Annotated in this window: 49 protein-coding genes, 3 tRNA genes and 2 pseudogenes (1 of these 54 running past the window's edge); 25 read left to right on the top strand and 29 right to left on the bottom strand. The window is 71.6% G+C overall.

From position 1 onward, the window contains the following. The 3 genes from ACFULQ_RS16500 to ACFULQ_RS16490 form a co-directional block, all read right to left on the bottom strand. Positions 1-329, bottom strand: the 5' portion of a protein-coding gene (locus ACFULQ_RS16500) for a hypothetical protein (RefSeq protein ID WP_383543935.1). Its footprint begins 529 nt before the window's first position; the window shows 329 of its 858 coding nt (coding positions 1-329); its start codon is at positions 327-329; its stop codon lies beyond the left edge, outside the window. After that, the gene (locus ACFULQ_RS16495) at positions 326-733 is read right to left on the bottom strand and encodes a hypothetical protein (RefSeq protein WP_383543932.1); all 408 of its coding nucleotides are present in this window, start codon (positions 731-733) and stop codon (positions 326-328) included. The genes ACFULQ_RS16500 and ACFULQ_RS16495 overlap by 4 nt, the downstream gene beginning before the upstream one ends. Before the next feature lie 174 nt (positions 734-907). Then, the gene (locus tag ACFULQ_RS16490; protein WP_383543930.1) at positions 908-2,020 is read right to left on the bottom strand and encodes a peptidoglycan recognition family protein; all 1,113 of its coding nucleotides are present in this window, start codon (positions 2,018-2,020) and stop codon (positions 908-910) included. Between the two features lie 430 nt (positions 2,021-2,450). Between ACFULQ_RS16490 and ACFULQ_RS16485 the strand changes: the two genes are divergently transcribed. Further along, positions 2,451-3,134: an MOSC domain-containing protein gene (locus tag ACFULQ_RS16485; RefSeq protein WP_383543927.1), complete on the top strand. Its 684-nt coding sequence runs from the start codon at positions 2,451-2,453 to the stop codon at positions 3,132-3,134. Next, positions 3,109-4,071: pseudogene (locus tag ACFULQ_RS16480) on the top strand (BREX system ATP-binding domain-containing protein). The gene ACFULQ_RS16485 and the pseudogene ACFULQ_RS16480 overlap by 26 nt, the downstream one beginning before the upstream one ends. On the opposite strand, the gene ACFULQ_RS16475 reads toward ACFULQ_RS16480, so the two are convergent. From ACFULQ_RS16475 to ACFULQ_RS16440, 8 genes are all read right to left on the bottom strand, one after another. Continuing rightward, complete coding sequence (locus tag ACFULQ_RS16475; protein WP_383543924.1) at positions 4,037-4,444, bottom strand: PIN domain nuclease; 408 nt, start codon at positions 4,442-4,444, stop codon at positions 4,037-4,039. The pseudogene ACFULQ_RS16480 and the gene ACFULQ_RS16475 sit on opposite strands and share 35 nt — an antisense overlap. Beyond that, on the bottom strand, positions 4,441-4,674 hold the full coding sequence (locus tag ACFULQ_RS16470) for a type II toxin-antitoxin system VapB family antitoxin (RefSeq protein WP_019067000.1): 234 nt from the start codon (positions 4,672-4,674) through the stop codon (positions 4,441-4,443). Before ACFULQ_RS16470 ends, ACFULQ_RS16475 begins: the two co-directional genes overlap by 4 nt. Before the next feature lie 263 nt (positions 4,675-4,937). Beyond that, entirely contained in the window at positions 4,938-5,357 is a 420-nt protein-coding gene (locus ACFULQ_RS16465; RefSeq protein ID WP_383543921.1) for a hypothetical protein, read from the bottom strand. After that, positions 5,348-5,869 carry an HdeD family acid-resistance protein gene (locus ACFULQ_RS16460; RefSeq protein WP_383543918.1) on the bottom strand — a complete coding sequence of 174 codons (522 nt, stop codon included), beginning with the start codon at positions 5,867-5,869 and terminating at the stop codon, positions 5,348-5,350. Before ACFULQ_RS16460 ends, ACFULQ_RS16465 begins: the two co-directional genes overlap by 10 nt. A 133-nt stretch (positions 5,870-6,002) precedes the next feature. Continuing rightward, the gene (locus tag ACFULQ_RS16455) at positions 6,003-7,334 is read right to left on the bottom strand and encodes a Dyp-type peroxidase (RefSeq protein WP_383543916.1); all 1,332 of its coding nucleotides are present in this window, start codon (positions 7,332-7,334) and stop codon (positions 6,003-6,005) included. Next, a complete protein-coding gene (locus ACFULQ_RS16450; RefSeq protein WP_383543913.1) occupies positions 7,321-7,839 on the bottom strand; it encodes a hypothetical protein in 519 nt (172 codons plus the stop codon). The genes ACFULQ_RS16455 and ACFULQ_RS16450 overlap by 14 nt, the downstream gene beginning before the upstream one ends. Before the next feature lie 73 nt (positions 7,840-7,912). Continuing rightward, positions 7,913-8,875 (bottom strand): catalase, encoded by a 963-nt coding sequence (locus ACFULQ_RS16445; protein ID WP_383543911.1) that lies wholly within the window; start codon positions 8,873-8,875, stop codon positions 7,913-7,915. A gap of 330 nt (positions 8,876-9,205) precedes the next feature. After that, a complete protein-coding gene (locus ACFULQ_RS16440) occupies positions 9,206-10,222 on the bottom strand; it encodes a helix-turn-helix domain-containing protein (protein WP_383543909.1) in 1,017 nt (338 codons plus the stop codon). Between the two features lie 196 nt (positions 10,223-10,418). On the opposite strand from ACFULQ_RS16440, the gene ACFULQ_RS16435 reads away from it, so the two are divergent. Both ACFULQ_RS16435 and ACFULQ_RS16430 read left to right on the top strand, forming a co-directional pair. After that, the gene (locus ACFULQ_RS16435; RefSeq protein ID WP_383543906.1) at positions 10,419-11,393 is read left to right on the top strand and encodes a helix-turn-helix domain-containing protein; all 975 of its coding nucleotides are present in this window, start codon (positions 10,419-10,421) and stop codon (positions 11,391-11,393) included. Positions 11,394-11,443: 50 nt separating this feature from the next. Beyond that, a complete protein-coding gene (locus tag ACFULQ_RS16430; protein ID WP_383543904.1) occupies positions 11,444-14,302 on the top strand; it encodes an AAA family ATPase in 2,859 nt (952 codons plus the stop codon). Between the two features lie 80 nt (positions 14,303-14,382). Here ACFULQ_RS16430 and ACFULQ_RS16425 read toward each other — a convergent pair whose 3' ends face one another. Both ACFULQ_RS16425 and ACFULQ_RS16420 read right to left on the bottom strand, forming a co-directional pair. Further along, complete coding sequence (locus ACFULQ_RS16425) at positions 14,383-14,562, bottom strand: hypothetical protein (protein WP_383543901.1); 180 nt, start codon at positions 14,560-14,562, stop codon at positions 14,383-14,385. After that, the gene (locus tag ACFULQ_RS16420) at positions 14,547-14,810 is read right to left on the bottom strand and encodes an ester cyclase (RefSeq protein ID WP_383543898.1); all 264 of its coding nucleotides are present in this window, start codon (positions 14,808-14,810) and stop codon (positions 14,547-14,549) included. Before ACFULQ_RS16420 ends, ACFULQ_RS16425 begins: the two co-directional genes overlap by 16 nt. Positions 14,811-14,968: 158 nt before the next feature. Between ACFULQ_RS16420 and ACFULQ_RS16415 the strand changes: the two genes are divergently transcribed. The 3 genes from ACFULQ_RS16415 to ACFULQ_RS16405 all read left to right on the top strand — a co-directional run bounded on the left by ACFULQ_RS16415 (position 14,969) and on the right by ACFULQ_RS16405 (position 19,932). Then, positions 14,969-17,869: an AAA family ATPase gene (locus ACFULQ_RS16415; protein ID WP_383543896.1), complete on the top strand. Its 2,901-nt coding sequence runs from the start codon at positions 14,969-14,971 to the stop codon at positions 17,867-17,869. 39 nt (positions 17,870-17,908) lie between these two features. Next, complete coding sequence (locus ACFULQ_RS16410) at positions 17,909-18,742, top strand: alpha/beta hydrolase (protein ID WP_383543893.1); 834 nt, start codon at positions 17,909-17,911, stop codon at positions 18,740-18,742. A gap of 92 nt (positions 18,743-18,834) precedes the next feature. Further along, positions 18,835-19,932, top strand: a complete 1,098-nt coding sequence (locus ACFULQ_RS16405; protein WP_383543890.1) for an AI-2E family transporter — start codon at positions 18,835-18,837, stop codon at positions 19,930-19,932. A 705-nt stretch (positions 19,933-20,637) separates the two neighbouring features. Here the strand turns inward: ACFULQ_RS16405 and ACFULQ_RS16400 are convergent. The 3 genes from ACFULQ_RS16400 to ACFULQ_RS16390 form a co-directional block, all read right to left on the bottom strand. Beyond that, positions 20,638-20,711, bottom strand: a tRNA-Ile gene (locus ACFULQ_RS16400). 169 nt (positions 20,712-20,880) lie between these two features. After that, positions 20,881-20,953 (bottom strand) — tRNA-Asn (locus ACFULQ_RS16395). 6 nt (positions 20,954-20,959) lie between these two features. Continuing rightward, a tRNA-Asn gene (locus tag ACFULQ_RS16390) sits at positions 20,960-21,032 on the bottom strand. A 157-nt stretch (positions 21,033-21,189) separates the two neighbouring features. Between ACFULQ_RS16390 and ACFULQ_RS16385 the strand changes: the two genes are divergently transcribed. From ACFULQ_RS16385 to ACFULQ_RS16370, 4 genes are all read left to right on the top strand, one after another. Beyond that, complete coding sequence (locus tag ACFULQ_RS16385; RefSeq protein WP_383543887.1) at positions 21,190-21,495, top strand: YtxH domain-containing protein; 306 nt, start codon at positions 21,190-21,192, stop codon at positions 21,493-21,495. Positions 21,496-21,612: 117 nt separating this feature from the next. Next, a complete protein-coding gene (locus ACFULQ_RS16380) occupies positions 21,613-23,049 on the top strand; it encodes an FGGY-family carbohydrate kinase (protein ID WP_383543884.1) in 1,437 nt (478 codons plus the stop codon). Between the two features lie 171 nt (positions 23,050-23,220). After that, positions 23,221-24,954, top strand: coding sequence for an ABC transporter ATP-binding protein (locus ACFULQ_RS16375; RefSeq protein WP_383543881.1), 1,734 nt, complete (start codon positions 23,221-23,223; stop codon positions 24,952-24,954). Beyond that, positions 24,954-26,882 carry an ABC transporter ATP-binding protein gene (locus ACFULQ_RS16370; RefSeq protein ID WP_383543878.1) on the top strand — a complete coding sequence of 643 codons (1,929 nt, stop codon included), beginning with the start codon at positions 24,954-24,956 and terminating at the stop codon, positions 26,880-26,882. Before ACFULQ_RS16375 ends, ACFULQ_RS16370 begins: the two co-directional genes overlap by 1 nt. 33 nt (positions 26,883-26,915) lie before the next feature. Here the strand turns inward: ACFULQ_RS16370 and ACFULQ_RS16365 are convergent, their stop codons facing one another. The 5 genes from ACFULQ_RS16365 to ACFULQ_RS16345 all read right to left on the bottom strand — a co-directional run bounded on the left by ACFULQ_RS16365 (position 26,916) and on the right by ACFULQ_RS16345 (position 33,782). Further along, entirely contained in the window at positions 26,916-28,208 is a 1,293-nt protein-coding gene (locus tag ACFULQ_RS16365; protein WP_383543875.1) for an RNA polymerase sigma factor, read from the bottom strand. 101 nt (positions 28,209-28,309) lie between these two features. Then, positions 28,310-30,217: a DNA primase gene (gene dnaG / locus ACFULQ_RS16360; protein ID WP_383543872.1), complete on the bottom strand. Its 1,908-nt coding sequence runs from the start codon at positions 30,215-30,217 to the stop codon at positions 28,310-28,312. Positions 30,218-30,246: 29 nt separating this feature from the next. Then, positions 30,247-31,512, bottom strand: coding sequence for an NAD(P)/FAD-dependent oxidoreductase (locus ACFULQ_RS16355; protein WP_383543869.1), 1,266 nt, complete (start codon positions 31,510-31,512; stop codon positions 30,247-30,249). A gap of 135 nt (positions 31,513-31,647) precedes the next feature. Continuing rightward, positions 31,648-32,889: a deoxyguanosinetriphosphate triphosphohydrolase gene (locus ACFULQ_RS16350; protein WP_383543866.1), complete on the bottom strand. Its 1,242-nt coding sequence runs from the start codon at positions 32,887-32,889 to the stop codon at positions 31,648-31,650. A 56-nt stretch (positions 32,890-32,945) separates the two neighbouring features. Then, on the bottom strand, positions 32,946-33,782 hold the full coding sequence (locus ACFULQ_RS16345; RefSeq protein ID WP_383543863.1) for a sirohydrochlorin chelatase: 837 nt from the start codon (positions 33,780-33,782) through the stop codon (positions 32,946-32,948). A 211-nt stretch (positions 33,783-33,993) separates the two neighbouring features. Here ACFULQ_RS16345 and ACFULQ_RS16340 point away from each other — a divergent pair, with 211 nt between their 5' ends. Both ACFULQ_RS16340 and ACFULQ_RS16335 read left to right on the top strand, forming a co-directional pair. Continuing rightward, positions 33,994-34,680 (top strand): vancomycin high temperature exclusion protein, encoded by a 687-nt coding sequence (locus tag ACFULQ_RS16340; protein WP_383543860.1) that lies wholly within the window; start codon positions 33,994-33,996, stop codon positions 34,678-34,680. A 125-nt stretch (positions 34,681-34,805) separates the two neighbouring features. Next, entirely contained in the window at positions 34,806-36,932 is a 2,127-nt protein-coding gene (locus ACFULQ_RS16335) for a molybdopterin oxidoreductase family protein (RefSeq protein ID WP_383543858.1), read from the top strand. Between the two features lies 1 nt (position 36,933). Here the strand turns inward: ACFULQ_RS16335 and ACFULQ_RS16330 are convergent, their stop codons facing one another. Then, positions 36,934-37,353 (bottom strand): gamma-glutamylcyclotransferase family protein, encoded by a 420-nt coding sequence (locus ACFULQ_RS16330; protein WP_383543856.1) that lies wholly within the window; start codon positions 37,351-37,353, stop codon positions 36,934-36,936. A gap of 131 nt (positions 37,354-37,484) precedes the next feature. On the opposite strand from ACFULQ_RS16330, the gene ACFULQ_RS16325 reads away from it, so the two are divergent. Continuing rightward, positions 37,485-39,140: a M4 family metallopeptidase gene (locus ACFULQ_RS16325; RefSeq protein ID WP_383543852.1), complete on the top strand. Its 1,656-nt coding sequence runs from the start codon at positions 37,485-37,487 to the stop codon at positions 39,138-39,140. 77 nt (positions 39,141-39,217) lie between these two features. Beyond that, the gene (locus tag ACFULQ_RS16320; RefSeq protein ID WP_383543850.1) at positions 39,218-39,562 is read left to right on the top strand and encodes a hypothetical protein; all 345 of its coding nucleotides are present in this window, start codon (positions 39,218-39,220) and stop codon (positions 39,560-39,562) included. Between the two features lie 11 nt (positions 39,563-39,573). Here ACFULQ_RS16320 and ACFULQ_RS16315 read toward each other — a convergent pair whose 3' ends face one another. Beyond that, on the bottom strand, positions 39,574-40,143 hold the full coding sequence (locus ACFULQ_RS16315; protein ID WP_383543847.1) for an NADPH-dependent FMN reductase: 570 nt from the start codon (positions 40,141-40,143) through the stop codon (positions 39,574-39,576). A 278-nt stretch (positions 40,144-40,421) separates the two neighbouring features. On the opposite strand from ACFULQ_RS16315, the gene ACFULQ_RS16310 reads away from it, so the two are divergent. Together ACFULQ_RS16310 and ACFULQ_RS16305 are read left to right on the top strand one after the other, a co-directional pair. Beyond that, positions 40,422-40,943, top strand: coding sequence for a hypothetical protein (locus ACFULQ_RS16310; RefSeq protein ID WP_383543844.1), 522 nt, complete (start codon positions 40,422-40,424; stop codon positions 40,941-40,943). A gap of 112 nt (positions 40,944-41,055) precedes the next feature. After that, on the top strand, positions 41,056-41,688 hold the full coding sequence (locus ACFULQ_RS16305; protein ID WP_383543842.1) for a class F sortase: 633 nt from the start codon (positions 41,056-41,058) through the stop codon (positions 41,686-41,688). A gap of 58 nt (positions 41,689-41,746) precedes the next feature. Here ACFULQ_RS16305 and cpt read toward each other — a convergent pair whose 3' ends face one another. Further along, complete coding sequence (cpt, locus tag ACFULQ_RS16300; protein WP_383543840.1) at positions 41,747-42,292, bottom strand: chloramphenicol phosphotransferase CPT; 546 nt, start codon at positions 42,290-42,292, stop codon at positions 41,747-41,749. 15 nt (positions 42,293-42,307) lie between these two features. Beyond that, the gene (locus ACFULQ_RS16295) at positions 42,308-43,090 is read right to left on the bottom strand and encodes a sulfite exporter TauE/SafE family protein (RefSeq protein ID WP_383543837.1); all 783 of its coding nucleotides are present in this window, start codon (positions 43,088-43,090) and stop codon (positions 42,308-42,310) included. Between the two features lie 338 nt (positions 43,091-43,428). On the opposite strand from ACFULQ_RS16295, the gene ACFULQ_RS16290 reads away from it, so the two are divergent. The 3 genes from ACFULQ_RS16290 to nirD are packed head-to-tail and all read left to right on the top strand — an operon-like array spanning position 43,429 to position 47,590. Next, a complete protein-coding gene (locus ACFULQ_RS16290) occupies positions 43,429-44,640 on the top strand; it encodes an NAD(P)/FAD-dependent oxidoreductase (protein WP_383543835.1) in 1,212 nt (403 codons plus the stop codon). Continuing rightward, a complete protein-coding gene (nirB, locus tag ACFULQ_RS16285; protein ID WP_383543832.1) occupies positions 44,640-47,243 on the top strand; it encodes a nitrite reductase large subunit NirB in 2,604 nt (867 codons plus the stop codon). The genes ACFULQ_RS16290 and nirB overlap by 1 nt, the downstream gene beginning before the upstream one ends. After that, positions 47,240-47,590 (top strand): nitrite reductase small subunit NirD, encoded by a 351-nt coding sequence (gene nirD, locus ACFULQ_RS16280; protein WP_383543830.1) that lies wholly within the window; start codon positions 47,240-47,242, stop codon positions 47,588-47,590. Before nirB ends, nirD begins: the two co-directional genes overlap by 4 nt. Positions 47,591-47,643: 53 nt before the next feature. Here nirD and ACFULQ_RS16275 read toward each other — a convergent pair whose 3' ends face one another. The 3 genes and pseudogenes from ACFULQ_RS16275 to ACFULQ_RS16265 all read right to left on the bottom strand — a co-directional run bounded on the left by ACFULQ_RS16275 (position 47,644) and on the right by ACFULQ_RS16265 (position 51,483). After that, a complete protein-coding gene (locus ACFULQ_RS16275) occupies positions 47,644-48,570 on the bottom strand; it encodes an oxidoreductase (protein ID WP_383543827.1) in 927 nt (308 codons plus the stop codon). 696 nt (positions 48,571-49,266) lie between these two features. Continuing rightward, positions 49,267-50,890: pseudogene (locus tag ACFULQ_RS16270) on the bottom strand (SulP family inorganic anion transporter); the annotation flags it as partial. After that, complete coding sequence (locus ACFULQ_RS16265) at positions 50,887-51,483, bottom strand: carbonic anhydrase (protein ID WP_383543825.1); 597 nt, start codon at positions 51,481-51,483, stop codon at positions 50,887-50,889. The pseudogene ACFULQ_RS16270 and the gene ACFULQ_RS16265, both read right to left, overlap by 4 nt. Before the next feature lie 193 nt (positions 51,484-51,676). Between ACFULQ_RS16265 and ACFULQ_RS16260 the strand changes: the two genes are divergently transcribed. From ACFULQ_RS16260 to ACFULQ_RS16240, 5 genes are all read left to right on the top strand, one after another. Beyond that, on the top strand, positions 51,677-52,456 hold the full coding sequence (locus tag ACFULQ_RS16260; protein WP_383543822.1) for a response regulator transcription factor: 780 nt from the start codon (positions 51,677-51,679) through the stop codon (positions 52,454-52,456). Further along, positions 52,453-53,916, top strand: a complete 1,464-nt coding sequence (locus tag ACFULQ_RS16255; protein ID WP_383543820.1) for a sensor histidine kinase — start codon at positions 52,453-52,455, stop codon at positions 53,914-53,916. The genes ACFULQ_RS16260 and ACFULQ_RS16255 overlap by 4 nt, the downstream gene beginning before the upstream one ends. Positions 53,917-54,056: 140 nt before the next feature. Further along, the gene (locus ACFULQ_RS16250) at positions 54,057-55,217 is read left to right on the top strand and encodes an alkaline phosphatase PhoX (RefSeq protein ID WP_383543817.1); all 1,161 of its coding nucleotides are present in this window, start codon (positions 54,057-54,059) and stop codon (positions 55,215-55,217) included. Between the two features lie 102 nt (positions 55,218-55,319). Then, positions 55,320-55,784, top strand: coding sequence for an excalibur calcium-binding domain-containing protein (locus tag ACFULQ_RS16245; protein WP_383543815.1), 465 nt, complete (start codon positions 55,320-55,322; stop codon positions 55,782-55,784). Between the two features lie 133 nt (positions 55,785-55,917). Then, entirely contained in the window at positions 55,918-56,310 is a 393-nt protein-coding gene (locus ACFULQ_RS16240; RefSeq protein ID WP_383543812.1) for an excalibur calcium-binding domain-containing protein, read from the top strand. Between the two features lie 27 nt (positions 56,311-56,337). Here ACFULQ_RS16240 and ACFULQ_RS16235 read toward each other — a convergent pair whose 3' ends face one another. Continuing rightward, complete coding sequence (locus ACFULQ_RS16235) at positions 56,338-56,736, bottom strand: DUF4440 domain-containing protein (RefSeq protein ID WP_383543811.1); 399 nt, start codon at positions 56,734-56,736, stop codon at positions 56,338-56,340. Positions 56,737-56,837 lie beyond the last annotated feature (101 nt).

Below are 56,837 nucleotides of genomic sequence, written 5' to 3'. Positions count from 1 at the left end.
ATCGGCCGGCAGAGCGGCCCGTTGTACCCCGGCAGGCTGACGATCGTCACGTCGTCGCCCTCGTAGCTCCCCTTGGGGATGTCGACGGCGAGCTGGACCCAGTCGGCGGAATCCTCGGTCGTCCACCCCCGGTTCTCATGGCACCCGGACGCCCCGGTCGGATACGGAGGAGTGACGGACGGGGTCGGCGAAGGGCTCGGCGACTCGGACACCTCCGTCGCGCTCTCGGACGGATCCCCGGAAAGGGCGGTGCCGTGGGCGCCGGAACACCCCCCGGTGAACAGGACGGCCACGGCGAAGGCAGCGACGGCGGGCGGGACGCGCCTCACTTGTCGAACCAGTTCCTGGCCTCTGCGGAGGCGGCGCCCCGCAGCACGAGGAAGGGAAGGAGGAGACCCGGGACGACGCCGGCACCGCCCCCCTTCAGCAGGCCCACCACGCTGCTCAGCAGGCTCAGCGACTCGATGACGATGATCGTGACGCGTATCCCGTTCGACCGCGTACGCGCGAAGACGCCGCACAGCAGCAGCACCCCCGCGACGAGCAGCGACACCACCGCCACGAACCGGAGCAGCCCGGCCCCCTCGTCCCGACCGTGGTCCACGGCGTCGTTGACCACGGCCAGCAACAGGAATCCCACCGCCAGATTCAGCACGGCCTGGATCCATACCCCCGCGAGCGCCAGCTTCACGTTCTTCGGCATCTGCGCTCTCACACCCGGTGTCGTTGTCATGAAGGCAACAAAACGGCACAAGTGTCAGGGGCACGTCGGTAGGAGTACGTATTCCATGTACGTATGTGCGAATCGCCGTCCGGCCGCCGCGCTCGCCGCCGCCATCGTCGGCCGACGCGCCCCTGGATGTGCCGGGCCCTCTCGCGTGCCGCGGCTGACCGTGCCGGCCCTGTGTCAGCTTCCGGAACGCGCTGCCGCGACGTCCACGCGCAGGGCGGGAAGGTCACCGTAGAACGTGGTGCCGGGGCACTCGGTGGCCAGCCAGTCGCGGTGGCCGCTGACCGTCTGGACGTTCCTCTTGACGCCGTTGACAGGGTTGACGAAGGTGACGGCGGCCTCGGGGTCCAGGGCGTGGTAGTCGGACAGCGCCGCGAGCAGCTTGGTCAGCGACGCGCGGGCTGCGGCGGTCGGGGCCTGGCTCTCGAAGGTGCCGAGTACGGCGATGCCGAGGTTGCCGGAGTTGAAGCCGGAGGTGTGGAAGGCGGTCACCATCTTCCCGTCGGCGTTGTGGGCCGGGATGCCGTCCGTGCCCGTGTAACGACCCTCGTACACGAGGCCGGCCTCGTCGATGAGGAAGTGGTAGCCGATGTCACCCCAGTCGTTGGTGATCGCGTGCAGGTAGTAGTACGCGCGAATGGTCGCCGCCGGGTCCAAGTCGCCGTTGGCACCCACTGTGTGATGCACCGTCAGCGTCTGGGCCGGGTAGTAGGTCTGCGGGGAGTTCTCGGTGCCGTCCGCCTTGAAGCGGAGGGATTCGTCGGCGCCCCAGCCGGCCCGGGTGATGAACTCGACGCCCCGGAACGACGCGGTCTCGGTGGCCACGGCGACCTTCATGGCCGGACCGTTGACGGTGTCGATGGCGGTGGAACGTACGCCGGTCGCACCGTCCGGCATCTTGAGCTCGTAGCCGGCGGCCCCGCCGGCCGGCACCAGCACGCTCACGTTCTTCGCGGGGTTCCCGGCTTCCCCGTCCGCCCCGGCGGCACAGACCGGCTTCAGTGTCTGCCACGCGCCCGCCCTGCCGTCCTGGTCGAGCAGCCTGATCGCGGCACCACGCCGGGCACCGGTCCAGGTGACCCCGACGTATTCGACGGGGAATCCCGGCTCCGCGGACCCGGCCGCCGCGCCCGAGAACGTCTTCGCCCGGGTACGGGGCACACGTTCCTGCCGCGTCGCGGCCTCGGTCGGGGCCGTGGCCGTGGTCGTGACGGCTGAGGCCACCACCGGTACTGCGACTGCCGCGCCGGCTGCGAGACCGGCCGCTCCGAGGACGGTGCGACGGGTCATGGCACGCTTCTGGTGACGCAAGGAGTGATCCCTTCGGGTCGTGCACGGCGTGGCGAACGATGCCCTGACGCCCCGTCACCTCGCATGCCTGCGGGACAGGAGGCAGGTGGCAGGAGGCAGGAGGCAGCAGCTGCCACTCCCTTCTCGTCCATAACATGCGTTTGGCGCCGGGCCGGTTGCTATGAGCCGCACCACACCCGCCATCGGATCGACCTCCAACTCCATTGCTTGACAGGCCATTTGGGGACGCCCGTCAGCGGTGAAACCTCGGCCGGTTCACGAGTACCACGGCGGCGTTCGGCAGCACGGACCCCTGTCGAACGTACGAAAGGACTGCTATCCACTCCTTGAACATGACGAAGTCCTCGGCTCCGGGGACCGCGTGTTCGGGCCCCGTCACGACGGGGCCGCCGGGTGAAGGGGGCGGGGGATGCGGGTCGACCAACTGTGGCGGTATCCGGTGAAGTCGGTGGGTGGTGAGCGGCTGACCGCCGCCACGGTCGGTGTGCTCGGAATCGAGGGCGACCGCGGCATCGCCATCCATGACGAGGGGGACGAGGTCACCTGGGCCGGTGCGGTTCCGGCACTGATGCGATTGCGTGCGGTCACCCTCGGACCGGGCGTGGCCGAGCTGGTCCTGCCGGACGGCCGGCGCTTCCGCTCCGACGCGCCCGACGCCGCGAGTCGGCTCAGTGCGGCGATACAGGCCAAGGTCACGTTGGCCGAGCACCAGCCCGACCAGCCCGACACCGCGCTCCACATACTGACTGCGACGACCCTGCACAGCCTCGCCTCGGCGCTGCCGGACAGCGCGGTGGACGTCAGCCGGTTCCGCCCCAACCTGGTGCTCGACAACGTGCCCGGCGACCACCCGACCGCACACCCCGAGCACGGTTGGATCGGCCGCCGGATGGTCATCGGCACGCTGCGGCTGCGGTTCACCAAGGGGTGCGACCGCTGCGTGGTGATCACCAAGGAGACTCCGACCGTCCCCCACGACCGCGCCGTGCTGCGCTGGGTCGCCCGCGAGCTCGGCAACACTCTCGGCGTGTACGCGGCGGTCGAGGAACCGGGCGAGGTCAGAATCGGTGACACGGCCCGCTGGCTCGACTGAACAAGGTCAAGGCCACGTAAAACCGTGTCCTGGAGGTGAGGAACGCCGGTCGGAGGCGGTTCTCCCGTCTCACACTCCCGGCCGCCGAACCGGCACCGGCGGCGCCGTCGGGGCCGGACCCGGCGGAGTGAGCGTTCGAACTGCCCGAGGAGAGCGCGTGAGCGCCCCGTCCGTCAGCGCGGCCCGCCGCCGCGAGGTCATCGACGCGCAGCGGCGCGGGACCGTGCCGCAGTCGGGACTCGATCTGTTCGCGGTAGGCCTGGAGCGCTTCGCGACCGCGGGACGAGCGGATCTCCACGATCGCAGCGGGCGGCGCGTCGTTCCACGCGATCCGCGGAGACTACGGATCCGGCAAGACCTTCTTCACACGCCGCCTCACCGAACGGGCCAAGCGGTCCGGGCCGGCCACCGCCGAGATCCAGATCTCCGAGACGGAGACCCCGCTGCACAAGCTCACCGAGCGGCTGACCACCGCGACCGAACCGGCCAGTGCGCTGCGCTCGGTGATCAACGGATGGTTCTACACCCTTGGGGAGGAGGTGGACGAGGCACATCCCGAACTCGCCGAGAATTACCAGGCGTTGGAGACGGCGGTCGAGAAACTGCTGGAGAACGCCTCCGCCCGGTCGCCCAGACCACACCTGCCTTCTCAGCGGCTTTGCGCGGTTACCGCCAGGCGACACTGGCCGGGGATGCGGCGACCGCAGAGGCCGTGATCGCCTGGCTCAGCGGTCAGAAGTCGGTGGCCGCCTCCGCACGCCGAACCGCAGAAGTACGCGGAGACCTGGACCACTTCGCGGCGCTCGGCTTCCTCCAGGGGCTGCTCACCATACTGCCCGCTCACCTGGCTGCAGGGATCCGGGAGCGGGCAGAGCTGACAGACGTGATCCTGCCTCAGGAGATCAGGCTCGTGCGTCTCGCTGCTGCACTTCCTTGAGGACTCCGGCCACCGTCACGAAGTCGTTGTCCACGTGGAGGACGGTGTGCCCATGGTGTACGGCTGTCGCACACACCAACAGATCGATCGCCCCAGCCGCCCGATGCCGGCCCTGCTGGGTCAGTTTGTACTGGGCGGTGTCGACCCAACGCCAGGCGTTCTTCGGTACGGCAGAGAGCAAGCAGAGCGCGTCCAGTTCCTCTGCGAGCTCATCCCGATGGGCAGGACTGGTTGCCGAGTAGAGAAATTCGGCACGTGTCGGCTCGCAGAGGTGGAACACCCCGGCGGCAATGTGTCCCTCCCAGGGCCGCAATGCGCCTGGGGTGCGGAACAGGTGCCACAGAGCCGAGGTGTCCACCAGATACGTGATCACTCGAAGGCCTCGCGTCGCGCACGCTTCTCCGCGTCATGCGCCGCCGCAGCCTGCTCGAACTCACCACGCGCACCCCGCGCGGCCAGCTTCTCCGCAGCCTCAAGCCGCTTGATCCGCGCCACGTAGTCCCGAAGGGCCGTGTTGACGGTCTCCTTCTTCGTCGTGACACCCATGAGCCGCATGGCCTCGGCCAGCGCCTCGTCGTCGAGATCAATCTGCGTGACGGACACCGGACACCTCCAACATCCACGATGTATGCAAACATCATACATCACCAACATCCGACGCAGCCATCGATCACGAACAGACCACTCCAGGGGCCGTTTCCTCTCAGGGCAGTTCCTTGACGCCTACCCGCCATTGCCAGACGCGCTCTTTACGAGACCACAGGCTCAGATGATCTCCACTTCGAACCCGGAGACCCGCGCAGACGGCTGGTCACAGGCCACCCTCTCCCAGACTCTTTCGCAATACCGGCGGCCTCAGGACGGCCTCAAACCATGGCGCCGTCGCAGCAAAGCCGACCATGACCGAGCTCGCCAGGGTGCGTTGGCGTGCAGCTATGCAGGTCAGGGCAGCAACAGCCGTCGGAGGCCACATCGGCTCGCGAAGTCGCGAGCAGCGAAGCCAGTCCGTTCAGGCTAAGTTGACGATCCGCCACCCAAAATAAGCGTTTCCGCAGTTCAAAAGCCTGTTGACGGCCGTTCTGCTCTTGTCCGGCATCGTCGCCGTCTCGGTCACCACCGACTCCGGTTCCTGCACCCAGCTTCGTCCGGTAGAGGGGAACCTCGACCTCGGCGCGTTCAAACGCGTTGCCCGTGAACGCCTCTCTCCAAGTACCGGCGCCCAATCCCCGCGGGGTGTAACCGCTGGCGCCGCCGGTCACGACGACGGTCCTTCCGTTCACGTCCACTGCGGGCTTCTTTCGTCCTGGTTCCGGTCGCGCTGTGTACGGGGTGCGGTGTGCGCGGCCGTCACCAGGGCGGAGACGCCGTAGACGATCGCGTAGAAGCCGAAGAGCGTGGCGAGAGTGAGAACGCCGACGTCAGGGCGGACCGCGAGGACGACACCGAAGGCCAGGGTGGCCAGGCCGCTCAGGATCCACATCGCACGGTTGCCCGCGGGCGCGCCGCGCCGGAAGCCGAGCCCGACCTCGAACAGACCGGCGACGACCGCCCAGATCGCGATCCACACGGCGAGCACCAGGGCGGTGATGCCGGGCCACGCGAGCGCGGTCACTCCGGCGGCGAGCGAGACGAATGCGAGCAGGAGGTGGCCGACGACGGGGCCGGCGCGGTCACCGCGGAACGCGACGGCGGCATCGTTCCCGGCGCTCATGAAGCAGTTCACGGCGAACAGGACCACCAGGGCGCCGACAGTGATGCCCGGCCAGACGACCGCGATCAGGCCGAGGACGACGGCCACGACGCCTCTCCAGGCATAGGGGGAGGACCACACGTTTCTTCTCCTCGTGCATTCATGAGTGGGGTCATGGGTGGGGTCATGGGTGGGGTCATGGGTGGATTCATGACCGGACTCGCGGATCGGTCGACGGATCTCACCAACGGCCGTCGGCCAGGTACTGCAGGCCGTTGACCCCGGGCAGGAAGACGTGTTCGCCGCCCTTGGTCACGACGAACGCGGGCAGGCCGCGCAGGCGGCGCCGCACCGGCTTCGCCGCGTAGCTGAAGTCGGCGTCGGTGACGTGGTTGCCCGCGAGGGGGTCCTGGTCGGCGCCGGCCGAGATGAAGTCGCCGTCGTTGACCCACTGGGACTGGACGAACTCGAACTGCCGGGCCGGGTCCGCGTTGGCGAAGGCCAGGACCACACCGCGGTCCACGCCGTCGTCCTCCAGGACGCCCTCGGGGAGCATCGGCCCGTAGGCGGCCCCCCGGCGCAGGAGCTGGTGGAGGCGGACGTCGACGATGGTGTCCTTGAGCGCGTCCCGCGGGTTGACCCGGCGGATGTGGGAGGCGATCGGGGTCCGCAGACCGCGCGGGTCGTCGTCGTAGTAGGCGAACTCGTTGAGCCGCTCGGGCTCCACGGTCACGTCCTTCTCCGGCGACAGAGCCAGGGGGCAGCCGCTGCGCCAGCGGCCGGCCATCTTGGCGGCGAGCAGTTCGGCGCCGTACTCGTCCTCGGACCGCGCCGTCAGGAAGCGGCGGAACTCCGCGACCTTCTGGTGGAGTTTGCGGATGGACAGATACGTGCCGTTGCGCCACAGCGCCTCGGGGCCCGGGCCGGTCGCGGTCCGGCCCAGTTCGTTGACGTAGCCGAGGACGAACTCCCCCGGTTTCGCGAGGCTCTGGCCGCGCCTCGGGGTGCCGCCCTGGCCCTCGATGTACGGGCGGCTGATGCCGTCGGCGTAACCGAAGTGCTCGCGCAGGTTGTCCGGGGTGCGGATGTCGAGACGGCTCACCCGGCGCACGGAGGGCAGGTCCTCCTGGGCGCCGTGGCCGATCGCCAGCTTTTCGGCGAACGCGGTCTCGTCCGGGGCCATCAGCAGTACCCCTATGTCGAAGGAGCCGTGCTCGGGCAGGTCCCAGTGCGCCGGGTCGCTCTCGCCGATGTCGCCCAGGAACTCCTTGCGGGTGCGCATCGGCTCGCGCAGCTCGCGGGGGAAGCCGTCGAGGATCTCGCGCGGCAGCCCGATGCGGGCCAGCCCCGGGTGGGTGAGGACGACGTTGAGCCAGGCGTCCCCGTCCGGGTGCTCCCAGCCGGCTGCTGTGGTCACGTGGGGCAGCAGCCGGTGCAGCATGGCTCGGCCCTCGGCGGCGTCGCCGACCTCGTACAGCAGGTAGGAGCCGAAGTAGGGCAGCGGCCGTTCGCGGAGGATGGTGCCCTGGATCCGGTCCAGATCCAGGGCAGTGACGGCGTCAGTTGGCCGCATCGAGAACCTCGGAGAGGGCGTCGTTGAGACGCTTCATGCGCTTCACGTCGTGGACGCTGCTGTCCGAGGTGGCGTGGAAGTACAGGTCCGCCGAGTAGGAGCGGGAGATCACCAGCTCCGGGGTGCCCGGGTCGTCGTAACCGTTGTAGCCCTCGACGATCTCGCCGAAGATCTCGTCCAGCCAGGGCTGGGCGCGACCGATGTCGGCGAGGTAGGGCTTGAAGTCGCCGTCGTAGACGAGCGTGATGAGCATCCGGGTGTCGTTGTCGAAGAGCAGGATGCGGAAGTTGTCGACCGTGCCGACCTTGGTCTCCCAGTAGCCGGCCTGGGCCTGGATGCTCGCCACCCGCTCGCGGAAGATCTTGCCACCGTTCGGGGTCAGCGGCGTGATGATGGTGAGCTCGCCCTTCTTTCCGATGCGGCGGCCCGGGCCGTCGGGCTGGTCGCTGATGGGCTGGGCGTGGGCGTAACGCTCGTCCGTGGTGGCGGTGGTGGTGTCGGTCATGGCGTGCTTCTCCTCCAAGGCTGTTCTCAGTCGTGACAGGTGGGTGGTCCGGGTCACTTTTTTCATGGGCGTGTCACTCGTAGTGCCTGGCGAACGGGCAGGCGCGCCAGCCGCCGGTCCGGTAGGCCGCGGAGACCTCGTAGACCCCGCGGCGGGCCTGGAGGATCGGGTCGTCGTTGAGCTCGATGCCGTCGGTGACCTTGGTCGGGTCGTGGTTCATCACGGGGTCGCCGAGCTCTTCGGGCGTCGTGGGTGCGCTGATCTGGAGGGTGCCGACGGTGACCCGCTCCCGGTCCTCGGGCCACAGGGCCGTCGGGTCGTCAAGAGGGTCGCCGTCCTGGCCGATCTCCAGGACCAGATCGAAGCCGACGGGGCCCCCGCGCAGCCGCTCGTCGAACTCGTCCAGGAGGACCTCGCGGGACATCGCCGCCAGCTCCTCGACGGGCCGGCCCTCCACCCCGGCCCGCGGGATCCAGTGGCAGCGGACGTTGGTGAGGACGTCGTCCTCGTCGAGGTAGCGGAAGACGTGCACGGCGTGGAACTCGCTGTGCGCGAAGCTGGTCGGGGCCAGCGAGGCGGCGCGCATCCGGAGGACATCCGCGACCTCGGGGTGCTGCGTCAGGAAGGGCAGCAGGGCCGCCTTGTCCAGCGGGCCGCCGGGCTCCGGGGGCGCGGCCAGCGCGATGGCTTCGAGGAGGTCTTCCGGGCGGCGGGCCGGGAAGAGGAGCTGGCTGAGCATCACCAGGTTGGTGGTGCGCCCGTTGGGCAGGTAGAAGCGGGTGGCCATACCGACGGTGGCGCCGAACGGCGCCTCCGGGCGGCCGCCACCCTTGGAGAAGCGCACCGAGGCGGGGATCAGGTCACCCTGGAGGTGGGCGGCGCGGGTGTACTTGCGGGCGGCCGGCAGGGCGCGGAAGGCGCCGCGGTAGATCCGGCCGTCGGCGTGCAGGGCACGGTATCCGGGATGGAAGCCGAAGACTTCGTGGGCTCCGTCGACCAGGGCTTCCGCGTGGTCGTACTGGCTGAGTTGCGCCATGGGCACCTTCCGATGTCGCTGGGAACGCCCTCATCGTGGGCCGCGACGACCGCCGCCCGGATGCGTCAAATGACGATGAGCTGCGACGCCTCCGCCGCGGCCCGGGCATCGTCGGATGACCGAGGCGGACGGGGTGCGGATCGCGGAGGATGGGGTGCGCCGGAGAGCGTCTCGCGCGACGGGCCGGGGCGGATACGCGTCAGGGCAGGTGCGGCCGGTCCGGCGCTCGCGCGGCGAGCGGTGGGACGGCAACGCGTCAGAGCACGTACCGCAAGTCCGGCACTCGCACAGCGAACGGAGGCCGACGCCCCTTCGGCCGGACGGCCCCCTTCACCCCGCGTGCGGCCGGTCCCGGTAATCGCGTGGGGTCATGCCGTACGCCTCCTTGAAGGACCGGCCGAACCGGGAGGCGTCGGTGAAGCCCCAGCGGTGGGCCACCGCGGCGATGGTGTCGCGACGGGCCCCGGGCGCGGCCAGCTCCCGGCGGGCCCCTTCGAGGCGCTGTCGGCGGATCCACTCGCCGGGGCTGACGCCCTCGCGGGCGAGTACGGCGTAGAGGTGGCGCAGGGAGATGTGGTGGGCCTTCGCCACCGCGCCCGGGGTGAGGTCACGCTCGGTCAGATGGCGGCGCAAGTACTCCAGGATGCGCGGGCCGAGGGTCTCCTCCCGGGCCGCGCGGGCCGCCACCTCCAGGTCACAGGCGTCGGCGATCACGGCCCGGACCATCTCCAGGGTGGTCGCGGCCAGGTGCTCCGCCGCCGGGCCGGTGTGCAGGTCGGGGACGGCCGCCAGCCGGGAGAGGTAGGAGGCGCCGAGTGCCGCGACCGAGTCGCCCTCGCCGAGCACGCGCGCGGTGACGTCGCCGAGCACGGCATCCGGCAGGCCCAGTTCGGCCACCGGTATCCGGAAGAAGTGCGTGTCCACCCCGCTGTCGAAGAGCAGGGTGTACGGGCGCCGGGTGTCGTAGAAGCCGAGGGTGCCGGGCCGGATGGTGGCAGCCCTGCCGTCCTGGACGACGTTGCTGGTGCCGACGTGCTGGAGGCTGAGAAAGAGGCAGGGTTCCCAGTCTGCCGCGGCCAGCCGCAGGGACCGTTCGACGGTCGCCGGACTGGCCCGGACGGTGCTGAGCTGGACGCGTCCGATGCCGGTGATCGACACCTCGCAGTGCACGTCCTCGGGCCGTTCGGGCAGCGCGATGTGCACCGGTACGACGCGGTCCCGGTGCACGTCCTCGGGCCGTTCGGGCAGCGCGATGTGCACCGGTACGACGCGGTCCCGGATCGTCTGCCGTATCGCCTCGGCCCGGTCGTCGACGGTGTACGTCGAGGTGCTCCACTGCGTCTTCATGCGTTCCGGGGAGCGTAACCGACCCAAATGGCGCGCAGGGAGGCCCGTGTCCGCACGCGGGGAGCCGGTGTGCACGGTACGCAGACGGCCGTGCACGCAGCGCCGGTTCCGCTGCCGTGCGGGGCGCCTATTCTCGGGACGGGCCGCGCCTGCCGTGGCCGGCGTCGACCGTTCGAGCAGCCCAGAGGAACCGATCATGACGGCCGTGACCTTCGACGTGGGGGACCTGGCCCCGGTGGACCGGGCCGAGGCGCTCCGCGCCGCCGTCGGCCCCTCGGTCCTGTGGGTGGAGGTCGACCACCACGCGGTCGGCGCCATCGCGGCGCGGGGTCTGATCCGCCAGGTCGGAGGGCTCACCCAGTTCTCCGCCCGGACCACTCCCCTGACCATCCGGCGCACCGCGCGGCAGACCCGGGACGGCTCCGAGACGCGGCTCATCCTGGCCGTGCAGCGGTCGGGCACCGCCACGGTCGTACAGAACGGCCGTGAGGCCGTCGTCGGCCCCGGCGACATGGTCCTGGTGGACAGCGCGCGGCCCTTCACCGCGGTCAACGCGAACGGTACCCACCACCACTACTACTGCCTGCCGCGTGCCCGTCTCGCCCTGCCCGAACGGCTGCTCGGGCGGATCACAGCGACCCGGCTCGGGCCGGCCAACCCCGTGGCCGGCCTGGCGGCGGCCCATCTCTCGCGGCTGGCCGACTCGCGCGCGGTGCCGGAAAGTCCCGCCGCACAGCAGCTGGACCGGTCGACCGTCGAGCTGGTCCGGGCGGTGATCGCCACCCAGCTGGGTGCGGCGGACCTGGCCCGGGCTCCGATGGAGGACACGCTGGCGCTGCGGATCATGGAGCATGTACGGCGCCGGATCGACGATCCCGCGCTGAGCGCGGCGCGGATCGCCGGGGAGTTCGGCATCTCCGTCCGGCGCCTGTACGCCGTCCTCGCCCGCTCGGACATCGAACTGGGCGCGTGGATCCGCGCCCGCCGGCTGGAGGCGTGCCGCGCCGACCTGGCCGACCCGCACAAGCTCCGGCAGACGGTCGCCTCCGTGGCCCGCGGTCACGGCTTCACCGACGCCAGTCACTTCGGGCGGCTGTTCAAGGAGACCTACGGCATCCCGCCGGGCGAATGGCGCGCGCGGAGCCGCCCGGCCGACGGCACCCGGGCCTGAACGGCCGGGCAGGCGGAAGGAGTCCCATGTCTGCCGACATGTTTCGCGACGTGCCTCACGAACGGAACCCGGCCGGCTCCCGCTTCCTCGGCCGTACCGCCGAACTGGCCGCTGTGCGGGAAGTCGTCGGGCGGGCGGACGGCGGCGAGGGCGGGGTGCTGGCGGTACGCGGTGAGCCCGGCGTCGGCAAGACGTCGCTCTTACGGACGGCGGTGGCCGGGGCCGCCTCCCCCCGGGTGAGCCACATCGCGGCGATCGAGTCCGAGTCGGACCTGCAGTACGCCGGACTGCACCTGCTGCTGTCGCCGTTCATGGCCGGTCTGCCCGCCCTGCCAGAGCCGCAGCGTCGGGCGATCAGCACCGCGTTCGGCCTGGAGTCCGGTCCCGCGCCGCAGCGTTTCCTGGTAGGCCTCGCCGCGCTGGGTCTGCTGACGGAGGCGGCGGCCGAGCAGACCGTCGTATGCGTCGTGGACGACGCCCAGTGGCTGGACCGGGAGTCCGTGGACGCCCTCGCCTTCGTCGCCCGCCGCGCCGGAGCCGGCCGTATCGCCCTGCTGTTCGGCATCCGCGACCCCGAGGGCGACGGCGCCCCGGTCTTCGCCGGGCTGCCCGAGCTCCGTCTGGAAGGGCTCCCGGCTGACATCGCCAGAGACCTGATCAGCGGTGCGCACATCGACGACCGGGTCGCCGAGCGGCTGGTCGCGGGCACCCGCGGCAATCCGCTGGCCCTGCTGGAACTGGCCCGGGAACTGTCGGCCGAGCAGTTGACGGGCGCGGCGGCGCTCCCGAACCCGCTGCCGGTGGGGCGCCGTCTCGAAGAGGTCTTCCGGCGCCGGGTGGCGGCGGTCCCGGCCGCCACCCGGACCCTGCTGCTGGTGGCCGCCGCCGAGACCTCCGACAACGCCCACCTGGTGTGGCGGGCGGCGGGCCGGCTGGGTGCCGGTCGGGCGGCGGCCGTGGTGGCCGAGGAGCGGGGGTTCCTGGTGCTCGGGCAGCGGGTCGGGTTCCGGCATCCGCTGCTGCGCTCGGCGGTGTACCACGGTGCGTCGGCCGAGGAGCGCCGGCTGGCTCACGCGGCGCTGGCCGCCGAGGAGGACGACCAGGACCGCCGGGTGTGGCACCGGGCGCTGGCCGCGGTTCACCCCGACGAGGACCTCGCCCATGACCTGGAACAGGCGGCGCGGCGGGCGGTGGACCGCGGTGGATACGCCGCCTCGGCGCGCCTGCTGGGCCGGGCCGTGGAGCTGACCACGAACGAGGCACGCCGGCCCGCCAGACTGCTGGCGGCGGCGCGGGCGACCCTGGAGACCGGCAACCCGGTCGCCGCCGAGGCCCTGCTCCGGCGGGTCTCTCCGCTGCCCGGGGCCCGGTCCGGACGGGCGGAACGGCTGCGGCTGCTGGCCGCGATCCGGTTCGCCCAGGGGCAGGTGCGGGAGACGGTCCCGCTGCTGCTGGAGGCGGCGGACCTGCTGCTCCCGGACGACGAACGGGCCGCCCGGGACACGCTGTTCCAGGCGCTGGAGGCGGCCACCTGGACCGGCAAGGCCGACATGACGGCGGTGGCGCGGGCCGTACGCGCCCTGACTCCCACCGCCCCGGACTCCGCCTCTCCGACCGACCTGATCAGCGCCGCGCTGACCACCCGGCTGCTCGACGGTCCCGAGGCCGCCTACCCCCTCTACCGGCGTTGCGTGCGGAGCCTGCTCGGCAGCGAGGATCTGCGCGGTTTCAACCTGGGCAGTGTGCTCGCCGGCGAGATGTGGGACCTGGAGGGCCTGCTGGCGCTCACCTCGCGCTGGGTCGAGCTGGCCCGGGCCCGGGGCGCGCACGGCGCCCTGTCGCTGGCGCTGCTGCTGCGGGCCGTACCCGAACTGTGGCGCGGCAACTTCACGGCGGCGGCGGAGTTCGGCCGGGCCGCGGCCGAACTGTCCGATCTGACGACACGGCAGCAGGGTCGCACGGGCGGCGGTGTCGAGTTGCTGTACTGCGTGACCGGCCCCGAGCAGGCCGCACGGGACGCGGCCGGGGCCCACATCCGGGAGGCGACGGCTGCGGGCCGGGAGCACTACGGCGCCCTCGTCCCGCACCTGGCCCTGTGCCAGTTGGAGGTGGCGCTGGGCGACTACCCGGCCGCGCTGACCCACGGCCGGCGGGTGTTCGCCGCCGACACCCCCGGGCCGACCAGTGCGAACGTCCTCCCGGAACTGGTCGAGGCGGCCCAGCGGTCCGGGGACCCGGAGACCGCGCGGGCCGCCCTGACCCGGCTGCACACCGCCGCGACCGCCAGCGGCACCCCCGTCGCCCTGGGCCTGCTGGCCCGCTCGCGGGCGTTGGTCGCGGACGACGACGAGGCCGAGAAGCTGTACCTGGAGGCGATCGAGCATCTGGAGGCGTCCGCGGCCCGGCCGCAGACGGCCCGCGCGCACCTCGTCTACGGCGAGTGGCTGCGCCGGCGGCGAAGGCGGCGGGAGGCGCGGGACAGTCTGCGGACCGCTCTCGCCCTGTTCGAGGCCATGGGCGCCGAGTTCTACATCCGGCGCGCCCGGACCGAACTGGCCGCCACGGGCGCGCGGTTGCGGCACCGCCCGGTGGAGTCCGCCGTCCATCTCACTCCGCAGGAGACGCGGATCGCCCGGCTGGCCGCGGCGGGCGTGCCGAACCGGGACATCGCGGCGCAGTTGTTCCTCAGCTCCAGCACCGTCGAGTACCACCTGCGCAAGACTTTCCGGAAGCTGGGCGTGACGGCCCGAGGGCAACTGCGGGACGCGCTGGCGGCGCTCGTGGATGGGGGTGACGGGGGCGACAGGGGTGATCCGGGCGACGCGGCCGGGTCGGGGGCCGGGGGACCGCAGGGCTGCCGGACTACGGTTCTCAAGGATTCGGCGGGCCCGGCCCGGGACCTACGGTGACGGCACATGCCGCTTCCGGCTTGCTCCGGCTTCACCGACGAAGGGATCGATCATCATGGGCGGTACGGGCGGCCCGCCGTTCACGACCCGATGCCCAGAGCCCGCCGCAGGGACTCCTGGTCGATGAACTCGTACTGCTCGACGATCGCCCCGGCCTGCCAGCGGCAGACCGTGGTGAACGCGACATCGAAGGTGCGGCCGGTCCCAGCCGCCTCGGTCCCGTCGGGAAGCCGTACCGGCCGCGTCACGCGTCCGCGCAACCGGGCGACGGTGCAGGTCTGGTCACCGTGCCCGAACGCGGCCACGTAGGGCTGGTGACCACGTGGTTCTCCGGGAAAAGGGTGCAGAACTCCCGTGCCCGGGCGACGTGTTCGTCCCGTCCGTGCGGGTCTTGGTCACCGGCCGCCCAGGCCGTCAGCTCCGGGGCGAGGAACGCCTCGTACGCAGTCCAGTCGCGTTCGTTCCACGCGTCGTCGATGGCCCGCATCCGGGTCAGGTTGGAGATCATCTCGGAGCCCTGCCGCCTTTCGTAGCCGCTCCGGTGTACCGGGACCGGCGCACCGGGAGCCATTCCAGGGCCCGGCGACCGCGTCGGGCCATACGTCACCTGACGGTCTGTCCGCCGTCGCCTTCCCTGGCGGCCACTGAGCATGGTGAGGAGTCCGTATGTCCATCGAGCAGTCGTCCGGGCCCGGGTCCGTCGGCAGGGATGCCGTCGGTCTCCTGGGGCGATCGGCGGACCTGGAGTTCTTCGCGGAACGGCGTCGGCGGCTGGCGGACGGGGGCGCGAGGACGGCCGTCCTGCTGGAGGGTCCGGCCGGTGTGGGGAAGACCGCGCTGCTGGAGGCCGCCGCGAGCGGCGCACGGGCCTCGGGGTGCCGGGTGCTGCGTTTCGCCGGCGTGGAGTCCGAGGTCACGCTGGCCTACTCCGGCCTGCACCAGCTGCTCTTCGGCATGCGTGACGGCTTCGACCGGCTGCCGCCGGGGCAGCGCGCGGTACTGGAGGGAGTCCTCGGCAGCTCGGTGGCCCAGGCGCCGCCGGAGCGTTTCGCGGCCTCCGTAGCCGTACTCGAAGCCCTGCGGCGCACGGCGGAGGACGGCCCGGTCCTCGTCGTGATCGACGACATCCAGTGGCTCGACAGGGCGAGCGGCGACGTCCTGGAGTTCGTGGCGCGCCGGCTGTCCGGGCTTCCGGTGGACCTGCTGGTCGCGGCCCGGGCGGGCCATGCGCACGCGCTCGATCGGCACGGGCTGCTGCGCCGGCGGGTCGAGACGCTGGACGAGCGGTCCGCCGCCGCCCTGCTGCGGGCTGCCCACCCCGGGCTGGCCCCGCCCGCTGCCGAACGGCTGCTCCAGGAGGCCGCGGGCAATCCCCTGGCACTGCTGGAGCTTCCCGCCCTGCTCACCCGGGAGCAGTTCATCGGTGCCGTCCCGGTGCCGCTGTCGCTGCCCGTGGACGACCGGCTGGAGGCGCTGTTCGCCCCCCGGCTCCGTGAACTGCCCACGGCCACCTTGGAGTTGCTGCTGGTCGCCGCGCTGGAGGGGACCGGCGGGCTCCGCACGATCTGGGCTGCGTATCCGGGCGGGATGGAAGCGGCCGACGCCGCGCTCCTGGCCGCCGAGGAGGCCGGCCTGGTGCGGGTGGACGCTCGGGCCGGCCGACTGGTCTTCCGGCATCCGCTGGTCCGCTCGGCCGTCGTACGGACCTGCCGGCCCGGTCGACGGCGGGCTGCGCACCGAGCCCTGGCCGAAGCACTGGAACGGGACCCGGAACGCCGGATCGGGCACTTGGTCGCCGCCTCCCTGGGGCCCGAGGAGCACCTCGCGGCCGATCTCGAACAGGCGGGGCACGCGGCCCTGGGGCGCGGCAGCGCCGCCCTCGCCGTGACCGCGCTGCGCCGGGCCGCGGAGCTCAGCCCGGAGCCGGCCGAGCGCAGCCGACGGTTGGCGCACGCGGCGTACGCCGCAGCCCAGTCGGGCGCCCTCGACGTCACCGCGGTCCTCGTCGACGACGGGTACGGGGAGCGGGCCTCGCCCCAGGACACCGCGCGCGCCACCCTGGCCAGGGTGTACGCGCTGCTGGAGACGGACGGGGACGCGACGGCCGCCCACCGGCTGCTGACCGGTGTGATCGACGGACTGCTCGCAGCCGGAACGGGCGGTGCCGAGACGGGTGGTGCCGAGACGGGTGGTGCCGGGCGGCAGCCGTCGCCCGCCGCGGTCCGCGAGGTCGTCGGCGAACTGCAGTTCCTGCTCACGCTGGTGGCGTTCTACGCCCAGCGGACCGATCTGTGGCCGGAGGTGCTGGAACGCTGCCAGGACGCCCCCGACCAGGTGCGGCTCTACTGCCTGGCCTTCGACGCCCCGCAGGAGCGGGCCCCGGAGGTCCGGCAGCGGATCCGGCGGGCGTTCGCCGCCCTCCCGCCCGACGCGGGCCCCCGGCCGGTCACCCAGCTCTCCATGCTCAGCGTCTACTTCGACGAGGCCTCCGAGTACCGCGAGCACTGGATGCGGGTCGCCCGGCGCTCCCGGGAGGGCGGCACTTTCGTGCAGTGGTCCTACGGCACCATCCTCCTAGGTCACGAGGCCTTCTTCGCCGGCCGGTTCACCGAGGCCGAGGCGCTGGCCCGGGAGGGCCTGGCCATGGCCGAGGAGCTGGGGCACCGTCTCGCGGGATTTCGACTTGCCTCCCAGCTCGCCCTGGTGGCGGCCGTCCGGGGCGACGCGGAGACCGTCGGCACCCTCACCCGCACCATCCTCGCCTGGAGCGAACCGCGCCGCCTGGGGCTGCTCCAGGTGTCCGCCCGGCAGGCCCGCGTGCTGCTCGCCCTGGGGCAGGGGGACTACGAGGCGGCGTACCGCGACTGCGCGCTGATCAGCCCACCCGGAACTCTTCCCCCGCTCAACCCGCGCGCGATCTGGTCGGTGTACGACCTGGTGGAGGCGGCCGTGTACACGGGCAGGACCGCCGAGGCACGCGTCCACGTCGCGATGGCTCGGAGTGCGCGCCTCGGTGAACTCTCGCCCCGGCTGGCGCTGTTGACACAGGCGGCGGCGGCCCTCGCCGGTCCGGTGGAGACGGCCGAGGCCGGATTCCGGCGGGCGCTGGCGGTCGCCGACGTCCACGCCCCCTTCGACCGGGCCCGGGTGCAGCTCGCCTTCGGACGCTGGCTGCGCGCCCACGGCCGCGACCCGGAGGCCACGCGCGAGCACCTGACGGCCGCACTGCATGCGCTGGAGGAGCTGGGCGCCGCGCCCTGGGCCGCCGCAGCCGGTACCGAGCTCGCCGCCCTGACGCCACCGGCGGAGCCGGAACCCCACGGCACGGAAGGCCTGCTGACGCCTCAGGAACTCCAGATCGCCGACCTGGCGGCCACCGGGCTCAGCAACAAGGAGATAGGCGCCCGGCTGTACATCTCCCCGCGCACGGTCAGCACCCACCTGTACAACATCTTCCCCAAGCTGGGCATCCGCTCCCGCGCGGCGCTGCGCGACGCCCTCGGGGGCCGGGCACGGGCAGCACACGGCGGCAAACACGTGGAGTACGTCGACGGACCCGTCATCTGACGGTCGCGCCCCGCGCCCCGCGCTTCCTAGCCTGCCGCCATGTCCGCACACGATGAAGACCAGATACAGACCGCCAACGACTCCGGCAGGACACCCGTGGTATTCGTCCACGGGCTGTGGCTGCTGCCCGGCAGCTGGGACCGCTGGGTGGAGTACTTCGACCAGGCGGGTTACGCCGCAGTCTCGCTCTCCTGGCCCGACGACCCGGACACCGTGGCGGAGGCGAACAGCCACCCCGAGGTGTTCGCCGGCAAGACCGTCGGGCAGGTCGCCGACCACCTGGCGGACCTGATCGGCCACCTCGACCGCAAGCCTGCCGTCATCGGCCACTCCTTCGGCGGCCTGCTCACTCAGATCCTCGCCGGCCGCGGCCTCTCCGCCGCGTCGGTCGCCATCGACCCGGCCCCCTTCCGCGGCGTCCTGCCCCTGCCCGTCTCCGCGCTCCGCTCATCCGCACCGGTACTGAGCAACCCGGCCAACCGGCACCGCGCGGTCCCGCTCACCTTCGAGCAGTTCCGCTACGCCTTCGCCAACGCGGTCAGCGAGGAGGAGGCGAAGGAGCTCTTCGAGACGTTCGCCGTCCCGGCACCCGGCGCCCCGATCTTCCAGGCCGCCACCGCCAACCTCAACCCCTGGACTGAGGCGAAGGTCGACACCGAGAACCCCGACCGCGGCCCGCTGCTGATCATCTCCGGCGAGAAGGACCACACCGTCCCGTGGGCCATCGCCAACGCCTCCTACAAACAACAGCTGCACAACCCCGGCCTCACCGAGATCACCGAGATACCGAACCGGGGTCACGCCCTCACCATCGACAGCGGCTGGCAGGAAGTCGCCGAAACGGCCCTGACGTTCGTCCGCCGCTTCGTCTGAACAGATCCGGGCCGCCGCCACTGCCCCGGGGGTGTGAGCGGCGGCTCGGCCCCACGGCCCCACGGCCCCAGAGACAGGAACGCCACACCACCGTGTCCCAGTCCGACGACCCGGCCCCGACTCCGATGCCGGCCTGGCTGCCCAGAGCGATCGCCGTCGCTCTCGTCCTCACAGCGGTGTTCGAGATGACGGTCTGGGCCGCCCGGCAGCTCGTCGGTCTCGGAGTGCTGCTGCTGGTCTCCTTCTTCCTGTCGATGGTGATGGAGCCGGCTGTGTCCCGCCTCCAGGCCCGCGGCATGGGCCGGGCCGCCGCGACCCTGCTCGTGTTCGTCGTCACCGCGGCCTCGCTCGCCGGTTTCGCCACCGCGGTGGTCACCCTGCTGATCGACCAGACGGCCGAAGTCTCACACCGACTGCCGGCACTGCTCACCACCTTGACGGAACGGCTCAACGAGACCTTTGGGACGACCCTCACCGCGGACCGCCTGACCGACGACACGGGAACCGTCGAGACGTACGCCCGGCAGGCGGCCGACCACCTCTGGGGCCTGTCCACCACCGTCGTCGGCGGCGTCTTCGACCTGCTCACCGTCGCGCTCTTCGCGTACTACTTCACCGCCGACGGCCCCCGCCTGCGCCGAGCAGCCCTGTCGCTGCTCCCGCCGCAACGGCAGCAGGCCGCGCACCGGGCCTGGACCGTCGCCCTGGCCAAGACCGGAGGGTACATGTACTCAAGGGCCCTGCTCGCCCTGTTCTCCACGCTCGCCCACGCGGTTGCCTTCGTGGTCCTCGGCATCCCGTACCCGGTGGCGCTGGGCATGTGGGTGGGCGTCGTCTCGCAGTTCGTGCCCACGGTCGGAACGTACGTAGCCGCGGCCCTGCCGACGTTGGTGGCGCTGACCGTCGAGCCCATGGACGCCCTGTGGGTGATCGTCTTCGCGACGGCGTACCAGCAGGTGGAGAACTACGCCCTACAGCCGCGTATCACCGCCCGCACGGTCGACGTCCATCCCGCCGTGGCCTTCGGCTCCGTACTCGCCGGAGCGGCCCTGCTCGGCGCGGTCGGTGCCGTCATCGCCATCCCCACCACCGCGACCCTCCAAGCCCTCGCGACGGCGTACTTGCCCCGCTACAAGGTCGTCCCCGCCCTGGATTCGACGGGCAACCCGCTTGAGGACCGCCCGATGTGACGGGGCAGCGACGCCATGCAGCGGCGGCGGGGAGGACGTAGGCCCCCTGCGCCCACTCGCGCGACGGCTCCCGTCGCCACCAGGAGCCGGCGGTCGCCTTGGCTCTACGCGTTCGTCGCCGCTGGAACCGGGCCGGATCTCGTGGTGCCGGATCCTGGATGCTCCGCGACCGGGGGCGCCCGGCCCGTCAGCCTGGGCACCACTGCGCCGCCCCTACGCGGCCGCCGTTGTGCGGGACGGCACAGCGGCCATCACGGAATGTCCGCCACAGCCGTTTTCAAAGATCCTCATCAACGCCGACGAGGTGCTCGGCCCGGGGCTCGATGCGGCGCCGGCGGTCGCCCTTGCGCAGAAGAGACCGGAGCCGGGCCTCGCTCAGCGCGGCAGCCGCAGCCGGGGTGCGAGCTGCGGCGAGCACGTGCCTCCGCGTCCGCCGGACCCACGTTCTTGACGAGCCATGCCGACCTTGAGGGCCACGAGCCCGCAACGGGCCTCACGAGGAAAGCAAGGGGGGTCTCCGTTTTCCCCGCGTCCAGCGAGTTCCACCGCAGCAACCTGGAACATCCGTGCAGGTCAGAGACGTTCACACGACCGGGCCCGGCAACAAGGCCGAAACTCACGCGCAGCGGATTCAGTCCGTCCAAGCGAAGTTGACGACCCGACACCACAAAATGAACGTTTCCGCAGGTCAGAAGCCTGCACAAGTGGGGCGGGTGGGACTCGAACCCACGGCCGACGGATTATGAGTCCGCTGCTCTAACCGGCTGAGCTACCGCCCCATAGCGGCGTGTCGCGTACATGTGTGCGCGCCGTCTGCCGCAGCATAGCCGCTCATACGATCTCCTGCTTCGCAGGGGCGACTTCGCATGCCCTCGAAGACTCCCCTGTGACCTGCGCAGTTCCGTCGGACATGAAAAAGGACCCCATCGGGGGCCCTCCTTCGTCCTGCTCTCCCGACTGGACTCGAACCAGTAACCTGCCGGTTAACAGCCGGCTGCTCTGCCAATTGAGCTACGGAAGATCGAAGCTCCCCCGACTGGACTCGAACCAGTAACCTGCCGGTTAACAGCCGGCTGCTCTGCCAATTGAGCTACGGAGGATTGCCTCGGTGCATCGAACGTACCTCCCTGGGTATTCGCCAGGGGGCGGGCGCTCGCTGCGACACATACATTAGCGCAAGCAGGGGGGTGCTCCGCCAATCGGTTCCCCCGGCACCGACGTCGCACCGGAGACCACGCGAGAGAGAGGGCGGCCACCATGCGCTACAAGCTCACGTTCGTTGTCGGACTGACACTGGGTTACGTGCTGGGCACCCGTGCCGGACGCGAGCGCTACGAACAGCTGAAGAAGTCCGCCCGTCAGGTCGCCCAGAACCCCGCGGTCCGCAACACCGCCGAGACCGCCGCCCAGCAGGGCCGCCAGTTCGCCGGCAAGGCCTACCACGCGGTCAGCGACAAGGTGGGCGACCGGGTGCCGGAGTCGGTGACCCAGCGGGTGCGCTCGCTGCGGGACCGCAACCACAACGGCGCCCCGGAGGACGACTGGGGCACCAGCAACATCTGAATCCGAGGGTGACGAAAACAACCCGGAGGCGCGGCGGACGGCGCGACCAGCCAGGACGATCCAGCGGCCGCCGTCGCCGCGCGCCGGGCACGACGCTACGCCCATAGAATTTGCGCCATGGGGATAGTCGCCGGGTTGGACAGCTCGCCCGAATTCACTCGCATCGTGGTCTGCGACGCGGACACGGGAGCCGTGCTCAAACAGGGGTACGCGCCGCACCCGGTCGAAGGCCGTCCGTCCGACGTCGACCCCCAGGCCTGGCTCCTGTCCCTCGGTGAGGCCGCCGGCGGGGGTCTGCTCGAAGGCGTGCAGGCCATCGGTGTGTCGGCCCAGCAGAACGCGGTCGTGCCGCTCGACGCCCAGGGCAACACCGTCCGCCCCGCCATGGTCGGCGGCGACAAGCGCGCCCAGGTCGCCGCGGCCGACCTCGTCGACGCGCTCGGCGGGCGCGAGGCGTGGGCCCAGTCGGTGGGGTGCGTCCCGCAGGCCGCGCAGCCCGTCACCAAGCTGCGCTGGCTGAACAAGACCGAACCCGACGCCGCTCTGCGCACCGCCGTGCTCCTCCAGGCGCACGACTGGCTGGTGTGGCAGCTGCTCGGCCGGCCGGTCAGGAGAACCACCGACCGCGGCGGCGCCTCCGGCACCGGCTACTGGTCCGCCGCCACCGGCGCCTACCGCTCCGACCTGGTCGAGCTGGCCCTCGGCCACCAGGCGATGCTCCCCGAGGTGATCGGCCCCGCCGACGCGGCCGGTACGACCCCGGAGGGGCTGCTCATCTCCGCCGGGACCGGTGAGACCATGGCCGCCGCCTTCGGGCTCGGGATCGGGCTCGGGGACGCCGTCGTCTCACTCGGCGCCTCCGGGTCCGTGATGGCCGTCCACCCCGAGGCCCTCGTCGACAACACCGGGATGATCACCTCCCTGGCCGACGCGACCGGCATGCACCTGCCCGTCGTCACCACCCTGAACGCCGTACGGACCCTGCGCGGGGCCGTCGAGATGCTCGGGCTGAGCGACCTGGAGAGCCTGTCCGACCTGGCGATGAAGTCCACGCCGGGCTCCCACGGGCTCGTCCTGCTGCCCTATCTGGAAGGGGAGCGGACGCCGAACCTGCCGCACACCGCGGGGACGCTCAGCGGGCTCAGGCGGGAGTCGATGAAGCCGGAGCACCTGGCGCGGGCCGCGTTCGAGGGCATGCTGTGCGGACTCGCCGACGCGCTGGACGTGCTGCGCGGCCGGGGGGTCGAGGTGCGGCGGGTCTTCCTGCTGGGGGCCGCCGCCGAGCTGTCCGCCGTACAGGCCGCCGCGCCCGCGCTGTTCGGTGCGCAGGTCGTGGTGCCGCAGCCGGCGGACTACGCGGCGATCGGTGCCGCCCGGCAGGCCGCCTGGGCGCTCGGGGTCTCGCAGGGCACCCTCGACCCGCGCACCCCGCCGATGTGGCAGGGGCCGGCCGCACAGGTCCTGGAGCCGGGCGAGGAGCTGGCGGTGGGCCAGGCGGTGCGCCAGCAGTTCGTGGCGGTGCGGGAGCAGATGTACCCGGGGGCGTTTCGGTAGGGCATGCCGCGGAAGGTAAGGGTCCGGTAGGAGCCCGGCCTCCGAGGGGACCCGTAAGGCCGTACGAAGCACTGCTGTCGGCTTAATCGGTTGAGGTAACACGGGTGGAGTGTCCGACGATAGGGGCCAGGGGCAACCAACCGCCCCGTCGCCGACTCCGAGAGACGTAGCGTGCTCATACGACTTCTACGGACCTATCTCAGGCCCTACAAGAAACCCATCAGCATCCTGGTGCTGCTCCAGTTCCTCCAGACCTGCGCCACCCTCTACCTGCCCACGCTCAACGCGGACATCATCGACAACGGCGTGGTGAACGGGGACACCGGCTACATCCTCGGCTACGGCGCCCTGATGATCGGCATCTCGCTGGCGCAGGTGGTGTGCAACATCGGGGCCGTGTTCTACGGCGCCCGGACCGCCGCCGCGCTCGGCCGGGACATGCGGGCGGCGGTCTTCGACCGGGTGCAGTCGTTCTCGGCGCGCGAGGTCGGGCAGTTCGGGGCGCCCACCCTGATCACCCGTACGACCAATGACGTGCAGCAGGTCCAGATGCTGGCCCTGATGACCTTCACGCTGCTGGTGTCGGCGCCCATCATGTGCGTGGGCGGCATCGTGCTGGCGCTCGGCCTGGACGTACCGCTGTCCGGGGTGCTGGTGGCCGTCGTGCCGACGCTGGGCATCTGCGTGACGTTGATCGTACGGCGGCTGCGGCCGCTGTTCCGGTCCATGCAGGTCCGGCTGGACACCGTGAACCGGGTGCTGCGCGAGCAGATCACCGGCAACCGGGTCATCCGGGCGTTCGTGCGGGACGAGTACGAGGAGGACCGGTTCCGGAAGGCGAACACCGACCTCACGCAGATCTCCCTCAAGACCGGCAATCTGCTGGCGCTGATGTTCCCCGTGGTGATGACGACGGTGAACCTGTCGTCGATCGCGGTGGTCTGGTTCGGCGCCCACCGGATCGACAGCGGCGGGATGCAGATCGGCGATCTGACGGCGTTCCTCGCCTATCTGATGCAGATCGTCATGTCCGTGATGATGGCCACCTTCATGTTCATGATGGTGCCGCGCGCCGAGGTGTGCGCCGAGCGCATCCAGGAGGTCCTGGATACCTCCTCGAGCGTGGTCCCGCCGGTCGCCCCCGTCACCGAGCTGCGGCGGCACGGGCATCTGGAGATCCGGGCGGCGGGATTCCGCTATCCGGGTGCCGAGGAGCCGGTGCTCAAGGCGATCGACCTGGTGGCCCGGCCCGGCGAGGTGACCGCCGTGATCGGGTCGACCGGCAGCGGCAAGTCCACGCTGCTGGGCCTGGTCCCCCGGCTGTTCGACGCGACCGACGGCGAGGTCCTCGTCGACGGCACCGACGTGTCGACCATCGAGCCCAAGCTGCTCGCGCGGACCGTCGGGCTCGTGCCGCAGAAGCCGTACCTCTTCGCGGGCACGGTCGCCACCAACCTCCGCTACGGCAATCCGGACGCCACGGACGAGGAGCTGTGGCACGCGCTGGAGGTGGCGCAGGCCAAGGACTTCGTCGAAGGGCTGGAGAACGGGCTGGACTCCCCCGTCGCGCAGGGCGGCACCAACGTCTCCGGCGGACAGCGGCAGCGGCTCGCCATCGCGCGCACGCTCGTGCAGCAGCCGGAGATCTACCTCTTCGACGACTCCTTCTCCGCCCTCGACTACGCGACCGACGCGGCTCTCAGGGCGGCGCTCGCCGAGGAGACCGCGGAGGCGACCGTCGTGATCGTGGCCCAGCGGGTGGCGACCATCCGCGACGCCGACCGGATCGTCGTCCTCGACGAGGGGCGGGTCGTCGGCACCGGCACCCATCGCGAGCTGATGGCGGACAACGAGACCTACCGGGAGATCGTGCTCTCCCAGCTCACGGAAGCGGAGGCTGCCTGATGGCCGGGCCCATGGGGCGCATGATGGCCGGCGGCGGTCCGGAGAACCGCTCGCTCGACTTCAAGGTGTCGGGCAGGCGGCTGCTCGCCCAGTTCAAGCCGGAGCGGTTCACCCTCTACGCGATGCTGGCCTGTGTCGTGATGAGCGTGGGCCTGAACGTGGTCGGGCCGAAGATCCTCGGCCAGGCGACCGACCTGGTCTTCGCGGGCATCATCGGACGGGAGATGCCGGCCGGGGCCAGCAAGGAGGAGGTCCTCGCGGGGATGCGGGAGCGCGGCGAGGGCCAGGTCGCCGACATGCTCCGCAGCACCGACTTCACGCCCGGCAAGGGCATCGACTTCACCGCCGTAGGACATGTCCTGCTGGTCGCGGTCGGGGTGTTCCTGGTGGCCGGGCTGCTGATGGCGGTCGCGACCCGGCTGGTCAACCGGTCCGTCAACCGCACGATGTTCCGGATGCGCGAGGACGTCCAGACCAAGCTGTCGCGGCTGCCGCTGTCGTACTTCGACAAGCGCCAGCGCGGTGAGGTGCTGTCCCGGGCCACCAACGACATCGACAACATCGGGCAGACCCTCCAGCAGTCGATGGGCCAGCTCATCAACTCGCTGCTCACCATCATCGGGGTGCTCGCGATGATGTTCTGGGTGTCCTGGCTGCTGGCGCTGGTCGCGCTGGTCACCGTGCCGCTGTCGTTCGTCGTCGCCACGCGCGTGGGCAAGCGCTCGCAGCCGCACTTCGTGCAGCAGTGGCGCTCCACCGGCAAGCTCAACGCCCACATCGAGGAGATGTACACCGGGCACACCCTGGTGAGGGTGTTCGGCCGCCAGGACGAGTCGGCGGCGCAGTTCGCCGAGCAGAACGACGCGCTGTACGAGGCCGGGTTCAAGGCGCAGTTCAACAGCGGGGTCATGCAGCCGCTGATGATGTTCGTGTCGAACATCAACTACGTGCTGGTGGCGGTCGTGGGCGGGCTGCGGGTCGCGTCCGGGGCCCTGTCCATCGGCGATGTGCAGGCCTTCATCCAGTACTCGCGGCAGTTCTCGATGCCGCTGACGCAGGTCGCCTCGATGGCGAACCTGGTCCAGTCGGGGGTCGCCTCCGCCGAGCGGGTCTTCGAACTCCTGGACGCGGAGGAGCAGGAGGCGGACCCGGTCCCGAGCGAGAAGCCGGAGGAACTGCGCGGGCGGGTCGCGCTGGAGCACGTCTCCTTCCGCTACGACCCCGAGAAGCCGCTCATCGAGGACCTCTCCCTGAAGGTCGAACCCGGGCACACGGTCGCGATCGTCGGCCCGACCGGCGCCGGCAAGACGACCCTGGTCAACCTGCTGATGCGGTTCTACGACGTCTCGGGCGGCCGGATCACCCTGGACGGCGTGGACATCGCGCGGATGTCCCGGGACGAACTGCGCGCCGGGATCGGCATGGTCCTCCAGGACACCTGGCTGTTCGGCGGCACGATCGCGGAGAACATCGCGTACGGCGCCTCGCGCGAGGTCACCCGGGGCGAGATCGAGGAGGCGGCCAGGGCGGCGCACGCGGACCGTTTCATCCGCACGCTCCCCGACGGCTACGACACCGTGATCGACGACGAGGGCAGCGGGGTGAGCGCGGGCGAGAAGCAGCTCATCACCATCGCCCGGGCCTTCCTGTCGGACCCGGTGATCCTGGTCCTGGACGAGGCGACCAGCTCGGTCGACACCCGCACCGAGGTCCTGATCCAGAAGGCGATGGCCAAACTGGCCCACGGCCGCACGTCGTTCGTCATCGCCCACCGACTGTCGACGATCCGCGACGCCGACACCATCCTGGTGATGGAGAACGGCTCGATCGTCGAACAGGGCACCCACACGGACCTGTTGGAGGCCGGGGGAGCCTACGCCCGCCTGTACAAGGCGCAGTTCGCACAGGCGGTGGCGGAGGTGGACTAGTGGAAAGGGGTCGTTGCGAAACGACCCCTTTTCTCAGTCCAGATAACCCCTCAGCTGATCCGCAAATGCGTGATCCCGCAGCTTGTTGAGCGTCTTCGACTCGATCTGCCGTATCCGCTCCCGGGTCACCCCGAAGATCCGCCCGATCTCCTCCAACGTACGAGGCCGGCCATCAGCCAACCCGTACCGAAGCTGCACGACCTTCCGCTCCCGCTCCCCCAGCGTGGACAGCACCGCCTCAAGGTGCTCCCGGAGCAGCAGGAACGCCGCCGACTCCACCGGAGACGTCGCGTCCCCGTCCTCGATGAGGTCACCGAGGGCGACGTCGTCCTCCTCCCCCACCGGGGCGTGCAGGGACACCGGTTCCTGGGCGAGCCGCAGCACCTCGCTCACCCGCTCCGGCGCGAGATCGAGATGCGCGGCCACCTCCTCCGGCGTCGGCTCGTACCCGCGCTCCTGGAGCATGCGCCGCTGCACCCGGACCACCCGGTTGATCAGCTCGACGACGTGGACCGGGACCCGGATCGTCCGGGCCTGGTCGGCGAGGGCCCGGGACATGGCCTGGCGGATCCACCAGGTCGCGTAGGTGGAGAACTTGTAGCCGCGGGCGTAGTCGAACTTCTCGACCGCGCGGATGAGGCCGAGGTTGCCCTCCTGGACCAGGTCGAGCATGGTCAGGCCGCGTCCGACGTACCGCTTGGCGACGGAGACGACCAGGCGCAGGTTGGCTTCGATGAGGCGGCGCTTGGCCATCCGGCCCATCACCACGAGCCGGTCCAGGTCGAGCGCCAACTGGCTGTCCAGAGAAGGGGTGTTGCTCAGCTTCTCCTCGGCGAACAGGCCCGCTTCGACCCGGCGGGCGAGTTCGACCTCCTCGGCCGCGGTGAGCAGCGGGATGCGGCCGATCTCCCGCAGGTACTGGCGGAACAGGTCCGAGGAAGGACCGCCGGTGTCGGTGGCGCGGCCGCGGGGTGGTTCGGGGGGCTCGACGGGTTCGGTCTCCACGGCGTCGAGCGCTTCGGCGGGCGGGGCGTCCGGCTCCGCCTCGGGGTGGTGCACGACACGGCTCTGCGGGGGCACCGCGACCAGTACGTCGGTCTCGGCGTCCGGTTCTGCCGTGTCGTCCGCACTGTTCTCGGTCTGTGTGAGGGTCTGGGTCTGCACGGGGGCGACCTCCAGGATGATCGCTGCCAAGGAGTACGGCAGCGGTACTTCGGGGGCGGAGTCGGCGGCCTCGCCGCTGTCCGTCCCGTACGCGATGAGCGGAACCGCGGGGGTCTGGGACCCGCTGGGGACGGATCGGCCGCGCTCCGAGGACTCAGGCACCGGAACCCAGTGTGGAGTACGACACATCGTCGCCACGAGGGGCGTGCGGTGACTTTTTGCAATCGGCCCGTGACCCGGCAGTTACCCCGCCGTACGGTTCGTCAGAGAGCGGAGGCCCCGTGCTCGCGCAGTGCCTGGCCGTACTGCTGGAGCACCCACAGTTCGTTCTGCACGGCGGCCAGGTGGGCGGGGTCGCCGCCGGTGCCGAGGCGGATCAGGGTGCCCTGGACCTCCTGGATGCGGCGGTCGACGGCCCGGCGGCGGACCCAGACGAGCTGTTCGCCCGCGTAGTTCTCGTCGACCGTGCGCCGCATGATCGCCTCCACGGCCAGCTCCGTGACCATCGCGCGGACCGCGTCGTCGGGGGCGGCCTCACGGACCCGGACCAGGTAGTCCTGGGAGTCCTGGACGCCGTACTCGGCGCCGCCCGCGTCCATGATGGCCTGGCGTACGGCGGCGTAGGGCGGGGCGGTGAACTCGTCGACGCCGTACGCGTCGAAGGCCGGGGAGACCAGCTCGGGGCGCTGGAGGGCGAGCTTGAGGAGCTCGCGCTCGGTGGCGTAGACGGGGTTGCGCAGGGTCAGGGCGGGGCCGGAGACGGCGGGCCGGTGGGCCGAGTCGTACGACGGCTGCTGCGGGCCGCGTCCCTGCGGGGCCGGTCCCTTGCCGCCGCGGTCGCGGGCCCAACGGGCCAGCTGGGCCACCCGCTTGACCACGAACTGGGTGTCGAGGATGCCGAGCATGCCGGCGAGCTGGACGGCGACCTCGTGCTGGGCGCCGCTGTTCTTGATGCGGGCGACGATGGGGGCCGCTTCGTCGAGGGCGGCGGCGCGGCCCGCCGGGGTGTCGAGGTCGTAGCGGACGACGATCTGGCGCAGCGCGAACTCGAAGAGCGGGGTGCGGGGTTCGACCAGGTCGGCGACCGCGTCGTCGCCCTTGGCGAGGCGCAGGTCGCAGGGGTCCATGCCGTCGGGGGCGATGGCGATGTAGGTCTCGGCGGCGAACTTCTGGTCGTCCTCGAAGGCGCGCAGGGCCGCTTTCTGGCCGGCCGCGTCGCCGTCGAAGGTGAAGATCACGCGCGCCGAGCCGTTGTCCATCAGCAGGCGGCGCAGGATCTTGATGTGGTCGCCGCCGAAGGCGGTGCCGCAGGTCGCGATGGCGGTGGTGACGCCGGCGAGGTGGCAGGCCATGACGTCGGTGTAGCCCTCGACGACGACCGCGCGGGAGGCCTTGGCGATGTCCTTCTTGGCGAGGTCGATGCCGTAGAGGACCTGGGACTTCTTGTAGATCGCCGTCTCGGGCGTGTTGAGGTACTTCGGGCCGTTGTCCGCCTCGTACAGCTTTCTCGCGCCGAAGCCGACGACCTCGCCGCCGATGTCGCGGATCGGCCACATCAGGCGGCCGCGGAAGCGGTCGATGGGGCCGCGGCGGCCCTCCTGGGACAGGCCCGAGAGGAGGAGCTCCTTGTCGGTGAAGCCCTTGCCGCGCAGGAAGCGGGTGAGGTGGTCCCAGCCCTGCGGGCTGTAGCCGACGGAGAAGTGCGCGGCGGCCGCCTGGTCGAAGCCGCGCTCGGCGAGGAACTGGCGGCCGGTGTCGGCCTCCGGGCTGCTCGCCAGCTGCTCCATGTACCAGTCGGCGGCGATCTTGTGGGCCTCGACCAGCCGGATGCGCTCGCCGCGCTGGTGGGCGGGGTTGTAGCCGCCCTCCTCGTAGCGCAGGGTGAGGCCGGCCTGGGCGGCCAGGCGCTCGACGGCCTCGGAGAAGGAGAGGTGGTCGACCTTCATCACGAAGGTGATGGTGTCGCCGCCCTCCTGGCAGCCGAAGCAGTGGAAGAGACCCTTGCTCGGACTGACCTGGAAGGACGGCGACTTCTCGTCATGGAAGGGGCACAGGCCCTTGAGGTTGCCACCGCCCGCGTTGCGCAGCTGGAGGTACTCGGACACGACGGCGTCGATCGGGACCGCGTCCCGTACCGCCTTCACGTCCTCGTCGTTGATCCGTCCTGCCACGCGTGAAGTCTACGGGGAGGTACTGACACCTACGGGACGAGGCTGACGAGTGGAACGTGCGGGTCCGCGAGCGCCTCCGTGTCCACCTGAGCCCCGGAGCGGATCAGTGCCTGGATCGGCTCTGTGACGTCCCACACGTTGACGTTCATCCCGGCCAGCACACGGCCCTGCTTCACCCAGAACGCGATGAACTCGCGCTTGCCGGCGTCTCCCCGGATCACCACTTCGTCGTAGGAGCCCGGGGGCGCCCAGCCGCTGTACTCCATCCCCAGGTCGTACTGATCGGAGAAGAAGTAGGGCACTCGGTCGTACGTCACCTGACGGCCCAGCATCGCCCGCGCCGCCGCCGGACCGCCGTTGAGGGCGTTGGCCCAGTGCTCGACCCTGAGCCGGGAGTCGAAGAGGGCGTGGTGGAAGGAGGCCACGTCACCGGCCGCGTGGATGTCGGGGTCGGAGGTGCGCAGTTGTTCGTCCACCGCGATCCCGCCGCCGTGGGCCCGGTCCGCCAGCTCCAGCCCCGACTGCTCGGCGAGGGCGACCCGCGGGGCCGCGCCGACCGCCGCGAGGACGTCGTGCGCCGGATGCTCCTCGCCGTCGTCGGTGCGGGCCGCGAGGACCATGCCGTCCTGGCCCACGATCTCCGTCAGTCTCGCCCCGAAGTGGAAGCGGACGCCGTGCTCGCGGTGCAGCTCCGCGAAGACATTGCCGAGCTCGGGGCCGAGGACCGAGTACAGCGGGGTCGACAGGGGCTCGACGACGGTGACCTCGGCGCCGTACTCCCGGGCCGCCGCCGCGACCTCCAGGCCGATCCAGCCGGCCCCGGCGATCACCAGGTGGCCGTTGTCCCGGCCCAGGGCCGCCAGGACGCCCTTGAGGCGCTCGGCGTGGGCGAGGCGGCGCAGATGGTGGACTCCGGCCAGGTCGGTGCCGGGGATGTCCAGCCGCCGGGGCTCGGCGCCGGTGGCCAGCAGCAGTTTGTCGTAGCGGACGACGGTGCCGTCCTCGCCGAAGCGGACCGTCCTGGCCGCGCGGTCGATGGCGTCGACGGTCTCGCCGAGGTGCAGCTCGATGTCGTTGCGCGCGTACCAGGCGGGTTCGTGCACGAAGACGCTGTCGCGCTCCTCCTTGCCGAGGAGGTAGCCCTTGGAGAGCGGCGGACGCTCGTAGGGGTGGTCGCGTTCGTCGCAGATCAGTATCACGCGGCCGGTGAAGCCCTCCGTCCGGAGCGTCTCGGCCGCCTTGGCGCCGGCGAGACCGCCGCCCACGATGACAAAAGTCTGATCCGCGTCGACCACTTGATGCCTCCTCTTTGACGTGCCGCCACCTTGGAGCGTCCCGCACGGAGCGTGAGGGGGGAAGAGGGAGTGGCCCGATCAGGCCACGGAGGGTCACATTCGGGCTTGTTTCCCGTCACTCCTGTCGCGTGCTTTCTACACGTGCCCCATGAGACGCGCATGAAGCGAGCGGGCCGACGCGTCGGTGAGGGACGCGATCTGGTCGACGATCACCCGCTTGCGGGCACGGTCGTCGGCCGCCCGGTCGAACAGTGCCCGGAACTGGGGGTCGAGGCCGTCCGGGGCGCGGACGGTGAGCGCCTCGGCGAGTTCCGCGACCACGATCCGCTGGTCGGCCCGCAGCCGCTCCTGCTCGGCGCGCTGCATGACGTACCGGTCGGCGACGGCCTTGAGGACCGCGCACTCCAGGCGGGTCTCGTGCGGTACGACGAGCTCGGCGTCGTATCTGGTGAGCCGCCCGCTGCCGTGGCGCTCGCGGGTGGCGGCCTCGGCGGAGAGGCAGAAGCGGCCGATGAGCTGGCTGGTGGCGTCCTTGAGGCGGGCCTGGGCGACGGCGGAGCCGTCGTAGCCGTGCGGCCACCACTCCTGGTCCTGGAGCCGGTCGAGGGCGGCCGCGAGCTCCGCGGGGTCGGTGTCGGCGGGGACGTACCGGCCGAGGGCCACCTCGAAGACCGCTGCCCGTTCCGGTTCGGCGTGCAGGCAGTTGGGGTCGATGTGGCCGGCGTGCAGGCCGTCCTCGACGTCGTGGACGGAGTACGCCACGTCGTCGGACCAGTCCATGACCTGGGCCTCGAAGGTGGTGCGGGTGTCGGGGGCGTCCTTGCGGATCCAGTCGAAGACCGGTCTGTCGTCCTCGTACACGCCGAACTTCGGGGAGGGGTGCGCCCCGCGCGGCCAGGGGTATTTGGTGGCCGCGTCGAGGGTGGCCCGGGTGAGGTTGAGGCCGACCGAGCCTTCCTCGGTGAAGCGCTTGGGTTCGATGCGGGTGAGGAGCCGCAGGGACTGGGCGTTGCCCTCGAAGCCGCCGCAGTCGTCGGCGAATTCGTTCAGGGCCTGTTCGCCGTTGTGACCGAACGGGGGGTGACCGAGGTCGTGGGCGAGGCAGGCGGCCTCCACCAGGTCGGGGTCGCAGCCGAGGGCCGCGCCGAGCTCGCGGCCGACCTGGGCGCATTCCAGGGAGTGGGTGAGGCGGGTGCGGGGGCTGGCGTCCCAGACCTGGCTGAGGGTGCCCGGTGTGACGACCTGTGTCTTGCCGGCGAGCCTTCTGAGCGCGGCGGAGTGGAGGATGCGGGCGCGGTCGCGTTGGAAGGCGGTGCGGCCGGGGCGCTTGTCGGGTTCGGGGGCCCAGCGTTCGGTTGACTGCGGGTCGTACGGCATGTCTTGACAGTACGGGCAGGGACTGACAATTCGCCGGTTCGTCCGCCGGGTTCCGGTTATACGGCGAGTGCGGGTAGTGGGTGGCTGGTCGCGCCCCGCGGCGGAGCCGCAAATTGACACAGCCCCGCGCCCCTGAGGTCAGTCACCTGGTCGTAGCGGTGCAGGATCAGGTCCGTCATTGCGGGGTGCGTGCCCAGGGGCGCCGATGCGATCCACGGCGCCTTCTCCGCGCACTGCCTCGCGAAGAGGCCCGGAGCCGTGAAGTATGAGGCCACTGCGACCTTATGGCGGCCCCTTGCCGTCAGCGCCCTGATCGCCGTATCGACTGTCGGGGTCGCCGCCGAGGCGTACGCCGGGACCACCGGGACGCCGAGGCGCTCTGCGAGAAGTTGTGCCGTGCGGCGGGTGTCGACGGCCGACTCCGGGTCCCGGGAACCCGCCGAGGCCAGGACAACCGCGCTCTCGCGGCGGGTCTCCTCGTCCGTCCGGGTGTCCCAGCCCGCTTCCACGAGGCGGGCGTGCAGGGCGTCCACCAGAAGCGGGTGCGGGCCCAGGGGCGCGGCCACACGCGTGCGTGCCGGGGACGCGGCCGCCATGTCCGGGATGTCGCGCTTGACGTGGTAGCCGCGGGACAGCAACAGCGGGACCAGGACCGCCTCCGCCGTGCCCAGGGACGCCAGCGTGTCCGGGAGCAGCGGTGCGTTGAGTTCGATGTGGCCCAGGTGCACCGGGAGGCCGGGGCGCCGGTCGCGGAGCCGGCCCAGCAGCTCGTGCACCGTGTTCAGGGTGCGCGGGTCGCGGCTGCCGTGGGCCACCAGGACGAGCGCGGGCGGCTCGGGGCGGCGCCGGTCGTCGAGCGCGACGAGGCTGGGCTGGCTGCTGATCCGGTTCATGCAGTGATGGTGGCGGGCCGAGGTTGCCTCCCCGTTTCACCGCAATAACGCAGGCTTTCAGGGCCTTCACCGCACGGGAGGGGGTCATGTGAGGTGGCGTGACCTGCGTTTTCACCCGCACGAGTGAGCCTGCTCACGTGCCGGTGGACGAACCGATCGGCTTGATCGCGCGTCTCTGGTTGTCGAGAAGGCGACCGGGAGGGACCGTCCGATGCGACTGCCGAAGGTGCGCAGGCCACGGCTGCCGCGCACGCGTGCCGGGCGGCGCAGGCTCGTGCAGGCCGTGATGGCGGGGTGTGTGCTCGCGCTGCTGCCCTCCACGTGGATGTACCTCGTGACGGACGGCCGGCTGCGCTCGACGGCCGACGTGCCCCGCACCGAGGTGGCCGTGGTCTTCGGCGCCGGGCTGTGGGACGGCGAGCCGTCGCCGTACCTCGCCCACCGGCTGGACGCGGCGGCGAAGCTGTACCGGGACGGGCGGATCAAGGTCGTCCTCGTCACCGGTGACAACAGCCGCGAGGACTACGACGAGCCCGACGCCATGCGCGCCTACCTCACACGGCACGGCGTCCCGGACACCCGGATCGTCAGTGACTACGCCGGCTTCGACACCTGGGACTCGTGCGTCCGCGCCCGGAAGATCTTCGGCGTGGACAGGGCGGTGCTGATCAGCCAGGGGTTCCACATCCGGCGCGCGGTCGCGCTCTGCGAGGCGGCGGGGATCACGTCGTACGGCGTCGGGGTGACCGCCAAGCACGACGTCACCTGGTACTACGGCGGCACGCGGGAGCTCTTCGCGGCGGGCAAGGCGGCCCTGGACGTGGTGTTCCGCCCGGATCCACGGTTCCTGGGACCGAAGGAGCCGGGCGTGACGAACGCGCTGGCCTCGGCGCACTGAGCGCCGGCTGTCAGGGGCAGGAGTGCGCGCCTCACCGCTCGGGGGCCCGCCGTGGGAGGTCGTCGTCGCGATGGCGTTACACGGAGCCGTCCCCGGCGTAACACGGCCGAAGCACGCTGAGGGGCATGCCGAACTCCGCGACGCCCACGCACTGCCCGTACTGCGCCCTGCAATGCGGCATGAACCTCACCCCCGCTCCGGACGGGACCGTCGAGGTCAGTGAGCGCGCGGACTTCCCGGTGAACCGGGGCGCGCTGTGCGGCAAGGGCCGTACCGCGCCCGCGGTGCTCTCGTCCCGGGTGCGCCTGACCTCGCCTTTGGTGCGCTCCGGCGGCACGCTGGTGCCCGCGACCTGGGACGAGGCGCTGGACCGGATCGCCGAGGGGCTGTCCCGCACGCGCACGGAGCATGGCCCGGACGCGTGCGGGGTCTTCGGTGGGGGCGGCCTCACCAACGAGAAGGCGTACACGCTCGGCAAGTTCGCACGGGTCGTCCTCGGCACCTCGCAGATCGACTACAACGGCCGCTTCTGCATGTCGTCCGCGGCGGCCGGCGGGATGAAGGCCTTCGGCCTGGACCGCGGGCTGCCCTTCCCGCTGGAGGACATCCCGAAGTCCGGCTGTGTCATCCTCGTCGGCTCCAACCTCGCCGAGACCATGCCGCCCTCCCTGCGGTTCTTCACCGAGCTCAAGGAGAACAGCGGCACACTGATCGTCATCGACCCGCGCCGCACGAGGACCGCCGAACAGGCCGACCTGCACCTCATGCCCCGCCCCGGCACCGACCTCGCCCTCGCGCTCGGGCTGCTGCACCTGGTCGTCGCCGAGGGGCTGGTCGACGAGGAGTACGTCCAGGAGCGCACGGTCGGCTGGGAGGACGCGCGGGCCGCAGCGATGGCCCACTGGCCGGAGTACGTGGAGCGGATCACCGGGGTGCCGGTGCCGCAACTGCGGGAGACGGTACGGCTGTTCTGCGAGCCGGAGTCCGCGATGGTGCTCACCGCACGCGGGCCCGAGCAGCAGTCCAAGGGCACCGACACCGTGAGCGCGTGGATCAACCTGTGCCTGGCGACCGGGCGGGCGGGACGGCCGTACAGCGGATACGGCTGCCTGACCGGGCAGGGCAACGGACAGGGCGGGCGCGAACACGGCCAGAAGGCCGACCAGTTGCCCGGCTACCGCAAGCTGGACGATCCGGCGGCGCGGGCCCATGTCGCCGAGGTGTGGGGCGTGGACCCCGACTCGCTGCCCGGACCGGGGCGCAGCGCCTACGAGTTGCTGGACGCGCTGGGTACGGACATCAGGTCGCTGCTGCTGATGGGCTCCAACCCGGTGGTGTCGGCGCCGCGTGCCGCGCACATCGAGGAGCGCGTCAAGTCCCTTGACTTCCTTGCCGTGTGCGATGTCGTGCTGTCCGAGACGGCGGCCCTCGCGGACGTGGTGCTGCCGGTGACGCAGTGGGCCGAGGAGACGGGTACGACGACCAACCTGGAGGGGCGGGTGCTGCTGCGCCGGAAGGCGATCACGGCTCCGGACGGCATCCGCAGCGACCTGGAGGTCCTGCATGAACTCGCCGACCGGCTCGGCGTGGAGAAGGGCTTCCCGACCGACCCCGAGGAGGTCTTCGAGGAACTGCGGCGGGCGAGCGCGGGCGGTCCGGCGGACTACTCCGGGATCACCTACCGGCGGCTGGCCGAGGAGAACGGGGTGTTCTGGCCGTGCCCGGCGGACGGGACGGCGCTGCCGACGGGCGAGGGGGCGGTGCCGACGGAGGAGACGGCGGGGATGCACCCCGGCACCCCGCGGCTCTTCCTGGACCGCTTCGCCCACCCGGACGGCCGGGCCCGCTTCGTCCCCGTCTCGCACCGGGCGGTCGCGGAGGAGCCGGACGCGGAGTACCCGGTGCTGTTGACGACCGGCCGGGTCGTGGCCCAGTACCAGTCCGGTGCGCAGACCCGCCGGGTGGACGAACTGAACGCCGCCGCGCCGGGTCCGTTCGTGGAGCTGCACCCGCGGCTCGCGGAGCGGCTCGGGGCCGCCGAGGGCGACCCGGTGGCCGTGGTCTCGCGGCGCGGGCGGGCCGTGGCGCCGGCCCGGATCACGCTCGGGATCCGTCCGGACACCGTGTTCATGCCGTTCCACTGGTACGGCGAGGGCCGCGCCAACACCCTCACCAACCCGGCGCTGGACCCGACGTCACGGATGCCGGAGTTCAAGGCGTGCGCGGTGCGGGTGGAGGCGGTGAAGCGGTAGCTCACCTCAGCAGCCAGTCGCCGCTCTCGATGAGCTTGCCGTGGGTGCGCAGGCGGGTGGCGACGGTGGGCGCGGCCACGTACACCCAGGCCCGTACGGACGTGCCGTCGGCCGTGCGGATCACCTCACGGGCCACGCGTTCGTACAGGTTGCGCGGGTCCTCGGGGGTGTACTCCTCCAACTCGTCGAGCGCGACGAGCAGTTCGGCGTAGGTGTCGGCCCGCGGGGTGACGAGTTCCCCCCTGACCTCTCCCCCGGTTCCCTCGACCACGTACGGATAGCCGGGGCCGTCGTACAGCAGCGCACCGGTCAGCCGGCCCGGCTCCTCCGAGCGGACGCGCCCGCGCAGGAAGAGGTCGTGGTTGACCTCGCCGGGGCGGAGGGTGCCGTAGACGAAGAACGGGAGTCTCGCGGGAGTCACAGAAACGATTCTCTCCCCTCACATACCTGCACGTGACGCGGTATGGACAGCGGCTTGTCATGGCCTCTTAAATCTTGGTCAACGTCCGCGCCACCCCCACGCGCCCCATTGGCGCCGTTCTGAGGAGACCGATGAGTCGGATACGGCCGTACGTCCGAGGTGCCCGTTCCCGTCGTCTCGCCACCGCCGGAGTGGCCGCCACCGCCGCCACCCTGCTCGCCGCCGCACTCTCCCCCGCCGCCGGTGCTGCCGACAGACCCACCAGGGCCACCGCCCTCGAGCACGCCACGTCGGCGCTCGCCGACCATGCCGCGGCGCTCGGGCTCACCTCCGCGCAGCGCACGAAGGTCCGTGACGTGATCGTGGACCCCGACGGCACCCAGCACGTCCGCTACGACCGCACCTACCGCCAACTGCCCGTGCTGGGCGGTGACTTCGTGGTCCACCTGGCGCCGGACGGGGCGTACAGGAGCTCCTCGCGCGCCACGAGGAACGCGATATCCCTCTCCAGCGTCACCCCGGCCCTGTCCGCCCCGAAGGCCGCCGACCTCGCGGCGAACGCGCTGAAGGCGGCCAACCTCGGCGAGACGCTGAAGAAGCTGACGGCCAAGCCGCAGCTGGTCGTCGACGCGCTGCACGGGGCGCCGAAGCTGGCCTGGCAGACGGACGCGGCGGCGCAGGACTCGCTCGGCAACCCGGTCGCCCGGACCGTCCTCACCGACGCCCGCACGGGGGCCCAGATCGACGCGTGGGACAGCATCGAGCAGGCCGCCGGTGACGGGAAGTCGCTGTACGGCGGCACGGTCGCGCTGAACACCACCCAGTCGGGATCGACGTACCAGCTCAAGGACCCGACGCGCGGCAACACCTACACCGGCGACGCGGCCAACAAGACCGACCTGTGCTTCCTGACCATCTGCATCAGCCGGGCGCCCGCGACCCTGTTCACCGACGCCGACAACCACTGGGGCACGGGGGCGACTTCGGACCGGGCGACGGCCGCGGTGGACGCGCAGTACGGGACCGACGTCACCTGGGACTACTACAAGAACGTCCACGGGCGGAACGGGATCGGCGGGGACGGCAAGGGCTCCTACAACCGCGTCCACTACGGCAACAACTACAACAACGCCTTCTGGGACGACAGTTGCTTCTGCATGACGTACGGCGACGGTGACGGGACGCAGCTCGGTCCGCTGGTGTCGCTGGACGTGGCGGGGCACGAGATGTCGCACGGCGTGACGTCGAAGACGGCGGCGCTGACGTACTCGGGCGAGTCGGGCGGGCTCAACGAGGCGACCTCCGACATCTTCGGCACACTCGTGGAGTTCTACGCGGGCAACTCCTCGGACGCCGGTGACTATCTGATCGGCGAGAAGATCGTCCGCTCCGGCTTCGGACGGGACGCCCTGCGCTACATGGACAAGCCCTCCAAGGACGGCAACTCCGCGGACTCCTGGAGCAGTTCGGTGGGCAACCTCGACGTCCACTACTCCTCCGGGGTCGCCAACCACTTCGCCTACCTGCTGGCCGAGGGCAGCGGTCCGAAGACCATCAACGGCGTCAGCTACAACTCCCCCACCTCCAACGGCTCCACGGTCACCGGGATCGGCCGGGACAAGCTGGGCGCGATCTGGTACCGGGCGCTGACGGTCTACATGACCTCCTCCACGAACTACGCGGGGGCACGGACGGCCACACTGAACGCGGCGAAGGATCTGCACGGTGCGGGCAGCGCGGAGTACAACGCGGTGGCGGCGGCCTGGAGCGCGGTGAACGTGAACTGACCGGCGTCCACCGGATCTTGTGACACGGCCGCTCCGGGCTTCCGGGGCGGCCGTACCGGTGACAGGGGGAGGGGCACGTGGGCGAGAACGACCCGCACATCCATGTCGAGGCGAAGGTGGTCCGCGGCGAGGCCGCCGTGCGCACCATGCTCGCGGCCACGTTCGGACTGGCCGGCGACCTGCCGAGCACCGTCGTCACGGGGTGCGGCCTGCGGGTGCCGTACGCCATGACCTCACCGCGACCGGACCGGGTGACCTGCCTGCCCTGCCGCGACCACGCCCGCACCGAGCACCTCCGCTTCGCCGACGAGATCGAACGGCTCGGCCGGTTGCCGGGTTCCTCGGTGACGGCGGCCGAGGCTGCGCGGGTCGCGGAACGGCATCGCGAGATCGCGGCGGGGTTCTCGGGGGCGGAGGGGTGACGGCACGCGCCTCACCCGCCGTACGGCGTGGTCTCCCTCCCCGCCCTCAGGACCCTCCCCCACCACACCAGCTGGTCCAGCATCGCCTTCGCCGCGGTGTCCGGGCCCTCCGTGTCCTTCGGGCGGCCGTTCTCGAAGGACGCGCCCGCGTTGTGGAAGCTCACCGTGTCGCGGACCGTCACCGCGTGGAGTTCGGCGAAGACCTGGCGGAGGTGTTCCACGGCTCGCAGGCCGCCCGAGACGCCGCCGTAGGAGACCAGGGCCACCGGCTTGGCCTGCCACTCGGTGAAGTGCCAGTCGACGAGGTTCTTCAGGCCCGCCGGGAACGAGTGGTTGTACTCGGGGGTGAGGACCACGAACGCGTCCGCCGACGCGAGCTTCGGGGTGACGGCGGAGGGTGCCGGAGGAGTGGCGAAGGACATGGGCAGGTCGGCCTCGGCGACGTCCACGACCTCGGCGACCAGGTCGTCGCGGTCGCGCAGCCGGTCGAGGAGCCACTCGGCGACCACCGGGCCGAAGCGGCCGTGGCGGTTGCTGCCGATGACGAGGGTGACCTTGAGGGGAGCGGTGTCTGTCTGCATGCGGGACAGCCTGATACCTCGACCAAAGTTGAGGTCAAGCAGGGACGGCGGCCCCGCCGTCACCCGTTCACACGCGCGCCCCGCACCCTTCGGGTTCTCTTCCGCGAGGGCCTCGCCGTACGGCGATGACCTGCTAAAACTCCGGCCGACCCGGCCCGGCGGGCGCCGATCTGACACCCATTCACCGTATTTCTGACGCACCCTCAGGAAGCGGGCCGGGCGCACTGCCACTTACCTCGAAAGCACAGGGATCCCACCCGAGAGTTCGAGGGAGCACCATGCGCACCACCGTCCGCCTGCTGACCGGCAGCGCGCTCGCCGTCGCCGCCGCGGGTCTCGTCTGCGCGCCGGCCCACGCCGGGGGCGCCGACGGGCTGGACGTCGTCCCGTCCTCGGTCGTGCCGGGCGGGTGGGTCACCGTGAACACGGCGGCGTGCGGGGACGACGGTGCGGGTGCGGGGGACGCGAGCGCGGTGGGGGCGGGCGCCTTCACGCTGGCGCCCAGCACGCACGGGGGCGACACGACCGGACGGTTCCGGGTGCCGCCGAGCGCGCAGCCGGGGACGTACGAGATCGTCGCGACCTGCGCGGAGAGCGGCCGGCAGGTGGCCGGCGACCTGGTGGTCACGCTGACCTCGCAGCGGCAGCCGGTGCATCCCAGAGGAAGTGTGAAGACGGGGGTCGGTGGCGCGCTCGGCCCCGACCCCGTGCAGACCGCGGCCGGTGTGGCGGCTCTCGCCGTCGCCGCCGCGGGCGGTACCTGGCTCCTGCATCGCCGGGCGAGAGGCGACGGGATCTGACGGACACCCTCCGCTGTCCGTCCGCCGGTACCGCATGTCCCCTCCCCCTCCGGGTCCGACGCCCCTCGCGGCCCGGAGGGGGACGGGCAGGCCAGCCGTAGAGGAGGCTCCTGTGCGCCACCGCAGACTCGGGAACACCGCGATAGCCGGGGTCACCGTGGTGGCCCTGTGCAGCGGCGCGTGGCTGCTGCGCAGCGGCGCCGAGACGCACGCCCCGCCGCAGCCGTCCGCCGCCCAGGCGCACTCCGCCCGCGGGGGCACCGCCGGGCGGGACGCGGCACCCGCCCTGCCGCCGTCCCCGCCGGACCGCGTCCGCATCCCCGCGATCCACGTGGACGCGCCCCTGATGGGCCTCGCGCTCACCCGCACCGGCAGCCTCGACGTGCCGCCGGCCTCGCGCGAGAACCTCGCCGGCTGGTACGAGGCCGGCACCACCCCAGGTGAGAAGGGCACCGCGATCGTCGCCGGGCATGTCGACAACGCCGAGGGACCCGCCGTCTTCTACGACCTCGGCGCGCTTCGCAAGGGCAGCGCGATCGAGGTGGACCGGCGGGACGGGAGCGTGGCGGTGTTCACGGTGGACGCGGTCGAGGTGTACGACGCGGAGGGCTTCCCCGACGAGAAGGTGTACGGCGCGGCGGCGCGGCCCGAGCTGCGGGTGATCACCTGCGGCGGGGGCTACTCACGCGCGACGGGTTACCGGGGGAACGTGGTGGTGTTCGCGCATCTCACGGGGAGCCGGTGACGAGGCCCGCGGGTGCCTCGGTGCACTCGCTCGGGGTTCCGCTGACGAGGCTCAACTTTCACAGGGAGTCGCCGACGACCGCCTCGGCGATGGCTCGTGCGCACACCAGGGCCTCGGTGCGGGTGGTGTCCACCTCTATGTCGTAGACCACCCCCTGGTGGACGATCTCCGCCTGCTTCTCGGCCATCCCCCGCACCCGGTCGCCCCGGACGATCTCCCGGCCCGCGGCCACCTCGGCGTCGCAGCGCACGCCGACCCACAGCACGTCCAGGCCGTCGAGGGTCTTCCGCCAGCGCTCCTGGGAGTGCGCGCCGCCCAGGAAGACGTCGTCGACGATCACCCGGGCCCCCGCCCACGCCGTCGCGGCGACCCCGGCCCGCCAGGCCGCCTCCAGCCGTGCGAACTCCTCGCCGACGCTCACCCCGCCGTCCGCCGCGAAGTCGATGCCCGCCTCGGAGGACTGGAGCGAGACCGGCATCGACTCCACGAGCCCGTCGATCCCGAAGGCCAGCCACGGATCCGGCAGCACCGCCTGTAGGCACCGCGCGATCCCTGACTTGCCGGAGCTGGAGCCGCCGTTGAGCACGATCACCTGAGTCGTCACGGCGCCACCGTAACGTCAGGCGAGCCACTGTTCGTACGCAATATTCGCGACCAGCGCGAAGACGACGGTCAGGAGCACGACCCGGACGAACCCGCTGCCCTTCTTCAGGGCGGTGTGCGCGCCGAGGGTGCCGCCGGCGAGGTTGAAGACGGCCATGAGCGCGGCCAGTTGCCACAGGACGGCGCCCTGCCAGGCGAACATCGCGAGCGCCCCGGCGTTGGTGCAGCAGTTGACGATCTTCGCGGTGGCGGAGGCGGTCACCAGGTCGAGGTGGAGGACCGCGGTGAGGGTGAGGACGAGGAAGGTGCCGGTGCCGGGGCCGATCAGACCGTCGTAGAAGCCGATGCCGAGGCCCGCGAGGCCGATCGCGGCGAGGACCTGGCGGCGGCCGGCCGGGCCGGTCGCGGGGGCGGTGCCGAAGGCGGGCCGCAGGATCACGAAGGCCGCGACCCCCAGCAGCACGACCAGGATCAGCGGCTTGAGCACCTCGGTGCTCATCCCGGCCGCGAAGAACGCGCCGGCCGAGGAGCCGGCGAGGGCCGCGAGACCGATGCGTACGGCCAGCCGTACGTCGACCCGTGTCCTGCGGGCGTACGTCACCGCCGCCCCCGACGTGCCGACGATGGCGACCGCCTTGTTGGTGCCGAGCGCGTACGCGGCCGGGGTGTTCGCGGGCAGCCCGAGCAGCAGGACCGGCAGCAGCAGGAGTCCCCCGCCGCCGACCACGGCGTCGATCCAGCCGGCCGCGAGGGCCGCGAGGCACAGGACGACGACCATGGTCAGCGATATGTCGGGCATGATCGCGACCCTACGGGACGGGGTTCGCACACCCCCGGCCACCTGGGCACAAGCTTTACTTGGGCGCGGGCTCTCCCACAGCGCCCTGGTTACTTGGGCACGGGCTCTCCCACAGCGCCCCGGTTACTTGAGCGCGGGCTCTCTCACAGCGCCCCGGTTACTTGAGCGCGGGCTCTCCCACAGCGCCCCGGCCACCTGCGCGCCGGCTTCCTCACAGCGCGCCCCCGGCGCCCGCTCCGAACCCTCACACCCGCGGTCGGCGCCGACTGAGGGCAGCGTTCCTCGCGGGAAACAGCGGGGATGCGGTCGGGTAACACCCGCAACGCACGCTCCTGGACATGACCTCGAATACGCGTGTGGTGGTGATCGGCGCCGGGCTCGCGGGCGTCCGGCTCGCCCGGCGGCTCGGAGAGCTCGGCACACCCGTGACGCTCGTCGGCGAGGAGGAGCACCGCCCGTACAACCGGGTGCTCCTCGCCGAGGTGCTGGCGGGACGGTACGACCCCGACGTGATCGCGCTCCCGGCGCCCGCCGCGCTGACCCGCGCCAGGGTCACCGGCATCGACCGCGGGGCACGGACCGTCGAGTGCGCCGACGGCTCGAAGATCGCATACGACACGCTCGTCCTGGCCACCGGCTCCAACCCGGTGCTGCCGCCGCTGCGCGGTCTGTTCACCGCGGACCACGAACTGCCGAAGGGCGTCCACGCCTTCCGCACCATGGACGACTGCCTCGGCCTGTCCGAGGCAGTCCGGCCGGGAGTGAAGGCGGTCGTGATCGGCGGCGGCCTGCTCGGGGTCTCCGCGGCCCGCGCGCTCGCCCGGCGCGGCGCCCAGGTCGTCCTCGCCCAGCAGGCCGAGCGGCTCATGGAGCGCCAACTCGACCCCAGCGCCTCCCAGTTGGTCCGGCGCCACCTCGGGGACCTGGGAGTCGAGGTCCACACCGACCTGCGCGTACGGGACGTGCGCTGCGTCGGTGGCGCGGTCCGCTCGGTCGAGATGGCCGACGGTTACGCGCTCGACGCCGAGATCGTGGTCCTGGCCTGCGGGGTCCACCCCCGCGTCGGTCTCGCGCAGACCGCGGGCCTGGAGGTCCGCAAGGGCATCGTCGTGGACGACGAACTGCGCACCTCCGACCCGCACATCCACGCCATCGGCGACTGCGCCCAGCACGACGGCACGGTGTACGGGCTCGCCACCCCGGCCCTCGAACAGGCGGACGTACTGGCCGAGTTGCTGGCCGGTCGGACGAACGCTGCCTACACCGGCACCCGTTCGCTGACCCGGCTCACGCTCCCCGGGCAGACCGCCTTCGACCTGGCCGCATTCGGGGAGACCGAGGCGCTGCCGGGCGACGACGTCGTCCAGCTCGCGGACGCCACCCGCGGCACCTACCGCAAGGTCGTCGTCCGCGACGACCGCCTGGTCGGCGGGGTCCTCGTCGGCGAACTCGGCACCGTCGGCGCGCTCGCCCGCGCCTGGGAGGGAGCAGAGCCGCTCCCCGACCACGGCCCACTGCTCCACCTGCTCACCAACGACGGAGGCTCCTGATGACCGCCACCCCGGAGGCCACGGAGGCCACCCCCACGATCGTCCTCGTCGGCCACGGCATGGTCGGCCAGCGCTTCCTCGAAGCCCTCGCCGCGCGCGGCCTGACCGCCACCCACCGTGTGGTCGTGCTGTGCGAGGAGCCGCGTCCCGCGTACGACCGGGTCGCGCTCACCTCGTACTTCTCGGGCCGGACGCCCGAGGAACTGTCCATGACGGACATGGAGTTCATCGAGACGCACGGTATCGAGCTGTACGTCGGCGACCCGGCCGTCGCGGTGGACCGCTCCTCGAAGAAGGTCACCGCCAGGTCCGGGCAGGTCCTCGACTACGACGTCCTCGTCCTCGCCACCGGCTCGTACCCCTTCGTGCCGCCGGTCCCGAACAAGGACGCCCGGGGCTGTTTCGTCTACCGCACGATCGAGGACCTGCTCGCCATCGAGGAGTACGCGAAGACCCGTACGACCGGTGCCGTGGTCGGCGGCGGTCTGCTGGGACTTGAGGCGGCGGGCGCGCTCAAGGGTCTCGGACTGACCTCCCACATCGTGGAGTTCGCGCCCCGGCTGATGCCGGTGCAGGTGGACGAGGGCGGTGGCGCGGCGCTGCTGCGGACCATCGAGGAGATGGGGCTGTCCGTCCACACGGGGGTCGGCACGCAGGAGATCGTGGTCGACTCCGAGGGTGCCGTCACCGGCATGAAGCTCTCCGACGGCTCCGAACTCGCCACCGACCTGGTGGTGTTCAGCGCCGGTGTCCGCCCCCGCGACCAGCTGGCCCGCGACTGCGGCCTCACGGTCGGCGAGCGCGGCGGCATCACCGTCGACGAGCAGTGCCGTACGGTCGCCGACCCGCACGTGTTCGCGATCGGCGAGTGCGCGCTGGCCGCCGACGGCCGGGTGTACGGCCTGGTGGCCCCCGGTTACGAGCAGGCCGAGACGGCCGCCGCGACCATCGCCTCGGACGAAGCCGCCTTCCTGGGGGCCGACCTGTCCACCAAGCTCAAGCTGCTCGGCGTGGACGTGGCCTCCTTCGGCGACGCGCACGGCGCGACCGAGGACTGCCTCGACGTCGTGTACTCCGACTCCCGCGCGGGCCTGTACAAGAAGCTGGTCATCGGCCGGGACGGCACGCTGCTCGGCGGCATCCTGGTCGGCGACGCGGAGGCGTACGGCACGCTGAAGGCGTTCACCGGTTCGGTGCCGCCGGTCTCGCCCGAGTCGCTGGTGCTGCCCGCCGGTGCCGGGGAGTCGGTGCAGCTCGGCCCGACCGCGCTGCCGGACGACGCGATCATCTGCTCCTGCAACAACGTCCGCAAGGGCACGATCCGCGGGGCGGTCACCGAGCACCACTGCACCACCGTGCCCGAGGTGAAGAAGTGCACCAAGGCCGGTACCACGTGCGGCAGTTGCGTCAAGGTGCTGGGCCAACTGGTCACCGCGGAGCTGGAGGCGTCCGGCGTCGAGGTCGACAAGGGCCTGTGCGGCTGCTTCTCGCAGACCCGCGAGGAGCTCTACGAGATCGTCCTCGCTCTGCGCATCAACACCTACCAGGACCTCCTCGACCGCTACGGCCGTGACGGCGCCCGGGGCGGCGACGGCTGCGAGATCTGCAAGCCGGCCGTCGCCTCGATCATCGCCTCCCTCGCTCCGACGATCGGCGCGAGCGGCTATGTCCTGGACGGCGAGCAGGCGGCCCTCCAGGACTCCAACGACCACTTCCTCGCCAACATCCAGAAGAACGGCTCCTACTCGGTCGTGCCGCGCATCCCCGGCGGTGAGATCACCCCCGAGGGCCTCATCACGATCGGTGAGATCGCCCGCGACTTCGGCCTCTACACGAAGATCACCGGCGGCCAGCGGATCGACATGTTCGGCGCACGGGTGGAACAACTCCCGCTGATCTGGACGCGGTTGGTCGACGCCGGCTTCGAGTCCGGCCACGCCTACGGCAAGTCCCTGCGCACGGTGAAGTCCTGCGTCGGGCAGACCTGGTGCCGCTACGGCGTCCAGGACTCGGTCCGGATGGCGATCGACCTGGAGCTGCGCTACCGGGGCCTGCGCTCCCCGCACAAGCTCAAGTCGGCGGTGTCGGGCTGCGCCCGCGAGTGCGCGGAGGCCCAGTCGAAGGACTTCGGCGTGATCGCCACCTCGGGCGGCTGGAACCTCTACGTGGGCGGTAACGGCGGCGCGACCCCGCGCCACGCGGACCTGCTGGCCCAGGACCTCACCGACGCCGAACTGATCAAGCTGATCGACCGGTTCCTGATGTTCTACATCCGCACCGCGGACCGCCTGGAGCGCACCTCGACCTGGCTGGAGCGCATCCCGGGCGGCCTGGACCACGTGCGTGACGTGGTCGTGGAGGACTCCCTCGGCATCTGCGAGGAGCTGGAGTCCCTGATGGCGGCCCATGTGGCGCACTACGCCGACGAGTGGGCGACCACCATCAACGACCCCGAGAAGCTCGCCCGGTTCGTGTCCTTCGTGAACGCCCCGGACACCCCCGACCCGGTCGTCGGCTTCGTCCCCGAGCGCGACCAGATCAAGCCCGACCTGCCGCTGCTGACCATCGGCCAGCGCCCCCTGGAAGGAAGCGCCCAGCGATGACCCTGGCACCCGAGACCACCGACCTGAAGGTCGAACTCCAGCTGGACGGCGACTGGTTCGCGGTCTGCGAGCTGAACCGGCTGCTCCCCGGCCGGGGCGTGGCGGCCCTGCTGCCGGACGGCCGGCAGGCGGCCCTGTTCCGCGACCGCGCGGGCAGGCTGTACGCCATCGACAACCGCGACCCCTTCGGCGGCGCGGCGGTCCTCTCCCGCGGCCTGACCGGCACCCACCAGGGCCGCCCGTTCGTGGCCTCCCCGCTGCTGAAGCAGCGCTTCGACCTGGAGACCGGGGAGTGCCTGGACGACGAGTCGGTGCGGGTGGCCACGTACGAGATCCGGGCGGCGTAGAAGCGTGCGGACGACGTAAGAGCATGCGGCAGGGGGCGGCCACGTGCCCCCGGTCAGCTCTTCAGGGCGTCGTACGTCACCCCGGTCAGCTCTTCCGACGCGGCCCAAAGTCGTTGGGACGCCCGGTCGTCGCGGGTCCAGGAGGCCCGCCAGGAAGGGGCCGGGGCGCCGCGCCAGCCCACCAGGGAGGGGCCGGTGAAGGAGTCGGGGGTGACGTCGGGGGCCGTGGCGGCGTAGAGGGTGGGCAGGGCGCCGGCGTCGGCGGACTGGGCGAAGAAGCGGTTGCCGACCCGCATGAAACGCTCCGCCGCCGTGCGGCCCGCCATCTTCGCGCCCGCGGTCTGGAGGTTGGTGGCCGCGTACCCGGGGTGCGCCGCCGCCGCGATCACGTCCGAGCCGTGGGCCGCCAGGCGGCGGGCGAGTTCGTGGACGAAGAGCAGGTTGGCGGTCTTGGAGCGGGCGTAGGCGATCCAACGGCGGTAGCGGCGCTCGCTGTTGAGGTCGCGGATGTCGATGTTGGCCACCGCGTGCATCCCGCTGGAGACCGTCACGACGCGGGCGCCGGGGGTCGCGAGGAGCGTGGGGAGCAGCAGGCCGGTCAGGGCGAAGTGGCCCAGGTGGTTGATGCCGAACTGGGTCTCGAAGCCGTCCACCGTCGTGCCGTACGGCAGGGCCATCACGCCCGCGTTGTTGACCAGCAGGTCGAGGCGGTCGTACGGGAACGAGCTCGCGAACTCCCTTACGGAGGTGAGGTCCCCGAGGTCCAGGTGGGCGAACTCCGCGTCGGCGCCCGGCGTTTCGCCCAGCAGCCGGTCCCGGGCCTCGTGGCCCCGCCGCTCGCTGCGGCAGGCGAGCACCACGCGGGCGCCCTTGCGGGCCAGCTCCCGCGCGGTGACGTACCCGATCCCGCTGTTGGCCCCGGTGACCACGGCCACGCGTCCGCTCTGGTCGGGGACGGCCTTCTCGTTCCACCCGGACATGACAGGCTCCCTCCGTCGACGGCTGGGGCTCAGCCTAGGAGCGGCGGGCGGGCGGAGCGTAGTCGGCCGGCAGGGGCCGGGTGTCGAGGTAGAACCATTCGACTCCGGGGGTGGGTTCGGTCGCGACGGGTTCGGCTGCGACGGGCTCGGCCGCGGTGAAATCGTGGGTGTCGGGAATCGGAGCCCGGCGGACGGCAGCGGTGGCGGTGGCAGCACCGGCTTCGGCGACGGGTGGGTCGAACGCACCGACCTGGCCCCCGGAGCCGCGCCCGGCAGAGCCGGCGCTCTCGAAACCCGGCCCGGCAAAGGACCCGCTCCGGAAGCCCCGCTCGACAGAGCCCGCGCTCTCCGAACCCCGCCCGGCAGAGCCCGCACTCTCCGAACCCCGCTCGACAGAGCCCGCACTCTCGAAACCCGGCCCGGCAAAGGACCCGCTCCGTAGGTCCCACCCTGCAGAGTCCGCGGTCCCGAAGCCACGCTCCGGCTCCCTGCTCTCGAAGGCCCACCCGACGGAAGGCCCGTTTTCGAAGGGCCGCTCGGTCCATGACCCGGTGTCGGTCTGGTGGCGACCGGCGCGGCGCGCGTCCTGCGTCGCAGAGCCCGCCGGCACCCTGCCGAGGGTCCTCGCGTCGCGCCCCGGCGTTCCCGCGGCCGGCGCGTCGTCCCGCTCCGGCAGCCCGACGCCCCCCGCCGTCACCCCCGGCCCCGGCATCAGGAGCTCCACCCGCAGCCCCCGCCCCCGCTGCTGGGCCGTGAACTCCTCCACCTGGTTGCGGCAGGCGTGGTCGAGGTGGGTCACTCCGGTGAGGTCGAGGCGGATGCGGGGCTTGCCGGAGGCGGCCGCGGACTCCAGGGCCTCGATGACCTTCGGCAGGCGCAGAAAGGTCGCGTTGCCGGCCATGACGATCTTCGCGGTGTCGTCCTCGACGTGCTGCCGGATCACGGTCTGCGACATCCGCAGCGCGGCCAGCACGATCCCCGCCGCGAGCCCCACGAGCACCCCTTCCAGCAGGGCCGTCGCGACGATGACGAGCGTGGTGACCGTCATGACCACGAACTCGCCCCGGTCCTGGCGCCACATCCTCGGGAACTCCTCCGGCGCGAGCAGCTTCCAGCCGCTGTGCACCAGGACGCCCGCCAGCACCGAGATCGGGATCAGCGCGAGGACCTGCGGGAGCAGCAGCGCGAACGCCAGCAGCCACAGGCCGTGCAGGGTGCGGGAGAGCCGGGTCTTCGCGCCCGCCTGGACGTTCGCCGAACTGCGCGCGACCACGGCCGTGACGGGCAGCGCCCCGAGGATGCCGGCCACCGTGTTGCCCGCCCCCTGGGCCACGAGCTCGGTGTTGTAGCGGGTGCGCGGACCGCTGTGCATACGGTCCACCGCCGCCGCGGTGAACAGGCTCTCCGCAGACGCGATGACCGTGAAGGTGAGGATCGACGTGATGATCGCCGGCTCGGCGAGCCCGGCGAACTGCTCGGCGCCCGGCACCTGCACGGCCGCGAGCAGATTGCCGACCTGGAGGGTCTTCACCTCGACCCCGGGCAGCGCGGCGACCCCGATGCCGATCCCTACGGCGACCAGCGCGGCCGGGACCTTCCTGACCGGCCCGGGCGCCTTCTTCCACACGAAGCTCAGCACGACGGTGACCACGCCGAGCAGCAGCGCGGTCATCGCCTGCCGGTCGGTCAGCACGTCCGCGAGCAGCCCCGGAACCCCGGCCATGTTGTCGATCGGGACGCCGGGCGCCTTGCTGTCGGCCATCGGGTAGAGCTGGCTGAAGATCAGCGGCAGCCCGATCCCCGCCAGCATGCCCTGCACCACGGCGATCGAGATGGCCTGGAACATCCGCCCGAGCCGTACGACCCCGAGCACGATCTGAAGGATCCCCGAGCCCAGGACGATCACCCCGAGCATGGCCACCCCGTGCTCGGCGACGGTCTCCGCGACCAGCGCCGCCAGCCCCGCGGCGGGGCCACTGACCTGGAGGGTGCTGCCCCGGACCACGCCGACCACGAGCCCGCCGACCACCCCGGAGATGATCCCCAGCTCGGCCGGGACCCCGGAGGCCACCGCGACGCCGATACAGAGCGGCAGGGCGACGAGGAAGACGACGAGAGAGGCGGTGATCTCGGTGCCGAGATCGCCTTTGGGTGCCTGGGGGTTGGCGGGTGCCTGGGGGTTGACGGGTGCCTGGGGGTTTGCGGGTCCCTGGGGTTTGGCGGGTCCCTGGGAGGTCACGGTTCCCGGTGAACTCCCCCATTCCTTACGGCTCTTCGGCGCGGCCCTGTCCCCCCGCCCCCGCGCATGCGCCCCGCTCACGCGGCATGCACCCGGAACCGGCCGTCCTCGTCGAGCTCGTGCACCTGCCCGGTGTCGACCTCGTAGTACCAGCCGTGCAAGCGCAGCCGGTCGGTGTCGAGCCGCTGTCGCACCACGGGGTAACTGCGCAGTGCGGCCAGCTGGTTGACGACGTTGCGCTGGACGACGTCGGCGAGCGGGGGCGGGTCGGTGAGCACGGGGGCCAGGGACGGGCGGGCCAGGCCCAGCCACGCGTCCACACCCGGCAGCGCGGTCAGGTCGTCGCCGGACCGCAGCGCCCCCATCGCCCCGCAGTGTGAGTGACCGCACACGACCACGTCCTGAACCCCGAGCACCTCCAGCGCGTACTCGATGGTGGCGGCCTCACCACCGGCCGCGTGCTGTCCGTACGACGGCACGATATTGCCCGCGTTCCGCAGCTCGAATATCTCACCGGGCCGGGCGCCGGTGATCAGCGCGGGGATGACCCGCGAGTCCGAGCAGGTTATGAAGAGCGCCTCGGGATATTGCCCGTCGGCCAGTTTCCGGTATTCGCCGCTCTCGAAATCCACCCGCCGCCTGAACGAGCGCGCACGATCCAGCAATGCCTTCAAAACACCCTCCTGAGCTGGCAGTTCGACCAGTTCTTAGCACCATAGAGGGGTGAAGTACAGAGGAAGGTTAATAGCGGGCCAGAGCCCGGACAGGAGCAGGACATTCTTTTTCCCGACTCCCGGGAGCCGCCTGCTTCTTGTAGCGTGTCAGGCACAGGGCGGAATATGAATTCGGGTGGGAGAGATACGGCGTATGGCCTTGCGTGTACTGCTCATCGAGGACGACGAGACGATCGCCGAACCGCTGGCCGAGGGCCTCGCGCACTTCGGCCTGACGGTGGACCACGTGACGACCGGCACCGAGGGCCTCAGAGCGTCGTACGGCGATGTCGTGCTCCTGGACCTGGGGTTGCCGGACATGGACGGCATCGACGTCTGCCGGGGCATCCGGGAGGTCTCCGACGTGCCGATCGTCATCCTCAGCGCGCGCGGGGAGGAGGCGGACCGGGTGCTGGGGCTGGAGCTCGGCGCCGACGACTATCTGGCGAAGCCGTTCAGCGTACGGGAGTTGGTGGCCCGGGTGCGGGCGGTGACCCGGCGGACGCGGCGCGCGCAGGAGACGCTCGCCGCGGCGTCCCCGACCTTCCCGGAACGCACGTCCTCACCCACGGCGCCCGCGCCCACGCCCGCGATGGCGCCTGCCATGACACCCATCGGGGCACCCGGCCACGACCCCGGCCCGCTCGCCGTGGACCGCCGTACCCGGCAGGTCTGGGTCGGCGAGTCCCAAGTGCCGCTCACCCCGAAGGAGTTCGACCTGCTCGCGCTGCTCACCGAGGATCCGGGCGCGGTGTACTCCCGCCAGCAGATCCTCGACCGGGTCTGGGATCCCTTCTACGAGGGCCCGACGAAGACGCTGGACGTCCATGTCGCCTCACTGCGAAGGAAGTTGGGGCACCCGGCCTGGATCCAGACGCTGCGCGGGGTGGGCTTCCGGCTGGCGGTGCACAGCGGACCGGACGGCCCGGCATGACGCGCCGGCTGCTGCTCAGCTATCTCACGCTGGCCGCCCTGGTGCTGCTCTGCCTGGAGATCCCGCTGGGGTTCGTGTACTCGCGCGGCGAGCGGGAGCGGGTGGTGGGGGCGGCCCGGGACGAGGCCGAGTCGGTCTCGGCGTACGCGGCGCTGAGTCTGGCGACGGGCCGCGCCGAGCGGGACCTGCCCGACCGGGTGGCCCACTGCGCCGCGCGGATCGGCGGGAAGGTGGTCGTCGTGGACGGCACCGGGGCGCTGCTCGCCACCTCGCACCCGCTGTCCGGGGAGGTGTCCCGGTCGCTGTCCTCACGGCCGGGCATCGCGGCGGCACTGCGGGGCACGTCGACGGCGGACGTGCGCACCTCCACGATCGGCGGGGTGGAGTACCTCTCGGTCGCCGCACCCATGGGACACGGCGCCCAGGGTGCCGTCTGGCTGACCGTGCCGACCCGGATGGTGCACGAGCGGGTTCATCACGTGTGGCTGCTGCTCGCCCTCGGCGGGCTGGGCGTCCTCACGGCCGTAGCCCTGGTCGGCTTCGGCATCGCCCGCTGGACCGGTCGGCCGATCCGTGAACTGGAGCGAGCGACGCACGAGTTGGCACAGGGCGGTCGCGCCGCGCCGGTGACGGTGACGAAGGGGCCGCCCGAAGTGCGCAGTCTGGCGGCCGCGTTCAACCGTACGGCGGCCCGCCTTGCCCATCTCCTCGAAGCGCAGCGGGCGTTCGCGGGCGAGGCCTCGCACCAGCTCAAGACGCCGTTGGCCGCGCTGCGGCTGCGACTGGAGAACCTGGAGCCGAGCGTGTCCGCGCGCGGCCGGGGCAGCCTGACCGCCGCGGTGACCGAGACGGACCGGCTCGCCCGCATGGTGGAGGGGCTGCTCGCGATGGCCCGGCTGGAGGAGGACGCGGCGCGGCCGGTGCCGGTGGACGTCGGCGAGGTCTGCGCGGAGCGGCACCGCACCTGGCTGCCGCTCTACGGCCGGCAGGGAGTGTCACTGGTCCTGTTCTCCGGCGGGGTGGGCCCGGTGTCGGCGCTGCCGGGTGCCGTGGAGCAGATCCTGGACAACCTGCTGTCCAACGCGCTGCGTGCCTCGCCCGCCGGGAGCACGGTGACCGTGGAACTGCGCCCGCAGAGCCCGCACCGGCGCGCCCCGCGCTCCGGCTGGATCGACCTGCACGTCACCGACGAGGGCCCCGGCATGTCGGCGGACCAGCGCGCCCGCGCCTTCGACCGGTTCTGGCGGGCGCCGGGCGCGCCCAAGGGCGGTACCGGGCTCGGCCTCGCCCTGGTCCAGCGGCTGGCCCATGCGAGCGGCGGCGAGGCGAGTCTGCGCGCGGCGGCGACGGGGGGACTGGACGCGGTGGTCCGGCTGCCGTCGGCCCGGCCGGTACCGGGCGCCCGGCCCCCGGGCCGCCCGCCCGGCCGACGGTGGGAGGTGCCGGCCGTACGGGCGTGACGGGGGCGCCGGCGTCACCGCGGACCGCGATTTCATGACCTGGCCATGACATAGCCACCCCGCAGCTCTAAGGTCCGTGAGCGCACGACCCCCGCCGCCGCCCGGTGGCGGGCCGGTCACGACTCACCCTTGGAGCAAGAGTGGAACGTCGTACCCTCCTGCGTGCGGCCGCCGTCGGCGGTGCCTCCGCCGCGCTCGGCGGAACCCTGTGGCGCGGTGCCGCGTACGCCGCCCCGGCCCAGCCGGGGACCGGACCGTACGGGGCGCTCGGTGCGCCCGACGCCAACGGCATCAGACTGCCCGCCGGCTTCAGCAGCCGCGTGGTCGCGCGGTCCGGGCAGACGGTGCCGGGGACGTCGTACACCTGGCACAACGCCCCTGACGGCGGGGCCTGTTACGCGGACGGCACCGGCTGGATCTACGTCTCCAACTCGGAGATCAACCCGTCGGGCGGGGCGAGTGCGGTGCGGTTCTCGTCGGCCGGTGCGATCACGTCGGCGTACCGGATCCTGTCGGGGACCCGGCAGAACTGCGCGGGCGGCAGGACGCCCTGGAACACCTGGCTGTCCTGCGAGGAGGTGGACCGGGGGTTCGTGTACGAGACGGATCCGTGGGGCGGGAACGCGGCGGTGCAGCGTCCGGCGATGGGCCGCTTCAAGCACGAGGCGGCCGCCGCGGACCCGGTGCGCAAGGTGGTCTATCTGACCGAGGACGAGACCAACGGCCGCTTCTACCGTTTCGTGCCGACCACTTGGGGCGATCTGTCGGCCGGCACGCTCCAGGTGCTGGTGGCGGGCAGCGCGACCTCCGGCACCTTCACCTGGACCACCGTGCCCGACCCGGACGGCTCCCCCACGTCCACCCGCACCCAGGTCTCCGGCTCCAAGTCCTTCAACGGCGGCGAGGGTTGCCACTACGCGGACGACACGGTGTGGTTCACGACGAAGGGCGACAACCGGGTCTGGCAGCTCGACCTGGCCGCCGGCACCTACGAGTTGGCCTACGACGACTCCCTGGTCACCACCGGCACGGCCCCCCTCACCGGCGTCGACAACATCACCGGCTCCGCGTCCGGCGACCTGTTCGTGGCCGAGGACGGCGGCTCCATGGACATCTGCGTGATCACCCCGGACGACGTGGTGGCCCCCTTCCTCAGGATCGACAACCAGTCCTCTTCGGAGATCACCGGCCCCGCCTTCTCCCCCGACGGCACCCGCCTGTACTTCTCCAGCCAGCGGGGGACGAGCGGCAGTTCATCGGGCGGCATCACCTACGAGGTGAAGGGCCCGTTCCGCACGTGACGCCGCCTGACATGTAATGGTCACGGAATGGACACTTCATCTCCACAGTCGCGGCCCCGGCAATACGGTCATCCCCTCACGTAACACGTTCAGGGGGACGAGATGACCAACCCGTACGCCACGCAGCCGCAGCCCGTGCCGCCGACCGCTTCCCGGCCCGCCCCCAAGTGGGCCCGGAAGCGGTACGTCCTGCCCGCTCTCGCACTGGCCCTGTTCCTCGGTGTCGGCATAGGCGGCGGCGACCAGTCCGGGACGACGGCCGACGCGAGGCCCGCCGCCGCTAAGCCGCAGCCGACGGTGACCGTCACGGCGACCGCCACGGTGACGCCGGAGCCGGAACCGGCGCCCACGGTGACCGCCACGAAGACGGTCAAGGTCACCAGGACCGTGACCGCCGAGGCGAACGCCGACTTCGGCTCGTCGGAGTCCGATTCCGGCTCCGACAGCGTCTACTACAAGAACTGCACCGAAGCCCGCGCCGCCGGTGCCGCGCCGATCCACCGCGGCGAGCCTGGCTACGCCTCCCACCTCGACCGGGACAACGACGGGGTGGCCTGCGACAGTTGAGCCGTCGGCGCCGCGCTCGCGGAGAGCTACCTTCCGGTCACGTCACGTTCGCATCACGGGTTCCTCATGTGGCCGACACGGCAACCGCGCCTCACTAGGTTCGTCACCTCTCACGAACCCGGAAGGACGTGCTGTGAACCTGCTCCGCAAGCCCGGCGCCATCGTCGTCGCCGCGCTGGCCCTGGCCCTGCTGCCGGGGGCCGCCTCGGCCCATGACGGCGACCACCCGTTCGCGAACTGCGCCGAGGCGTACGCCGCCGGGTACGCGAACCTCCCCAAGGGCAACGAGCACTACGGCAGCCATCTCGACCGGGACGGCGACGGCATCGGCTGCGACCAGCCGCCCGCGGACTTCAAGCCCCACGACGACGAAGTGACCGCCGACGACCCCGGCGAGCAGCACCGAGACCTGGCCGAGACCGGCGGCGGCGACACCGCGGTATACCTCGCCGCCATCGGCTCAACGGTCCTCCTCACCGGCGGCGCCCTGGTGACCTCGGCCCGCAGGCGCCGGGCAGCACGCTGACGCCGACCGCGCCCGCACCCACGCAGGTCAGGCGTGGTCGTACCAAGCCAGTGCCGCGATGCGCCACCCCTCCGGCGTGCGGACGAACTGGATCGTCTTGGTGCCGGCGCCGTCGAAGGGCTCCCCGTCCAGGATTCCGGACTTGCGGTACGTGCCGACCCGGGAGGCGATGTCGCCCGCGATCTCGGTCCGTTCGGAGGTCTCCCACTCGGAGAACTCGACCAGCCGTCCCTCGGTCAGCAGCCGCAGGCGAGGCTCGATGAACTCCTCCACCGAGTAGACCGTGAACTCGGGACCGGTCTTGACGATCACGCCCTCGGGAAGCACCAGGCGCCGGACGCGTCCGACATCGGCGGTCCTGCCGCCCCGGTTGTCGAAGGCGCCGAAGAACTCCGCGGTCACCGCGTCAAGCTCGCTCTTGGACATCGCGCGACCGTAACAGCCCGCGCCCAGGACGCACGAGAGGGCGGCACCCCCGCACAAGGGTGCCGCCCTCTCTTCGTGGTCCGGAGCCGCCGCCCATCGGA

Origin of the sequence: Streptomyces sp. NPDC057253, from assembly GCF_042669125.1 — a bacterium.
Classification (GTDB): domain Bacteria; phylum Actinomycetota; class Actinomycetes; order Streptomycetales; family Streptomycetaceae; genus Streptomyces.
Note: the sequence above shows the minus strand (reverse complement) of the source record. Positions and strands in the feature narration are given on the sequence as shown.

What these genes read in the sequence shown, in the direction of transcription:
- ACFULQ_RS16495 (WP_383543932.1), bottom strand. Translation starts at nt 733, where the DNA reads ATGACAACGACACCGGGTGTGAGAGCGCAGATGCCGAAGAACGTGAAG.
- ACFULQ_RS16490 (WP_383543930.1), bottom strand. Translation starts at nt 2,020, where the DNA reads ATGACCCGTCGCACCGTCCTCGGAGCGGCCGGTCTCGCAGCCGGCGCG.
- ACFULQ_RS16485 (WP_383543927.1), top strand. Translation starts at nt 2,451, where the DNA reads ATGCGGGTCGACCAACTGTGGCGGTATCCGGTGAAGTCGGTGGGTGGT.
- ACFULQ_RS16455 (WP_383543916.1), bottom strand. Translation starts at nt 7,334, where the DNA reads ATGCGGCCAACTGACGCCGTCACTGCCCTGGATCTGGACCGGATCCAG.
- ACFULQ_RS16450 (WP_383543913.1), bottom strand. Translation starts at nt 7,839, where the DNA reads ATGACCGACACCACCACCGCCACCACGGACGAGCGTTACGCCCACGCC.
- ACFULQ_RS16445 (WP_383543911.1), bottom strand. Translation starts at nt 8,875, where the DNA reads ATGGCGCAACTCAGCCAGTACGACCACGCGGAAGCCCTGGTCGACGGA.
- ACFULQ_RS16440 (WP_383543909.1), bottom strand. Translation starts at nt 10,222, where the DNA reads ATGAAGACGCAGTGGAGCACCTCGACGTACACCGTCGACGACCGGGCC.
- ACFULQ_RS16435 (WP_383543906.1), top strand. Translation starts at nt 10,419, where the DNA reads ATGACGGCCGTGACCTTCGACGTGGGGGACCTGGCCCCGGTGGACCGG.
- ACFULQ_RS16420 (WP_383543898.1), bottom strand. Translation starts at nt 14,810, where the DNA reads ATGATCTCCAACCTGACCCGGATGCGGGCCATCGACGACGCGTGGAAC.
- ACFULQ_RS16415 (WP_383543896.1), top strand. Translation starts at nt 14,969, where the DNA reads ATGTCCATCGAGCAGTCGTCCGGGCCCGGGTCCGTCGGCAGGGATGCC.
- ACFULQ_RS16410 (WP_383543893.1), top strand. Translation starts at nt 17,909, where the DNA reads ATGTCCGCACACGATGAAGACCAGATACAGACCGCCAACGACTCCGGC.
- ACFULQ_RS16385 (WP_383543887.1), top strand. Translation starts at nt 21,190, where the DNA reads ATGCGCTACAAGCTCACGTTCGTTGTCGGACTGACACTGGGTTACGTG.
- ACFULQ_RS16380 (WP_383543884.1), top strand. Translation starts at nt 21,613, where the DNA reads ATGGGGATAGTCGCCGGGTTGGACAGCTCGCCCGAATTCACTCGCATC.
- ACFULQ_RS16370 (WP_383543878.1), top strand. Translation starts at nt 24,954, where the DNA reads ATGGCCGGGCCCATGGGGCGCATGATGGCCGGCGGCGGTCCGGAGAAC.
- ACFULQ_RS16350 (WP_383543866.1), bottom strand. Translation starts at nt 32,889, where the DNA reads ATGCCGTACGACCCGCAGTCAACCGAACGCTGGGCCCCCGAACCCGAC.
- ACFULQ_RS16345 (WP_383543863.1), bottom strand. Translation starts at nt 33,782, where the DNA reads ATGAACCGGATCAGCAGCCAGCCCAGCCTCGTCGCGCTCGACGACCGG.
- ACFULQ_RS16340 (WP_383543860.1), top strand. Translation starts at nt 33,994, where the DNA reads ATGCGACTGCCGAAGGTGCGCAGGCCACGGCTGCCGCGCACGCGTGCC.
- ACFULQ_RS16335 (WP_383543858.1), top strand. Translation starts at nt 34,806, where the DNA reads ATGCCGAACTCCGCGACGCCCACGCACTGCCCGTACTGCGCCCTGCAA.
- ACFULQ_RS16325 (WP_383543852.1), top strand. Translation starts at nt 37,485, where the DNA reads ATGAGTCGGATACGGCCGTACGTCCGAGGTGCCCGTTCCCGTCGTCTC.
- ACFULQ_RS16315 (WP_383543847.1), bottom strand. Translation starts at nt 40,143, where the DNA reads ATGCAGACAGACACCGCTCCCCTCAAGGTCACCCTCGTCATCGGCAGC.
- ACFULQ_RS16310 (WP_383543844.1), top strand. Translation starts at nt 40,422, where the DNA reads ATGCGCACCACCGTCCGCCTGCTGACCGGCAGCGCGCTCGCCGTCGCC.
- ACFULQ_RS16295 (WP_383543837.1), bottom strand. Translation starts at nt 43,090, where the DNA reads ATGCCCGACATATCGCTGACCATGGTCGTCGTCCTGTGCCTCGCGGCC.
- ACFULQ_RS16290 (WP_383543835.1), top strand. Translation starts at nt 43,429, where the DNA reads ATGACCTCGAATACGCGTGTGGTGGTGATCGGCGCCGGGCTCGCGGGC.
- nirB (WP_383543832.1), top strand. Translation starts at nt 44,640, where the DNA reads ATGACCGCCACCCCGGAGGCCACGGAGGCCACCCCCACGATCGTCCTC.
- nirD (WP_383543830.1), top strand. Translation starts at nt 47,240, where the DNA reads ATGACCCTGGCACCCGAGACCACCGACCTGAAGGTCGAACTCCAGCTG.
- ACFULQ_RS16275 (WP_383543827.1), bottom strand. Translation starts at nt 48,570, where the DNA reads ATGTCCGGGTGGAACGAGAAGGCCGTCCCCGACCAGAGCGGACGCGTG.
- ACFULQ_RS16260 (WP_383543822.1), top strand. Translation starts at nt 51,677, where the DNA reads ATGGCCTTGCGTGTACTGCTCATCGAGGACGACGAGACGATCGCCGAA.
- ACFULQ_RS16255 (WP_383543820.1), top strand. Translation starts at nt 52,453, where the DNA reads ATGACGCGCCGGCTGCTGCTCAGCTATCTCACGCTGGCCGCCCTGGTG.
- ACFULQ_RS16245 (WP_383543815.1), top strand. Translation starts at nt 55,320, where the DNA reads ATGACCAACCCGTACGCCACGCAGCCGCAGCCCGTGCCGCCGACCGCT.
- ACFULQ_RS16235 (WP_383543811.1), bottom strand. Translation starts at nt 56,736, where the DNA reads ATGTCCAAGAGCGAGCTTGACGCGGTGACCGCGGAGTTCTTCGGCGCC.